This window comes from Xenorhabdus kozodoii (genome assembly GCF_002632875.1).
GTDB lineage: Bacteria > Pseudomonadota > Gammaproteobacteria > Enterobacterales > Enterobacteriaceae > Xenorhabdus > Xenorhabdus kozodoii.
In genome coordinates this window covers 3003-48423 of the sequence record NZ_NJCX01000001.1, presented here as the reverse complement: position 1 = coordinate 48423, position 45421 = coordinate 3003, and the positions used below count along the sequence as shown (strand labels likewise).

Annotated in this window: 36 protein-coding genes and 1 pseudogene; 26 read left to right on the top strand and 11 right to left on the bottom strand. The window is 48.3% G+C overall.

Annotation, left to right across the window (positions count from 1 at the left end; genetic code table 11):
* The first annotated feature begins 284 nt into the window (after positions 1-284).
* The 11 genes and pseudogenes from Xkoz_RS00200 (at position 285) to Xkoz_RS00145 (ending at position 8701) form a co-directional block, all read left to right on the top strand.
* On the top strand, positions 285-1439 hold the full coding sequence (locus Xkoz_RS00200; RefSeq protein WP_099140203.1) for a phage major capsid protein: 1155 nt from the start codon (positions 285-287) through the stop codon (positions 1437-1439).
* Positions 1440-1482: 43 nt separating this feature from the next.
* Positions 1483-2031, top strand: coding sequence for an HK97 family phage prohead protease (locus tag Xkoz_RS00195; protein WP_099140202.1), 549 nt, complete (start codon positions 1483-1485; stop codon positions 2029-2031).
* 2 nt (positions 2032-2033) lie between these two features.
* A complete protein-coding gene (locus Xkoz_RS00190; protein ID WP_099140201.1) occupies positions 2034-3257 on the top strand; it encodes a phage portal protein in 1224 nt (407 codons plus the stop codon).
* Positions 3254-3592, top strand: a complete 339-nt coding sequence (locus tag Xkoz_RS00185) for a phage head closure protein (RefSeq protein ID WP_099140200.1) — start codon at positions 3254-3256, stop codon at positions 3590-3592. Before Xkoz_RS00190 ends, Xkoz_RS00185 begins: the two co-directional genes overlap by 4 nt.
* Positions 3585-3887, top strand: a complete 303-nt coding sequence (locus Xkoz_RS00180; RefSeq protein ID WP_099140199.1) for a head-tail connector protein — start codon at positions 3585-3587, stop codon at positions 3885-3887. Before Xkoz_RS00185 ends, Xkoz_RS00180 begins: the two co-directional genes overlap by 8 nt.
* Positions 3887-4321, top strand: a complete 435-nt coding sequence (locus Xkoz_RS00175; RefSeq protein ID WP_099140198.1) for an HNH endonuclease — start codon at positions 3887-3889, stop codon at positions 4319-4321. The genes Xkoz_RS00180 and Xkoz_RS00175 overlap by 1 nt, the downstream gene beginning before the upstream one ends.
* A 130-nt stretch (positions 4322-4451) precedes the next feature.
* Complete coding sequence (locus Xkoz_RS00170) at positions 4452-4811, top strand: phage terminase small subunit P27 family (RefSeq protein WP_099140197.1); 360 nt, start codon at positions 4452-4454, stop codon at positions 4809-4811.
* Between the two features lie 11 nt (positions 4812-4822).
* The gene (locus tag Xkoz_RS00165) at positions 4823-6484 is read left to right on the top strand and encodes a terminase large subunit (RefSeq protein ID WP_099140196.1); all 1662 of its coding nucleotides are present in this window, start codon (positions 4823-4825) and stop codon (positions 6482-6484) included.
* 538 nt (positions 6485-7022) lie between these two features.
* Complete coding sequence (locus Xkoz_RS00155) at positions 7023-7304, top strand: hypothetical protein (protein WP_099140194.1); 282 nt, start codon at positions 7023-7025, stop codon at positions 7302-7304.
* A 350-nt stretch (positions 7305-7654) separates the two neighbouring features.
* Positions 7655-8028 (top strand): annotated as a pseudogene (locus Xkoz_RS00150) (IS982 family transposase); the annotation flags it as partial.
* A 73-nt stretch (positions 8029-8101) separates the two neighbouring features.
* Positions 8102-8701 carry a GNAT family N-acetyltransferase gene (locus Xkoz_RS00145; RefSeq protein WP_099140193.1) on the top strand — a complete coding sequence of 200 codons (600 nt, stop codon included), beginning with the start codon at positions 8102-8104 and terminating at the stop codon, positions 8699-8701.
* 91 nt (positions 8702-8792) lie between these two features.
* Here Xkoz_RS00145 and mnmC read toward each other — a convergent pair whose 3' ends face one another.
* Complete coding sequence (mnmC, locus tag Xkoz_RS00140; RefSeq protein ID WP_099140192.1) at positions 8793-10841, bottom strand: bifunctional tRNA (5-methylaminomethyl-2-thiouridine)(34)-methyltransferase MnmC2/FAD-dependent 5-carboxymethylaminomethyl-2-thiouridine(34) oxidoreductase MnmC1; 2049 nt, start codon at positions 10839-10841, stop codon at positions 8793-8795.
* 204 nt (positions 10842-11045) lie between these two features.
* On the opposite strand from mnmC, the gene fabB reads away from it, so the two are divergent.
* Positions 11046-12260 carry a beta-ketoacyl-ACP synthase I gene (fabB, locus tag Xkoz_RS00135; RefSeq protein WP_099140191.1) on the top strand — a complete coding sequence of 405 codons (1215 nt, stop codon included), beginning with the start codon at positions 11046-11048 and terminating at the stop codon, positions 12258-12260.
* A 74-nt stretch (positions 12261-12334) separates the two neighbouring features.
* On the opposite strand, the gene Xkoz_RS00130 is transcribed toward fabB, so the two are convergent.
* Genes Xkoz_RS00130 through Xkoz_RS00120 form a run of 3 tightly spaced genes read right to left on the bottom strand, consistent with a single transcriptional unit; the run spans position 12335 to position 15284 of the window.
* Positions 12335-13855, bottom strand: coding sequence for a tripartite tricarboxylate transporter permease (locus Xkoz_RS00130; RefSeq protein ID WP_099140190.1), 1521 nt, complete (start codon positions 13853-13855; stop codon positions 12335-12337).
* 10 nt (positions 13856-13865) lie between these two features.
* Positions 13866-14297, bottom strand: a complete 432-nt coding sequence (locus tag Xkoz_RS00125) for a tripartite tricarboxylate transporter TctB family protein (RefSeq protein WP_099140189.1) — start codon at positions 14295-14297, stop codon at positions 13866-13868.
* A 12-nt stretch (positions 14298-14309) separates the two neighbouring features.
* Positions 14310-15284, bottom strand: coding sequence for a Bug family tripartite tricarboxylate transporter substrate binding protein (locus tag Xkoz_RS00120; protein ID WP_099140188.1), 975 nt, complete (start codon positions 15282-15284; stop codon positions 14310-14312).
* A 283-nt stretch (positions 15285-15567) separates the two neighbouring features.
* Here Xkoz_RS00120 and tctD point away from each other — a divergent pair, with 283 nt between their 5' ends.
* A complete protein-coding gene (tctD, locus tag Xkoz_RS00115; protein WP_099140187.1) occupies positions 15568-16236 on the top strand; it encodes a transcriptional regulator TctD in 669 nt (222 codons plus the stop codon).
* A complete protein-coding gene (locus Xkoz_RS00110; RefSeq protein WP_099140186.1) occupies positions 16233-17666 on the top strand; it encodes a sensor histidine kinase in 1434 nt (477 codons plus the stop codon). Before tctD ends, Xkoz_RS00110 begins: the two co-directional genes overlap by 4 nt.
* On the opposite strand, the gene Xkoz_RS00105 is transcribed toward Xkoz_RS00110, so the two are convergent.
* A complete protein-coding gene (locus tag Xkoz_RS00105; RefSeq protein ID WP_099140185.1) occupies positions 17616-18518 on the bottom strand; it encodes a DMT family transporter in 903 nt (300 codons plus the stop codon). The two genes, Xkoz_RS00110 and Xkoz_RS00105, sit on opposite strands and share 51 nt — an antisense overlap.
* A 250-nt stretch (positions 18519-18768) precedes the next feature.
* Between Xkoz_RS00105 and Xkoz_RS00100 the strand changes: the two genes are divergently transcribed.
* The 11 genes from Xkoz_RS00100 (at position 18769) to Xkoz_RS00045 (ending at position 29545) form a co-directional block, all read left to right on the top strand.
* Positions 18769-19548 (top strand): AraC family transcriptional regulator, encoded by a 780-nt coding sequence (locus Xkoz_RS00100; RefSeq protein WP_099140184.1) that lies wholly within the window; start codon positions 18769-18771, stop codon positions 19546-19548.
* A 150-nt stretch (positions 19549-19698) separates the two neighbouring features.
* Positions 19699-20826 carry a 4-phosphoerythronate dehydrogenase PdxB gene (gene pdxB / locus Xkoz_RS00095; protein ID WP_099140183.1) on the top strand — a complete coding sequence of 376 codons (1128 nt, stop codon included), beginning with the start codon at positions 19699-19701 and terminating at the stop codon, positions 20824-20826.
* 68 nt (positions 20827-20894) lie between these two features.
* Positions 20895-21905 carry an aspartate-semialdehyde dehydrogenase gene (locus tag Xkoz_RS00090; RefSeq protein WP_099140411.1) on the top strand — a complete coding sequence of 337 codons (1011 nt, stop codon included), beginning with the start codon at positions 20895-20897 and terminating at the stop codon, positions 21903-21905.
* Entirely contained in the window at positions 21905-22744 is an 840-nt protein-coding gene (gene truA, locus Xkoz_RS00085) for a tRNA pseudouridine(38-40) synthase TruA (RefSeq protein ID WP_099140182.1), read from the top strand. The genes Xkoz_RS00090 and truA overlap by 1 nt, the downstream gene beginning before the upstream one ends.
* Positions 22745-22790: 46 nt before the next feature.
* On the top strand, positions 22791-23489 hold the full coding sequence (locus Xkoz_RS00080; protein ID WP_099140181.1) for a DedA family protein: 699 nt from the start codon (positions 22791-22793) through the stop codon (positions 23487-23489).
* Positions 23490-23622: 133 nt separating this feature from the next.
* Positions 23623-24570, top strand: a complete 948-nt coding sequence (gene accD / locus Xkoz_RS00075; RefSeq protein ID WP_099140180.1) for an acetyl-CoA carboxylase, carboxyltransferase subunit beta — start codon at positions 23623-23625, stop codon at positions 24568-24570.
* Positions 24563-25861, top strand: coding sequence for a bifunctional tetrahydrofolate synthase/dihydrofolate synthase (gene folC, locus Xkoz_RS00070; RefSeq protein ID WP_099140179.1), 1299 nt, complete (start codon positions 24563-24565; stop codon positions 25859-25861). The genes accD and folC overlap by 8 nt, the downstream gene beginning before the upstream one ends.
* Entirely contained in the window at positions 25851-26519 is a 669-nt protein-coding gene (gene dedD, locus Xkoz_RS00065; RefSeq protein ID WP_099140178.1) for a cell division protein DedD, read from the top strand. Before folC ends, dedD begins: the two co-directional genes overlap by 11 nt.
* A 260-nt stretch (positions 26520-26779) precedes the next feature.
* Positions 26780-27268 (top strand): colicin V production protein, encoded by a 489-nt coding sequence (cvpA, locus tag Xkoz_RS00055; protein WP_099140176.1) that lies wholly within the window; start codon positions 26780-26782, stop codon positions 27266-27268.
* Positions 27269-27300: 32 nt separating this feature from the next.
* The gene (gene purF, locus Xkoz_RS00050; RefSeq protein WP_099140175.1) at positions 27301-28818 is read left to right on the top strand and encodes an amidophosphoribosyltransferase; all 1518 of its coding nucleotides are present in this window, start codon (positions 27301-27303) and stop codon (positions 28816-28818) included.
* Between the two features lie 148 nt (positions 28819-28966).
* Positions 28967-29545: a UbiX family flavin prenyltransferase gene (locus tag Xkoz_RS00045; protein ID WP_099140174.1), complete on the top strand. Its 579-nt coding sequence runs from the start codon at positions 28967-28969 to the stop codon at positions 29543-29545.
* A gap of 118 nt (positions 29546-29663) precedes the next feature.
* Here Xkoz_RS00045 and Xkoz_RS00040 read toward each other — a convergent pair whose 3' ends face one another.
* The 3 genes from Xkoz_RS00040 to Xkoz_RS00030 all read right to left on the bottom strand — a co-directional run bounded on the left by Xkoz_RS00040 (position 29664) and on the right by Xkoz_RS00030 (position 31779).
* The gene (locus Xkoz_RS00040; RefSeq protein WP_099140173.1) at positions 29664-30065 is read right to left on the bottom strand and encodes a DoxX family protein; all 402 of its coding nucleotides are present in this window, start codon (positions 30063-30065) and stop codon (positions 29664-29666) included.
* Between the two features lie 32 nt (positions 30066-30097).
* The gene (locus tag Xkoz_RS00035) at positions 30098-31009 is read right to left on the bottom strand and encodes a TIGR01777 family oxidoreductase (RefSeq protein WP_099140172.1); all 912 of its coding nucleotides are present in this window, start codon (positions 31007-31009) and stop codon (positions 30098-30100) included.
* A gap of 149 nt (positions 31010-31158) precedes the next feature.
* Positions 31159-31779 carry a glutathione binding-like protein gene (locus Xkoz_RS00030; RefSeq protein ID WP_099140171.1) on the bottom strand — a complete coding sequence of 207 codons (621 nt, stop codon included), beginning with the start codon at positions 31777-31779 and terminating at the stop codon, positions 31159-31161.
* A 122-nt stretch (positions 31780-31901) separates the two neighbouring features.
* Between Xkoz_RS00030 and yfcD the strand changes: the two genes are divergently transcribed.
* Positions 31902-32420 (top strand): NUDIX hydrolase YfcD, encoded by a 519-nt coding sequence (gene yfcD / locus Xkoz_RS00025; RefSeq protein ID WP_099140170.1) that lies wholly within the window; start codon positions 31902-31904, stop codon positions 32418-32420.
* Positions 32421-32570: 150 nt separating this feature from the next.
* Here yfcD and Xkoz_RS00020 read toward each other — a convergent pair whose 3' ends face one another.
* From Xkoz_RS00020 to Xkoz_RS00010, 3 genes are all read right to left on the bottom strand, one after another.
* Positions 32571-33197, bottom strand: coding sequence for a beta/gamma crystallin domain-containing protein (locus Xkoz_RS00020; RefSeq protein ID WP_099140169.1), 627 nt, complete (start codon positions 33195-33197; stop codon positions 32571-32573).
* Between the two features lie 420 nt (positions 33198-33617).
* The gene (locus tag Xkoz_RS00015) at positions 33618-44405 is read right to left on the bottom strand and encodes a non-ribosomal peptide synthetase (protein ID WP_099140168.1); all 10788 of its coding nucleotides are present in this window, start codon (positions 44403-44405) and stop codon (positions 33618-33620) included.
* On the bottom strand, positions 44398-45421 hold a 1024-nt coding region (locus Xkoz_RS00010), incomplete at its 5' end, for a non-ribosomal peptide synthetase (RefSeq protein ID WP_141554389.1). The genes Xkoz_RS00010 and Xkoz_RS00015, both read right to left, overlap by 8 nt.

Genomic DNA, 45421 nt, shown 5'->3' with positions numbered 1-45421 from the left:
GAGTATATCGCCTCAACGCTTGAGCATGCCCCGTGGAATTTTGAAGAGTAAAGATTTGTAAGTATTCTGTCCTCATGTTTCCGCCTGTTTAGACCTCCTATTGTGAGGTCTTTTTATTATATTTTTCATGTATATATTGAGAGATGGCACTCAGACGTGAGCCGCCATAAGGCCGTTTAATCAAGCTGCGAGAAGTAGCCTGCGAGACGCAGAAAAAGATTATTCGGCCTGCCCCTCTCAGAGCTGGTTTCACGTCTTAACATTATTGTTACGGAAACCCTTTCATGAAAAAACTGCTCGAATTACGCCAGCAAAAAGCAACCTTTACTGAACAAATGCGTTCGCTGCTCACCAAAGCCGAAGACGAAAAGCGTTCACTGACAGCCGATGAAGCGAAACAGTTCGACGAACTGCGTAGTCAGTCCGATGCTCTGAATGCAGAAATCGCCCGTTATGAGGTACTGTCTGATGAAGAACGCAGTCAGGCAAGCAAATCCCAACCGACCCGCGAAAACCTCAGCAATGACGAGTTGCGCCACTATATTCTGACCGGAGAAACCCGCGCCTTGTCTACGGGCGTTCCCTCAGAAGGCGGCTACACCGTTATCCCTGAGCTGAATAAACAGATCATGCAGCAACTAGCGGATGAGTCGGTCATGCGCCGAATCTGTACCATCAAAACCACACGCAGCAACGAGTATAAGCAACTTATTTCGGCCGGTGGCGCAGCCGTAGCCCACGGGGAAGAAGGTAAGGCACGCGGTGAGACAGCCACACCAAAGATGGAAGAAGTGAGCATCAAGCTGTTTCCTATCTACGCCTATCCTAAGACTACCCAAGAAATCATCGATTTTAGCGATGTGGACATCTTAGGCTGGCTGACCTCAGAAATTGCCGATACGTTCGTGGATACCGAAGAAACCGATCTCGTGAGCGGTGACGGCAGTAAAAAAGCGAAAGGCTTTCTGTCTTATCCCCGTGACACCCAAGGCGACAAGTTGCGTGATTTTGGCACGTTGCAAAAACTGGAAGCGACCACGCTTGAGGCCGATAGCCTGATTGATCTTAAGTTCCTGCTTAAGAATAAATACCGTAAAAATTCCGTCTGGGTGATGAACTCCACGACGGCCGCTAAGGTGCAAAAGCTGAAAAACGGTAATGGGGATTATATCTGGCGTGAACGTTTACAAGCCGGTGATCCCGATATGCTGTTGGGCTTGTCTGTCCATTACCTCGAATTTATGCCGGATGGCGTGATTGGTCTGGGTGACTTCAAGCGCGGCTATTTCATTGTTGACCATGAGACCGGCACCCGTACCCGCCCCGACAATATCACCGAGCCGGGATTCTATAAGGTGTGTACCGATAAATATCTGGGCGGTGGTCTGGTGGACTCCAACGCCATCAAGATCCTTGAAGTGAAAGCAGCCAGTAAATAAGCAAGAGGGGCACAGCGCCCCTTTTCAGTCTTGGAGTTCACAGATGAAGAATGATTTTGAAATCCGCACGACTTCACTGTCTGCCCGTGATAAGAAACTGACCGGCTACGTGATTAAGTGGAACAGCCGATCACAAGTTTTGTGGGATGAGTTTGTCGAGCAGTTCGCCCCGAATGCGTTTAGCACCAGCTTAACGGCGGGTACAGATGTCAGGGCGCTTTATGAACATGATCACATGAACCTGTTAGGCCGCACTACGTCAGGCACATTGCAACTTAGCGAAGATACCACCGGATTACGCTTTGAGTTAACCCCGCCGGATACCCAATTAGGGCACGATGTACTGACACTGGTTGAACGCGGTGATATTTCCGGTATGTCCTTTGGCTTTCGAGCGATTAAAGATCAGTGGGATGTGGGACAGGAACCCTATGTCAGAACTGTTTTAGAGGCTGAATTACGGGAAATCACTGTCACCAGTTTGCCTGCCTATCCTGAAAGTGGCGTTGAAATTGCCAAACGCTCATTAAACGCAGCCAAGCCCTGCAATGTGGATTTGCGCCATTACTGGCTGCAACTGTCTGAGGTGTAGTTATGTGGCCTTTTAAGCGTAAAGCCGCTGAGACTCGTAGTATCAGTATTGATGAGTTTCTTTCTCTGGCGGGTATGTCTAATACCAAATCCGGCGAGCATGTTTCCCCCTCAACCGCCGAGGGTTTACCTGCCGTGATGAATGCCGTCACGGTGATTAGTGAAGCCATTGCCACCATGCCCTGTTATCTCTATCGGGTTCAGCACCAGCACGGGAAAGAATCCCGCGAATGGTTGAGCGATCACCCGGTAGATTATCTGCTTAATGAATACCCGAACGACTGCCAGACCCCGTTTCAGTTTAAGCGAACCCTGATGCGCCATTGCTTACTGAATGGTAATGCGTATGCGGTGATTGTCTGGGGACGGGATGGTCAGCCACAATCGTTGCACCCTTACTCACCGTCAGCGGTGGTTCCGCAACGGTTATCCGATCACCGGTTTGCCTACACCGTCACCGAACCTTATAGCGGCAAGGTGAAAACCTATCTGCAAGAAGAAGTGCTGCATTTACGTTATGCCACCGAAGATGGCTTTTTGGGACGCTCACCGGTCACGATTTGCCGGGAAACACTGGGCTTAGGGCTGGCACAACAGCGTCACGGAGCCAGCATCATGAAAGACGGCATGATGGCGGCGGGTGTGATTAAGGCTGCTGACTGGCTGGATGGCATCAAGGGTAATAAGGCGTTGGAAGCCCTCGAACGCTACAAGGGCGCTCGCAATGCAGGCAAAACGCCCATTCTTGAGGGCGGGATGGAATACCAGCAATTGGGAATGAGTAACCAAGATGCGGAATGGCTGGCCTCCCGCCGTTTCACCATTGACGATATCGCCCGAATGTTCAATATCAGTCCGATCTTCCTGCAAGAGTATTCGAACAGCACCTATAGCAACTTTAGCGAAGCCTCCCGCGCTTTTCTGACCATTACCATGCGCCCGTGGCTGGCTAATTTCGAGCAGCAAATCAAATCTGCTTTATTGCTGAACTCACCAACAAAAGGCATTCGCTACCAAGTTGAGTTCGATACCGCCGACTTATTGCGTGCCAATCCCAACGAACGCTTCCAGAGTTATGAGACAGCGATTAAATCCGGTGTGATGTGCCCGAATGAAGCCCGTGAACGTGAGGGGTTATCCCCCCGTGACGGTGGAGATGAGTTTAGCCAGGCATGGAAACAAACCGTTGAAGTGAAGAAAGCCAATGAACCGGAGGGCAAGGAATGAGAGCGGGTGCATTAAGAGATCGGATAACTATCCAGAAAAATGAACAAACCCGTTCCCCGGGCGGTTCGGTGATTAAAGCATGGGTGAATATTGCTGAGGTCTGGGCGGAGGTGAAATTTATCAGCGGTCGGGAACTGGTCGCCTCCGGGCGGATACTTTCCGAAGCCACTGTACGTATTTGGTTACGCTACCGGAATGATATCACCACCACACACCGGATTATCTATCAGGGTAATAGCTCCCATAGTCAGGCCTTTGCCATCGTTGCCGTTATCCCTGATCCGAAACGGACTCACTTAGAGCTGCTTTGCAAGGGAGGCGTGAAATATGCCTGATATCGAAATCCCCCTGAATGAGATCAAACAGCATTGCCGGATAGATGAAAGTAATGCTTTAGAAGATACCTTACTTCAAGGTTATGCCAATGCTGCATTAGAAGTCTGCCAGCAACATATCGGCAAACGGTTTGATGAAGGCTTGGTTTTCAGCCCGGCGATCAAAGTCGGCTGTTTACTCTATATCGGTTTGCTGTATGAGAACCGGGCAATGGTGGCAGATAAGGAATTCAAAGAAATCCCGTTCACCATCAAATCGTTGTGGTCTGTCTATCGTGATGTGGGAGTTTACTGATGCCGTGGCAACCGTTAAAGCGTTGTAGCTATCCTAATTGCCGTGAGCGGGTGAAGTCAGGCCGCTGTGAACAACACCAACGCGAGTCCAGACGGCAACAGGATAAACAACGGGGAACCCGAACCCAACGAGGTTACAGTAATCAATGGGGACGCTACCGGCTGCAATACCTGAAAGCGAATCCGTTATGTGTCCACTGCCTACAGCAAAATATCTATGTCTCTGCAACGATTGTGGATCACATTATTCCGATACAGGGTGAAGCGGATGTGCTGTTTTGGCCTGAATCCAATCATCAAGCACTATGCCATGCCTGCCATAACCGCAAGACCGTACAGACAGACCCGATAACCAAAGCGAAGCGCAAACAGGGTGTCTATCAGGAACGGGAAACTGAAGCGGCAACGCGTCGCGGTTGGTTAGTCGCAGAATAATAACAAATGAAATAGTGGGTGGGGGTATCAAAAATGACAAACGCGCTTCCCAGCGGAACCGACCCCCTCCTCAAATTTTTATGCACGGCACTTTTTTCAATAGCAGTCATTTCAACAGGATACAATAACTATGGCAAGAGCACCCAAACCCCCCGTTTATTTGAACGACATCGCCGCCGAGCAATGGAAATCGAAAGCCAAGATACTCAACGAGCGTGACGACCTCAGCCCGGCAGACTGGAACAACCTGGAACTGTATTGCGTCAACTATGCCATTTACCGTAAAGCCGTGGCAGATATTGAAGTGCGCGGGTTCGCGGTGGAAGGGTCTCGCGGCGCGGCAACCAGTAACCCGTCACTGAAGGCAAAAGCCGACGCCGAAAAAATCATGATAAAAATGTCGTCACTGCTGGGCTTTGATCCGGTTTCCCGCCGCCGAAATCCGATAGAAAGCGATGAACCCGATGATTTAGATGTGCTGATAGCCTAAGTGGTTCAATGATGAACGCATGGGAACAGTACGCTTTTGATGTCGAAAACGGCACAATTCCGGCCTGCAAACGGGTAAAACAGGCGGTAAAACGCTACTATAACGACCTGAATAACCCGCTTTATCTGTTCGATACTGAGGTAGTAGAGCGTTTTATTGGCTTTTCCCGTCTCTGCCCCCACGTCAAAGGCCACTTACGCGGTCAGCCCATTGTGTTAGAACCGTGGCAGCAATTCGCCTTTGCTAACCTGTTCGGCTTCAAGGTCAAAGCGACCGGTCGCCGGAAATACCGCAGCGCTTACATTCAGGTGCCGCGCAAGAATGCCAAATCTACCGTGGCCGCAATACTGGCGAACTGGTTTCTGGTGATGGAGAACGGGCAGCAGGATATTTACACCGCCGCCGTGAGTCGCGATCAGGCGCGTATCGTATTTGATGATGCCCGCCAGATGTGCCTGTTATCAAAACCGCTCAAAAAACGGGTAGCTATCCAGCAACACAAAATCACCTATGCCAAGAGCAACAGCCTGTTAAAGCCACTGGCCGCCAAAGCCGCTACGATTGAGGGTACAAACCCCAGTTTGGCGATTGTCGATGAATATCATTTACACCCCGATAATGCGGTTTACTCTGCCCTTGAACTGGGAATGGGCGCACGTCCCGAAGGACTCCTGTTTGCCATCACCACGGGGGGCAGTAATGTGATATCCGCCTGTAAACAACACTATGATTATTGTTGCCAGATACTGAATGGCGAAGAACAAAATGAATCGCTGTTTGCCCTGATTTACGAACTGGACGACGAGAACGAAATTGATGATGAAGCCCTTTGGATAAAGGCCAATCCCAATCTGGATGTGTCGGTAGACAGTACCGCCTTGCATGACACTATCCAGAAAGCGCGGGGTATTCCGTCACAATGGACAGAAATGCTGACCAAACGCTTTAATATCTGGTGTCAGGGTGAAACCCCGTGGATGGGTGAAGGCGCATGGAAAGCCTGCCAGTCAGATTATGATGAAAACGACCTCAAAGGCTTGGAGTGCTACGCCGGCTTGGACTTATCTTCAACAGGCGATATCACCAGTCTTTGCTACACGTTTCCGGTCGATAATGAACTGTTACTCCTGACCCGCCACTACCTGCCCGAAGCCCAGCTACAGAACCCGGCCAACAAGAATCGGGCAATCTATCGGCAATGGGCGCAAATGGGCTGGCTACGTACCACGACGGGCGACTGTATTGATTATGACCGTATTCGTGATGATATTCTCAAAGACAGCCAGCACTTTGATATTAAGCTCATCGGCTTTGATACATGGAACGCTACACACCTACGCACGCAATTACAGGGCGCGGGGCTGAATGTAGAACCGTTCCCGCAAACCTACATGCGCTTTAGCCCGGTGGCGAAGTCAGCCGAAGTGTTCGTTAATCGCAAAATCATTCGTCACAACGGCGATCCGGTGCTCGCATGGGCAATGTCCAATGTCGTAATGGAGACTGATGCGAACGCCAATATCAAACCGAACAAGAAGAAATCCGCGAATAAGATAGATCCTGCAATCGCATTCCTGATGAGCTTTGGTACATGGCAGAGCGAGCATGAGGATTTTGCTTTCAGTCTCAATGAGGAGCAGAAGCAACGACTGGCTAGCTTTGACGGGATTTAGTTAACCCATTGATATTGCTTATTTCTGTCACAGGGACAGAGATTAGTGAAATCAAGGAGTTAACTAACTATTGGAGAAATCCCTATAGTTGCCATAGATGGTCAAAATCGTGACCATCTCAAAGTGTGATATCCCATCTTAGGTATAGGGGAAATCACCATACCTTTTAGCAGGGCAAAGCCCTAATTCGGGCTTTGGTGATAACCCATTGATATTTAATCAGACGACATATTTGGCGTCTGCTTATATTTTGAACACCGAAGATATCGGTATGCAAAATCCAATATCCGATAATCGGACTTTGCGGGTTACTATTGGTTACTCACAAACTTTGCACAACTCATTAAGAGGTGCACAAAAGAGCGAGATAGAGGCAATGTATTACCCTCTATTGTGGAAATCACAACGCAGAGGGCTTGAGTTTACGCCGTCCAGCACAAGGTTACTTAATGTAACTGAGTACGTATTACGTTCGCAGTGATTTAACTTGCTGATTTTTATCATGGTCAAAATCTTGACCATCTACAGGCGGTGGAAAATGGCACGAAGAAAGCAAAAGAACGCATCATCGATAGTCGCCACGGTCACAGGGAAGATTACCGTAGCCCCCAGGTGTATCAAGTGCCAGACAGGTAAAGTGATGGCAGTCGCTACCATGCAGGCGCAGAGTGAAAAGCGCAGTGATTATCCGCTGCGTGTTATTGGCTTTGATGAGATGGCACTATCGGTGATGTTATTACAGAAAGGTCAGGTGATCACTGTTATGGGAAAGGCTTCTTACTGGCAGGGCTATCAGTTGACTGTCAGTGCTATCGCTTAAGAGGCTCCGACGAAATACATTGCGACCTCTTTACAAGGTTGGTAGGTTTAGTGTGCTGACCTTGTCTCTATTACTGAAAACACATAGGTAGAGCAATAGAGCTGGCGAGAGTTATTAACGAAATGTAAGTTGCATAGAAATTTGTATAGATTTAAAAATATAACAAATATTTTTATTTAAAATCAATTTGATAACATTCACGTTTGATTCCTGCAGGGGCCAGAATCAAGTTACCTCGCATCACTCATCATAACCTAACCACCTAAAAAATCTGACTTAAAGCAAAGTGACCGTTACCTATTGTTACCCCGAATAACTTGACTACACCAGTACGGATACCGCCTGCGTCGCCGACAAACATTGCGTTTATTGATTCCACTCGTTTATGTGTGTGTCATCACATCCGTATTCCTCGGCATAAGGTGTTTGAGGGGGTAGCAAAACGCGGAAAAACCTCAATGGGATAGTTTTACGGTTTTAAACTCCACTTGATTGTGACCATCAGGGCGAAAGTCTGGCGCTTAAAGCCACTGCCGGTAATGTGGATGATCGGGAACCGGTTCAAGAATTAGCAAAAGAATTAACGGGTTTTCTGTATGGCGACAAAGGTTATCTCAGCCAGAAACTGGCAGATAGTTTAGCGCAAACCGGTGTCACTTTTATCACGAAAAAACGCCGTAACATGAAAGCGCATGTGCTGACTGAATGGGATAAGATGATGTTATAAAATCGTTTTATCATCAAAACAATTCATGGGCAATTAAAAACCATTTCAATAAAATAGTGGTTCAAACCAAATGGAGGGTAACAATGATGTTTGGTTTTTCTGGTGTCATTATTACAGCAATGAGGTATATGATCTGAACACTCTGTTTTCTATTCGCTTAACACAAAAATCAGATGTCACCCAATTACCCGCAGTAGAACATTCTGCTGCGAAATTATTTGGGTTTATCCCTGAACTGGCTTGGATAGCCGAGGGTCATGTGCAAACGGAGCAGCAACATTTGGACTATATTGCGCAAGGCAATAGCTGGGTTGCCGTTAATGAAGATTCTCTGCCTATTGGCTTTATTTTAGCTAAGCCGTTAAATGATGGTCTTCATATTATGGAGCTTTCTGTGCATGAAAATTGGCAGAGAAAAGGTATTGGAAAGGCATTGGTTGAAAACGTCATCCAGGTTGCAGGGCAGCGTCATCTTAATGCAGTGACATTGACAACTTTCCGTTATGTCAACTGGAATGCCCCTTTTTATCATCAATTGGGATTTGAGATCTTAGATTCGCAACAAATTTCTGAATCATTACAGCAACTATTACAAAGCGAGATCGATGATGGGTTTACCGAGGAACAACGTTGTGCAATGAAACGCTTACTGACCATAACTGCTACCTAAATAAGATCACAATGTCAGTGTTGAGAGTGGGGAAGCGAGGGTTTGTACCAGGTATGCCTTTTCCATACCTGGTGCAACTGAATAAACGACTTTAAGGTTTTTCTGTTCTTACTGCTTTGCCGCGTAATAGCTTCCTGACCCAAAAGCGATTTGGGTGTAAAGCCGCTAATGTCTCATCATCAAGCGGTAGCGCTTCCCCAAAAATCTGACTAGCCAATAATTCGGCACTTAAAGGGGCAGAACATAATCCGCGTGAACCTAATGCACCGAGAACAAACAAATCAGGGTAACAAGGAGATTCTTCAATCATTTTATTAGCGTTTATTTGCTGGGATAAATGGGCATATTTAGCCATAAGTTCACTGAAAACAGGAACATTCCCGACCATTGGCATATGATCCCGAATGACACACCGGATACCCTGACGGGATTTCCCTTCTGAAATGTCAACTTCCTGTGGCCAATTAACATCGGGGAAACATTTTAATAAACGATCTTGGTTTTCTTGCTGCTCGCGAGAAGAGTAAAGTGTATCCAACTGATTGCGTTGATAACTGGCACCGATACAGTGATATTGGTTATTAGGATTAACGGGGGTCATATAGCCATCGTAACACAGTACGCTTTTCAAGTGGCGCAGGCTATCTGTGGTTGGAATATGGCTAACCTGACCACGAACAGCGGTGACAGGAAGTTGTTTAGTCTGTTCAAATTGTGGCAGGCAATGACCATTGGCAATAATGACAACGTTGTGCTTCCTGCATTGCCGGTTTTCTCCATGTCCAATCTGCAATTGCCAGCCGTTTTTATCTTGAATGAGCTGAGTGACTTTATGGTTAAAGTAAACTTGCATTCCACGCTGCTCAGCCAGTTTGATAACGGCTTGGGTGAGTTGTGCAGGGTATAACCATCCCCCTTGTGGATAATAAATACCCGCATAATTTACATCTAATCCACCGACGTCGCTTAATTGGTTGCGATTCATACCAAGTGCAATTTCTTCTGACCATGCTGTCCGTAGCATTTTGCCAATTTTATTTGCGCTTTTTTCATCATAAGCTAATTGGCTGACACCACACCATTGGTGGTCAAATGACACATTTTCGTCAATGAATTGGTCATACTGGCGGCGGGCAAAAGTAAAGGCTGATGTAAAGAAGCGTTCTAATGGATCATCATTACCATTCAGTAAGGGATAAATGGCTCCTTGTTGATTGCCGGATGCATTCTGGGCTGGTTGCGCATCCTGGCAATATAGCGTGACTTTGGCGCCGCGGCGTAATAGGGCAAGTGCGGTCAATGCGCTGGCAATACCCCCCCCGATGATGGCAATATCGTCGGTATGGGTAGCTGCTTGGCGAGAAAACCAGGGGGTATGGGGCAAAGGCGGTGGATCACTGAATGAAGATAAAGTCCCCGTGAGCATCTCCCTTTTACGCCCAAAGCCTTTAACTTTAGTGACATTAAAACCGGCTTCTTGTAATCCCCGCCGGACGATCCCGGCCGATGTAAAGGTTGCAAACGTCCCTTCAGGACGACAAAATTTTGCCATTGCAGTGAACAACTGTTCACTCCACATTTGCGGATTTTTGGCTGGGGCAAAACCATCTAAAAACCAGGCATCAATTTTCCCTGTCAGGTTTGAACTTATCTTCGGTAATAGATCATTGACGTCCCCAAACCAAAGATCCAGGGTAATAGCGCCATTATCCAAAATTAATCGATGACAGCCAGCCAATGGTAAGGGCCATTGCTGGCATAATTGTGCAGAAAATGCCTCAAGTTCCGGCCAACGTTGGTGCGCTGTTTTCAGGTCTGTCAGCTTTAATGGATATTTTTCAAAACTGATAAAATGCAGTCGTTTTAAGGTTTCTTCAGGATATTGTTGCCTAAACTGGGAAAAAGATCGCCAAAGTGTTAGAAAATTCAATCCAGTACCGAATCCTGTTTCTGCAATAACGCATTCGGGACGGGGATGAGTATTGAAACGTTGAGGAAAATGATTGCCTTTCAAAAATACATATAATGTTTCTTCCAAGCCATCTTGATTTGAAAAATAAACATCATCAAACTGCTCTGAAATGGGGGTGCCCTGCTCATTCCAACTTAGGGTTGCGTTGCTGATAGCACTGTTTTTCACAATAATGCCTGTACAGTTGATAACAATAATATGCGGATTTTAACGGTCTTCGTTTAGTTGCACCACCCATGATAAATCTTCCAGGCTGAGTCCAGATCAATTTTTCCTTAAATTTTTAACCTGATCGGACTTGTTCGGCGTACAAGTGTACGCTAAAGTGCAGATGAATAAATCCCGCAGGTAAACATATTGATGAGGTAAGTAATGAAACGAGCAGTGATCACTGGTCTGGGTATTGTCTCCAGTATTGGTAACAACCAGAAAGAGGTGCTGGAATCTCTGAAAGAGGGTCGTTCCGGGATAACTTTCTCAGAAAAATTTAAAGAGATGGGCATGCGCAGCCATGTTTGGGGAAATGTAAAGCTGGATACCTCTGGTTTGATTGATCGAAAAACGCTACGTTTCATGAGTGATGCCTCTATTTATGCTTATCTGGCAATGGATGAGGCAATTAAGGATTCTGGCCTGTCCGAAGAACAGGTTTCTAACCTTCGCACTGGCTTGGTGGTTGGTTCGGGAGGTGGCTCACCTTATAACCAAGTTGTTGGTGCTGATGGTATGCGTGCCCGTGGATTGCGTGGTGTTGGCCCTTATATGGTCACGCGGGTGATGGCTTCAGGTGTATCCGCATGTTTGGCAACACCGTTTAAAATCAAGGGAGTCAACTACTCCATCAGTTCTGCCTGTTCAACTTCTGCGCACTGTATTGGCCATGCCGTTGAATTAATCCAGCTCGGGAAGCAAGATGTTATTTTTGCCGGGGGTGGTGAAGAATTAAGCTGGGAAATGGCGTGTGAATTTGATGCAATGGGCGCCCTGTCCACCAAATATAACGAAACACCAGAATGTGCTTCCCGTACTTATGATCAGGCTCGCGATGGTTTCGTGATCGCGGGTGGTGGCGGTATTGTGGTGGTTGAAGAACTCGAGCACGCATTGGCCCGTGGCGCACATATTTATGCTGAAATTATCGGTTATGGGGCAAATTCAGATGGTGCGGATATGGTAGCCCCTTCTGGGGAAGGAGCAGTGCGTTGTATGAAGATGGCATTAGACGGTGTTGAGGGCGAAGTCGATTACATCAATACCCACGGAACTTCGACGCCAATTGGTGATTTAAAAGAGCTGGAAGCCATTAGGGAAGTTTTTGGCGACAATACACCGGCCATTTCCGCCACTAAAGCGATGACAGGGCATTCATTGGGGGCAGCGGGTGCCCATGAAGCGATTTATAGTGTATTGATGTTGGAACATGGAATTATTGCACCAAGCATCAATATCGAAGATCTGGATGAAAAAGCACAAGGCATGAATATTATTACTGAACCTACCGAATGCGAGTTAAAGACAGTCATGTCCAATAGCTTTGGGTTCGGTGGGACAAATGCCTCCCTGGTGATGCGCAAGTATTCGAGCTAATTTTTAGCTACTGACAAGTTTATCCATTGTCATGAAAGCCAATCCATTGATTATGTGGATTGGCTATTTTTTTATTAAGAAGCTGAGATCTTAGTGTGATGTTTATTACGGCGTTTATTAATAATGCGTAGTACGGGGGGAATAACGATGACCAACATCGCGAGTATCAGCAACACTTGTGTAATAGTACTGCTCCACAGGATCGCAAAATCTCCATTGCTGATTGATAGTGCCCGTCGCAGGTTTTGTTCCAGCATTTCACCTAAGACGAAACCTAATATCAGCGGTGACATGGGAAAATTCATTTTTCGCAGGATATAACCGAACACGCCTAACCCAACCATCAACATAAGATCAAAAGTGGTACTGTGGATGGCATATACCCCGACTGCCGAAACGATGGCTATTGATGGAACCAAAAACCACATTGGAATATTCAGCATACGGGTAAATAGCCCAATCATCGGGATATTCATGATCAGCAATAAAATATTGGCGATCAATAAAGCGGCAATCAGTCCCCAGACGATATCAGGCTGTTCTGTGAACATGGTCGGGCCAGGGGTGATGTTATAAAGGGTCAAAGCACCCAGCATCACAGCGGTTGTACCTGAGCCTGGAACACCGAGAGTCAGCATCGGGATAAATGAACCACATGCTGATGCGTTATTGGCCGCCTCTGGTGCCGCTACACCGCGGATATCCCCTTTGCCAAATGAGTCACTGTTACCGCTAAGCCGTTTTTCTGTCATGTACGTAATGGCACTGGCGATTGTCGCCCCGGCGCCGGGTAATATTCCGACAAAAAAGCCAATCACTGAGGAGCGTAAGGTTGGCCCTACACACGCTGCCGCTTCTTTCCTATTAAATAGCAGGCGCCCGGTTTGGCTAATGACTTTTTGCCCTGTAGAAGTGCTTTCCAGCATTAATAAAATTTCACTAACTGAAAATAACCCAATCACGACAACAATAAATTGAATGCCATCGGAGAGGTGCACATTATTGAAAGTAAAACGATAAACACCGGTGTTGGCATCCACACCCACGGTGGCTAAAGCCAAACCAATTAAAGCGGCAAATAATGATTTTATGGGATTTTGGCTCATCATGCTGCCAAGACAGGCAATGGCAAACACCATTAGGGCAAAATATTCAGCAGGCCCAAATGCTAAAGACCACTGGGCCAAAAGTGGCGCAAATAAGATGATCCCGCTAATCGCTAACAGTGAACCACAAAATGAACTGACAGCGGAGATAGAGAGTGCAACCCCTGCTCGCCCCTGTTTTGCCATTGGATGGCCGTCAAGGGTTGTCATAATGGCAGCGGCATCTCCCGGTACATTCAGTAAGATTGACGAGATACGGCCGCCATATTCACAGCCAATATAGACCGTGGCCAACAAAATCAAGGCGGATTCAGCCGGTAATTTTAATGCAAAAGCCAGTGGTAGTAGGATCGCCACCCCATTGATGGGACCGAGGCCGGGCAGTAACCCAACAACCGTACCAATAAAACAGCCGATTAATGCAATGACCAAGTTTTTAGGGACTAATGCGACTTCAAAACCGTGGCTCAGATATACCCAAGTATCCATTGTTGTCTCCTTAGCTGAGCCAACTGCCGACTGGCAGAGTGACATCTAACAGACGATCAAAAACAAAAAAGAGCGAACTACCGAGAAATACACCAGAAATAATCGCAGCCGGGAATGTGGCGTTAAAGAGTAATGCCATACAGATGGTCAATAATGTGGTTGCCAGTGGAAAACCCAGCCACTCAAATGACCCTGCATAAATGGCGAGTAGGGCAATCAATAAAACTAAGCGACGTAACACCGGAGGTGCCGGCCAGTGGACAGGATCGGGTTTTTTAAAGAGCAGCAGTAAAGCACAGAGTGCTATTAATGAAATAATGGCAATTGGAAATGGGCGGGGACCCAAAGGCTCATAGCTATATTCGCTATGGATCCCCCAGCCAATGATCAACCCTATTCCACACAGCACTAGCCATACAGTAGCAAAGATACGATCACTCATGATGCAACGCCTTTATTTTGCTAATCCAAAGGATTTTGCCATTTCATGGTATTGAATAACCTGTTTTTTCACATAGTCATCCAGCTCTTTGCCAGACATATTGAATTCAAACAGCCCGCGTAGTTCACGCTGTTTTCTGAACTCGTCAGTTTGTTGGAGTTTTTTAAAGGTATCCACCCACCATTGATACTGTTCATCGGAAACTTTTGGTCCCAAATAGAAACCACGAATAATGGGCCAAACCAGGTCATAACCCTGTTCTTTTGCTGTAGGGATCTTTGCTAAATCGCCGTCCAGCCGTTTATCGGCATAAACCGCGAGGATGCGAATTTTATCGCCATTGAGATAAGGTAGCGTTTCACTTAGGTCACCGGATACGACTTGAATATGGTTACCCAGCAGGGCAGTGATAGGTTCACCCCCCCCTTCAAACGCAACATAGCGCATTTTGCGGGGGTCAATACCCACTTCTTTTGCCAGTAATGCGGTTTTCATCCAGTCCTGGCTACCGATGGAAGCACCGGCGCCAAACACAATACTATCGGTGGATTTTTTAAACGCCTCCATTAAATCTGTCAGCGTCTTGTAGGGGGAATCATAACGCACCGCAATCATGCCATAGTCTGTGCCGACACTGGCCAGCCAGCGCACATCATTGACGTTGTAGCGACCAAATTTGCCTTGGGCAAGATTCAATAAGGAACCCCCGGAAAAGGCGACGATAGTGCCAGGTTCGGCAGGCCGTTGGGCAATAATGGCGTTATAGGCAACCGCACCGACACCGCCGGGCATAAATGTTACCCGCATAGGAGAGTCGATAGTGTTGGTTTCCAAGAGTGAAATTTGAATAAGTTTGCAGGTTAAATCAAAGCCTCCACCGGGTTTGGCGGGTGCAATACATTCGGTTCGATTGGGGGCAGAGGTTGCAAAAGCGCAGGAACAAATAAGCAGGCTTGCAGCCGTTAATAACGTTTTAAAAGTGTTCATTTTTATTCCTCACATAGCACCAGTAAAGGGTATCAATGGCAAATTTCTGGCACCTGTCCATTTATAGAAATGAAACCTTTCAATTACCTTTCATTAACAATAAAAATTGTCTGGATGTGACCTTAGTCGCCTAATTTGCGTGGTGTTTTACATTTTTATGTTAATTATTTGTTTGTGCAGATGTTTTTTGTTAACCCGTAAGCAATTGCTAAGACTTAATATTGCAATTGTGTAATAACTTCGCTTTATTTCTCTGGTTAATTTTTAACAATAGGTATTATTTATGCGGCTCTTATTGGTTGAAGATCACCCAGAATTATCACATTGGTTACAGAAAGCACTGAATAGTTCTGGGTTTGTGGTTGATCTGGCTGAAGATGGTATTGTTGCCGATCAGCTTTTGCAGACGGAAAATTATGCTTTGTTAATTCTGGATGTTGCCTTGCCCAGATTGGATGGCCTGTCCCTGTTATCGCGGTTGCGTAAGCGTGGCCAAAACTTACCCGTACTGTTATTGACGGCCAAAACCGATGTCACGGATCGTGTGAAGGGATTGAATTCTGGTGCTGATGATTACTTGACCAAACCTTTTGATTTCCAGGAGCTGGAAGCCCGCATTCGTGCCTTGTTGCGTCGGAGTTCAGCCATACCACAAGAACCACAGAAATTTGGCTCACTGGCTTATGAAGGCGAAGGGTATTTCGTCTTGAACAATGTACCGTTGGCATTGACGCCCAGAGAACTGTCTGTCCTGACAACACTATTTTATCGCCGAGGGCGTCCGGTCTCTAAACAGCAACTGTTTGAGCAGGTATTTTCTCTATCAGAGGAAGCGAATCCACAAAGCATAGAGCTGTATGTTCACCGATTGCGGAAAAAATTACTTAACAGTGATGTTGGGATCAGGACATTACGTGGCTTGGGGTATCGATTGGAGCAGTTGCTACAATGAACTCTCTAAAAATACCACGGTCGTTATTCCATCAATTGCTGCTGTTTTTTGGCGTTCCCCTACTGTTACTGGGCTGTGCTTCTGTTTATGGCCAGTATGTCAGTGTAAAAAATGCAGCCATGCTGGCCTATGACCGAACACTGCTTGCGTCAGCAAGAACTGTTGCGGAACGTCTGACTGTTCGGGATCAAAACCTGATCGTCGATGTACCTTATGTGGTTCTGGACAGTTTCGAGCGCAATATCAATGATCGTTTGTACTATCAAGTTATTTCCCCGGAAGGAAAAACAATTTCCGGTTATGACGATCTTCCTCGAATACCGCAGCATCTCCAGCGTTCCCCCTTGTATACCGCATTGGCCTATTTTTATGATGCGGAATATCAGGGGCAGTCTATACGCGTAGTGGGGTTGTACCAGCCCATTAATGAAGGCAACATGATGGGTATGGCGTTGATCTTGGTGGCAGAAACGGTGACTTCCCGTCAATATATGGCCGACCAATTACTGCTGTCTTCACTGGTTAATCAGGGCGCCGTCGTATTATTGACATTGCTCCTTGCTTACATCCTGCTCAAGCGCCTGCTTAAACCGTTGCGAAAACTTTCTGGCATTATGAGCCACCGCTCCGCGAATGATCTCACATCACTGCCAAATATTTTACCCTGGTCCGAACTTGCCCCATTGCTTCAATCGATTAACCGATATATTGGACGGTTGAGATTGATGGTTGAACGCCAAGAGCGCTTCAGTGCGGATGCTTCCCATCAACTGCGGACACCTTTGACTGTATTGAAAACACAAGTCGTCGTGGCTCGTGGCAACCAAGATCCAAAACAGCGGGATAGCATACTGGCGGCGATTGATAAGAGTTTGGATAACATGATCTTGCTGACCGCTCGCCTGTTGCAACTTTCACAACTTAAGATGCATGAAAAAGAGGCAATACAAAATTATCAGCCAGTCAATATCGTAGGGTTGTTGCAGCAAGTCTGCTTTTCCCGCTTACAGCAAGCAGAAAGCAAAAATATTGACTTAGGTTATGAAGGGGAAGAGGCCTTGTGGATCAAAGGCGATCCGTTATTGTTAGCCGAAATGTGCGCTAACTTGCTGGACAATGCCATCAAATACAGCCCGCAAATGGGCGTGGTGACGGGAAGGGTAACCATCATGTCGGACAAAAAACGGGGTTGCCTTGAGATCGACGATTCAGGACCCGGTATCGCCCAGGCAGATATTCGTCAATCTCTTATGGCGTTTAACCGTTTGGACAACGCGGCTGGGCTGGAGGGGGCGGGATTAGGGCTGACCATTGTTAAAGAAATTTGCCAATACCACAATGCCACTCTCCAGCTTTTACCCAGTGAAGCGCTAGGCGGGTTACTGGTGAGAATTGTATTCAGGCTTTCTGCGGGTGAGCGGGATACGTAACTGTTGTGCAAGTATGACACCGGCCAGAACAATGCCTCCTCCAATTAAGTGATAGCTGTGCATCTTTTCATGCAGAGCGACGATAGCAATGACGGCCGTAAAAACGGGCGCCAGATTCATAAAAATAGACGTCATGTTTGCGCCGATGCGAACAACACCCTGTATCCATAAATAGGGGGCAATAATGGAGGCGGGAATGCCGGCAAACAGAACAAGGGAAATATTATCGTCCGTTAACTGAATATTGTCCGTCATCATGAAATTAGGCAGGAGCAATAAAACGCCAAACCCAATTTGTACATAAAGAGATTGCCAGTTAGGTAATGGAATTGCCCAGCGTTTAGTCAACACCCCATACAAGGCATAAGAGGCTGCGGCAATAAACATCATCACTTCGCCAATACCCAGGCCATGTTGCAATAGGGAAGCGGGTTCTCCTTTGCTGACCAGCCACACAAGGCCGAACAAAGACAGAACCGTACCAAGGGTAATGCCAACCGTAGGGGTAACCCGCAAGGCAAAGATACTGATAATGACGGTTAATAAGGGGACCAATGAAGTGAAAATCCCGATGATTGTCGCACTGACGGTATGGGCTGCGTAGTAGGCCAGGCTTTGGTTAAGTACCATACCCAGGGAGCCTAAAATCAATAACTTCCACCAATATTGGGCGACGATTTTCCGCTGCCTTAAGATCGGCAATAAGATGAAAGGGGTTAAAGCCAGAAAGGCAATAAACCACCGATAGAAAGCAATTGCAGCGGGTTCAATAAGGGTGGCAGCCGCTTTGCTGACAACGGCATTGATTGACCAAATCAGCACAGCGACGAAGGGGAATAATAAGTTTTTCATTGAGGGAAATGATTTCTATGAGTCTATTGTCTGTTTAGTGTATCAATGACCGATTTATTATATATATTGATAATCAGACAACAGGTGTGTCAATTAAGACAAGATATCAATAAGATCCCAAAATTGTCGGTCATTTCCTTACTCCTCGCGCAGCGAGGAGTAAGGAAAGCGCATACTTTGGGTGTATTGCTATGATGAAAATCTATTTATACCCTTATTATTTTATGGATAAAAAATTGCGGGAGTAAAAATGTTCGGTCGAGAGAAGACGAATCAAGCCATATTTGAGTCAGTCATACCAGAGACACTCTCTTTTCGTGATGAAACATTGAGCGCTGATACTGAATGTCGGTTACATGCACATCCTTTCGGTCAATTAATTTATGTCGTTTGTGGTGTCATGGAAACGCAAGTGGGGGCGCAGCGCTTTCTTGCTCCGCCGGAATTTTGTATCTGGATGCCGAAAAATACCGCCCATTCGAGTTATAACCACAAAGAATTACGGTTCTGGATCATCGACATTTCCCCCGAATGGAGTGATTCCTTACCGCAACACCCCTGTATTATCCGATTGAGTGGCATCTTCAATGCGATTATGGTGAATTTTTTTGCACGAAATATCCGGCAGCCGGAAACAGAAAAAGATCGGCGGTTGGCACAAGTATTAATCGATCAGTTGGCGTTGTCACCAAAGCAATGTACCTATTTACCTTCCTCAAAAGATAAGTTGCTTGCCCCAATACTACAGATGCTGGAACGCAATCCGGCGGATAACACCTCCTTAGCGGAGTGGGCCAAAAAGCGTTATACCTCCGAAAGAACGTTATCGCGGCGTTGTAAGCAAGCATTGGGAATGTCATTTAGTGAATGGCGGCAGCGGTTGCGTTTTCTGCATGCCATCTCCTTATTGGAACAGGGAAAAAGTATCCACGAAATCGCGTTTGATGTGGGCTATAGCTCATCATCAGCCTTTATTGCCATGTTTCAGCAACTTGCCGGTACAACGCCAGAACGTTTCAGAAAAGGCTGACCTGATAGCAAAAATCACCTGTCCGTTATTTTCTTACTGGGCGGTTAATGAAGCGATGGCTTAAAAGATAAGGCGGAAGGCATATAGGTTTTATGTGGATAAAGTGGCAGAATAGCGGATCACGCCCATGTAAGCCATTGGATGAGAAAAGTGAAAATCTTAGTTGATGAAAATATGCCTTATGCTGAACAACTCTTTCAGCAATTAGGAGAAGTGCGGGCAATTCCAGGACGCCCAGTACCTGCCGGGGTTTTGGAACATGCTGATGCCTTTATGGTCCGGTCTGTCACTAAAGTCAATGAATCCCTGTTGCAAGGCAGTTCGGTGAAATTTATCGGGACTGCCACGGCGGGAATGGATCATGTTGACCAGCAATGGTTGTCCCAGGCCGGCATTGGTTTTTCCGCCGCGCCTGGGTGCAATGCCATTGCTGTGGTTGAATATGTATTTTCGGCACTGATGTTATTGGCTGAGCAAGATCAGTTTCAGTTAAAAGATAAAACGGTCGGCATTGTGGGTGTTGGCAATGTCGGGGGGCGTTTAGCTGATCGATTGGCAGCTTTGGGCGTGAAAACCTTACTGTGTGACCCTCCTCGCGCAGATCGTGGTGATGAAGGGGAGTTTTGGCCTTTAGAAAAATTGGTACAGGAAGCGGATATATTAACTTTCCATACACCGCTTAATCAATCAGGCCCCTATAAAACCTATCACTTAGCCGACGCAGAATGGCTTTCTGCATTACCGGACAACCGAATTTTGATTAATGCCAGCCGTGGTGAGGTGGTTGATAATCAAGCGTTACTTTCCGTATTACAAAATGGAAAAAAATTACGTGTCGTGCTTGATGTTTGGGAAGTAGAACCTAACCTTTCTCTGCCTCTATTAGCCTTAGTTGATATTGCGACTCCCCATATTGCCGGCTATACCCTGGAAGGCAAAGCGCGGGGAACAACTCAGGTTTTTGAGGCCTATTGTGAGTTTCTGGGACAACCTCGCAAGACTGAGTTGGCTGATTTGTTGCCGACTCCCGATTTTAGTCAAATCACGGTACGAGGAGAAGTGACGCAAAGCATCCTCAAGCGTTTGATGCATTTAGTGTATGATGTGCGCCGTGATGATGCCCCCTTACGTCAGGTTGCGCATCAAGAGGGCGCTTTTGATCAATTACGCAAATACTATCCCGATCGTCGGGAATGGTCTTCCCTGACCGTACATTGTGACTCAGAAGAGAGCGCACAATTACTGTCCAGGATGGGATTTAATGCAAAAGTGGTTTAATGCGGGCAGGGTTCCCTGCCCGTCAGCCAAATAAAAGTAGCGGAATAAGAGAAGTGGAGAAAACCAACATGTCAGAGGGTTGGAGTATTGCGCTTTTAGGTGCAACAGGCGCAGTCGGTGAAGCGATATTGGCGTTATTACAGGAGCGTCAATTTCCGGTTGGTGAACTGCATCTTCTTGCCAGCGAACAGAGTATTGGAAAGATCCAGCGTTTCAACGGAAAAAACCTTACGGTTCGCGATGCGGCAGAATTCGACTGGTCACAGGTACAGCTCGCTTTTTTTGCCGCGACGATGGAAGTCACTGCCCAACATATTGAAAAGGCAACCGAATCGGGTTGTTTGGTGATTGATAGTAGCGGTTTATTTGCCGCAGAACCCGATGTGCCTCTGGTTGTTCCCGGCGTTAACCCATACGTATTAGCGGAATATCGTAACCGTAACATCATTGCCGTGGCAGATAGCGCAACAAGCCAGGTTTTGACGGCCATTAAGCCATTGATCGATGCGGCTGGCATTGGCCGTTTACATTTGACCAACATCTTGCCGGTTTCCGTTCATGGTAAAGCCGCCATTGACGAACTGGCAGGCCAAAGTGCGCGTTTATTAAATGGCATTCCACCGGATGAAGATCGTTTTAGCAAGCAGTTGGCTTTCAATGTCCTGCCTTTGCTGCCCGATGCCGAAGGCGTGGTGCGTGAAGAGCGCCGTATTGTCGATCAAATTCGCAGAATATTGCAGGATGAAGGATTACCGGTTTCTGTCAGTTGTGTCCAATCCTCTGTTTTTTATGGCATTGCCCAAATGGTGAGTGTGGAAACACTGCGTCCGGTTGGTATAGAAGAAGCTCGTAGTGAATTTGAACGTCTCGAAGACATTCAGGTTTCCGAAGAGGGGGATTACCCGACGCCGGTCACTGACGCGTCAGGCACGGATAGTTTGAGCATCGGCTGTCTGCGCAATGATTATGGCATGCCAGAGATGCTGCAATTCTGGTCAGTTGCCGATAATATCCGTTTCGGCGGTGCCTTGATGGCGATTGAAGTTGCAGAAAAACTGATGCAGGAGCAATTTTACTGATGTCTGATACAGAGCTAAGCCAGTCTGTGCCAGAGGCAAAGAAAGTGAAAATTGCACTGGGGATTGAATATGACGGCAGTCGATATTATGGTTGGCAACGTCAGCAAGAAGTGAAAAGTGTGCAGGAATGCCTGGAAAAGGCGCTATCGAAAGTCGCGAATGCGCCGATTTCAGTTTTTTGTGCGGGTAGAACGGATGCAGGGGTACACGCGACGGGGCAGGTTGTGCATTTTGAAACCTCGGCTCAACGTAAAGACGCCGCCTGGACAATGGGAGTCAATACCCACTTGCCACCAGATATTGCCGTACGTTGGGTTAAAACGGTGGATAATGAATTTCATGCCCGTTTTAGCGCAACCGCTCGCCGCTATCGCTATGTGATTTTCAACCATCGCTATCGTCCAGCGGTATTAGCACACGGCGTTACGCATTTTCATTATCCCTTGGATGAGAAAAAAATGCATGCAGCGGCACAGCGCCTGTTGGGCGAAAATGACTTTACCTCTTTCCGGGCGGTGCAGTGCCAGTCCAATTCACCGTGGCGCAATATGATGCATATTAATGTCAGCCGGCATGGGCATTATATTGTCGTGGACATTAAGGCGAATGCCTTCGTGCATCACATGGTACGCAATATCGTTGGCAGCTTGCTGGAGATTGGTTGCGGTAATCAGGATATTGGCTGGATGGCCGAACTATTGGCACTGAAAGACAGGACAAAAGCGGCAGCGACTGCCAAAGCTGAGGGGTTATATTTAGTTGCCGTGGATTATCCTGAACGTTTTGGTTTACCTGAACCTATTATGGGGCCGCTGTTTCTGGCAAATAATCTAATCTGACATTTTCGAATAGTGACAGGGATGTTGGGTTATCACGAGGAATATTATGGAGTTTTTAACTCATTTTGTTGATTTTGCGAAATTCATTGTCGATTTTATTTTACACATTGATGCCCATTTAGCGGAGTTGGTGGCGAATTATGGTGATTGGGTTTATGGCATCCTGTTTCTGATTATATTTTGTGAAACCGGTTTGGTGGTGACGCCATTTTTGCCAGGGGACTCTTTGCTGTTCGTGGCAGGCGCACTTTCTGCATTAGATTCCAATGACTTGAATGTACACATTATGGTGGCTTTGATGATTACGGCCGCGATTATGGGGGATGCGATAAACTATACCATTGGCAGAATTTTCGGTGAGAAGTTATTTACTAATCCAAATTCAAAGATTTTCCGCCGTAGTTATTTAGATAAAACCCATGGTTTTTATGAAAAACATGGTGGAAAGGCCATCATCTTGGCGCGGTTTGTCCCCATTATTAGAACGTTTGCACCGTTTGTAGCAGGAATGGGGAAAATGTCTTACCGCCATTTTGCTGCTTATAATGTCATCGGTGCATTTATCTGGGTGCTATTATTCACTTATGCCGGTTATTTATTTGGCGATATGCCAGTCATACAGCAAAACCTGAAATTATTGATTGTTGCAATTATTTTTATTTCTATTCTGCCGGGTATCATAGAAATTTGGCGCCATCGGCGTGCTGCATCGAAAAAAGCAGCCGGTCGCGCAGCAGACAGATAAATAGAAGATAGATAAATCGATAACCGTAAACAGGTTTGAGCAGTTTTTTATCCACACTGCAATGGCATTGTGGTTTAATGGCACGTAAAACAAAAGCTGGCAACAGCCAAATTTCAGACGGAAAGGTTCATTAATGAGCTGGATTGAAAAGATTCTAAACAAAAGCAAAATAATGCAAACTCGTAAGGCAAGCATACCTGAAGGAGTTTGGACAAAATGCGACAGTTGTAGTCAGGTACTTTATCGTGCTGAATTAGAGCGTAACCTTGAAGTGTGTCCAAAATGTGACCATCACATGCGCATTTCAGCCCGTAATCGATTGAAGGCATTTTTAGATGCAGACACGGGTACAGAATTAGGCAGTGAGCTGGAACCTAAAGATATCCTGAAATTCCGCGATACCAAAAAATACAAAGATCGCTTAGCGGCCGCCCAGAAGCAGACGCAAGAAAAAGATGCACTCATCGTCATGAAAGGTAAGCTGCATGAGATGCCCGTCGTGGCCGGTGCCTTTGAATTCAATTTCATGGGTGGCTCAATGGGCTCTGTTGTTGGCGCCCGTTTTGTGCGTGCGGTTGAACAGGCTCTGGAAGACAACTGCCCGTTTGTTTGTTTTACCTCCAGTGGTGGCGCACGTATGCAGGAAGCGTTGATGTCGCTGATGCAGATGGCAAAAACCAGTGCTGCGCTGGCAAAAATGCAAGATCGGGGTTTGCCTTATATCTGTGTATTGACCAACCCAACAATGGGCGGGGTAACGGCAAGTATGGGGATGCTGGGTGATATCAATATCGCTGAACCTAAGGCATTGATTGGCTTTGCCGGCCCGCGTGTCATCGAGCAGACGGTGCGTGAAAAATTGCCGGAAGGCTTCCAGCGCAGTGAATTCCTGCTGGAGAAAGGCGCGATCGATATGATTGTTCGCCGTCCGGAAATGCGCGATAAGGTTGCCAGCCTGCTTGCAATGTTGACCCATCAGCCGCATCCAGGCACAAACGCCGAGCCAGTGGAAACCATCGTCATTGAACCTGCTGATGTCGAAGCGGATATAAACATCAATCCTAATAAAGAAGATGTCTGATAATTTGCAAATTCCTCAAGCCACGTCGCCACTGATGACGTGGCTTTCCTATCTGGGAAACCTGCATACCAAAGCCATTGATATGGGGCTTGAGCGTGTGGGTAAACTTGGCCGTCAGCTCGGTTTATTAAACCCGGCACCTAAAGTCATTACGGTGTCAGGCACTAATGGCAAGGGAACCACTTGCCATACCCTTGAGTCTGTTTTTCTGGCCGCAGGGCTTAAAGTCGGCGTGTACAGTTCCCCGCATTTAATCCGTTATACCGAAAGGGTGCGTATTCAGGGTAGGGAAGTCGCAGAACAAGATTTCTGCCGTGTCTTTGCGGCAATTGAAGCCCAGCGTGGCGATATCTCATTAACCTATTTTGAGTATGGAACCTTGGCCGCATTACAGCTTTTTAAAGAAGCTGATCTTGATGTCGTGATTTTGGAAGTTGGGTTGGGTGGCCGTTTGGATGCCACTAATATCGTCGATGCCGATATCGCCGCCATCACCAGCATTGCGCTGGACCATACCGATTGGCTGGGCGCGGATCGCGAACACATTGGCCGTGAAAAAGCCGGTATTTTCCGTCGTGGGCACTTTGCCGTGGTGGGTGAACAGGATATGCCTCACTCCATTGCTGACGTCGCAGATGAACTGGGCGCTAAACTTTTTCGTCGAGACGTTGATTGGCATTTCTCACAGAATGAAAATAGCTGGAACTGGCTGGGCGGTCATCTGCAATTCAATGAATTACCGTTACCCAATGTGCCGTTAGCCAATGCCGCGACGGCGATGGGGGTCATTAACTGCTTGTTGCAGCAGGATGATAAAGTCAGCCGTGCCATTGATGAGCAGGCAATCCGTGCAGGATTGGAGAATGCGCAATTACCGGGGCGTTTCCAAATGGTCAGGGAAGCTCCGCGGGTCATTCTGGATGTGGCTCATAATCCACATGCTGCGGGTTATCTGGTGCAAAAATTGGCAGAACTGCCTCGCGCACCAGACAGTAAGATCCGTGGTGTGGTTGGCATGTTGGGAGATAAAGATATCGCCGGTACACTTGCCTGCCTTTCCCAGCAGATTGATGAATGGTACTGCGCATCACTGGATGAACTGAGGGGAGCTGAAGCCGAAGTGTTGTCCGGGCATCTGGTGCAAGCCCGAACATTTTCCGAAGTGAGAGCCGCATGGCAGCAGGCAATGGAAGACGCATCGGTGCAGGATATCATCGTGGTTTGTGGCTCTTTCCATACGGTTGCTCATGTCATGGAAGTACTGGAGGAGGGCAAGGAAAGTGGCCAGTAAATTTCAAAATCGTCTGGTTGGCACCATCGTCCTTGTCGCATTGGGTGTGATTGTGCTGCCGATGATTTTTGATGGCGATAAGAAATATAACGAAGATCAATTTGCTTCGATTCCTCTGGTGCCAAAACCGGGTGATGAAGAAGATATTGACTCTATCTCACCATTGGCACAAAACATGCCATCGACACCGCCCGAAGGTGCAGCGCAAGCGATGCAATCACAGGAGACAGAACCGGATATAGACGCGCTGATAACCGCCCCTCCTGTGACGACTACGCAAGCGCCTAAGGCAACTGATTTTTCTCCTCCACGGAAAGTGGAGACGAAACCGCAGGTCAAACCTGAACCGCGTAAACCTGAACCCCGTATTGAAAGCAAGCCAGAGACTCAATCGAAGCCTGCTGAACAAGCCCCCCAGGCAACGGCATATGTTATTCAACTTGGCGCATTAAAAAATGCGGGTAAAGTTGAAGAGATAGTGGCAAGGCTGCGTCTTTCTGGGCATCAGGTCTATACCGTTCCGTCTTCTCCGGCACAAGGGCAATTAACCCGGATCTATGTAGGGCCGAATGGATCAAGACAGGCACTGGAATCCAGCTTGTCTGAATTGAAGGAACTGACGGGCTTACAAGGACAGATTAAAAACTATCAGCCATAATCAGATTGGCACTTATGGGAAGTAAAAACTTCCCATGATCACACCAAAAGCGCCATCACGGGGCTTATAAGGGTTCAAAATGACAGGTGATTTTCCATTATGGAAACAGCAGTTAAAAATTGACCCATTACAGCGAATGCTGTTTGTTTACCCGCCAAAATTTATTTTCAGTAGAGTGATGAATCTACTACGCAAACGTTTTCGTTTTCTGTTAAAATGCGCCCGACTTGAATGTCGGGGGCCTGTTTTTGGATTAAAAAATGGTCTGGATTGATTATACGATTATTGCCATCATTGGCTTCTCGGCACTGGTTAGCTTGATTCGTGGTTTTGTTCGCGAAGCGCTCTCCCTGATAACATGGGGTTGTGCTTTCTTTGTTGCAAGCCATTTCTACACTTATCTGGCGGCGTATTTTACCCGCCTGGAAGATGAATTAGTGCGCAATGGGGTGGCGATTGCTATCTTATTTATTGCAACACTGATTGTTGGCGCGGTAGTCAACTATGTCATTGGTTCACTTGTCCAGCGAACGGGCCTGTCAGGTACTGATCGGGTTTTGGGGATCTGTTTTGGGGCTTTGCGTGGCGTCTTGGTTGTGTCTGCTATTTTGTTTGTTGCAGACTCTTTCACGCCACTGCCTAAGAGCCAGGATTGGCAACAATCGCAACTGATCCCACAGTTCAGTCAAATCATCAGGTGGTTTTTTGACTACCTACAAAGTGCGTCGAGTTTCCTGCCGGAGAGATAGCGCTCTCCGCTTAGCTGATGAGGAAAGGCTACATGTGCGGTATTGTCGGTATCGTCGGTTTTACACCGGTTAACCAGTCGATTTATGATGCATTGACGGTGCTTCAGCACCGTGGACAAGATGCAGCGGGTATTGCAACCATTGATGGTAACAATGAGTTTCGTTTACGTAAGGCTAATGGTTTGGTCAAGGATGTGTTTGAAACACGGCACATGTTACGTTTACAGGGAACCATCGGAATTGGACATGTCCGTTATCCCACGGCGGGCAGTTCCAGTGCATCTGAGGCGCAGCCCTTTTATGTGAATTCTCCTTTTGGTATCACGTTGGCGCATAACGGCAATCTGACAAACGCACATGAATTGAAAAAAATGCTGTTTGAAAATGCCCGCCGTCATGTCAATACCACCTCAGATTCTGAAATCCTGCTGAATATTTTTGCCAATGAATTAACCCAATTTCCACTTTTCCCATTAGAGCCTGATGACATTTTCTCGGCAGTCTCAAACATGCATAAAAAGATCCGTGGGGCTTATGCTTGCGTTGCCATGATCATTGGGCATGGCGTGGTGGCTTTTCGTGATCCGCATGGTATTCGCCCGCTGGTGTTGGGCAAGAGGACACTGGAGGATGGCCGCAACGAATACATGGTGGCCTCGGAAAGTGTGGCACTGGATACATTAGGTTTTGAATTCCTGCGTGATGTCGCTTCCGGGGAGGCGATTTATATCACGGAAAACGGGCAACTGTTTACCCGCCAATGTGCGGAAAACCCATCATTGACACCTTGTTTGTTCGAGTTTGTTTATTTCGCCCGGCCGGATTCCTTTATTGACAAGGTTTCGGTCTATAACGCACGGTTGCGGATGGGGCGAAAATTAGGGGAAAAAATTGCCAGAGAATGGGAAGACTTGCACATTGATGTCGTGATTCCCGTACCGGAAACCTCGTGTGATATCGCACTCGAAATCGCCCAAATTCTGGATAAACCCTATCGTCAGGGATTTGTTAAAAATCGTTACGTAGGGCGTACTTTTATCATGCCCGGCCAGCAGGAGCGACGTAAATCCGTTCGCCGTAAATTAAATGCTAATCGCGCTGAATTTCGGGGTAAAAATGTCTTGCTGGTGGATGATTCCATTGTGCGCGGCACCACTTCTGAACAGATTGTTGAACTGGCGCGGGAAGCGGGAGCCAAGAAAGTTTACTTTGCATCGGCGGCACCGGAAGTTCGTTTCCCGAATGTTTATGGTATTGATATGCCCAATGCCAATGAGCTGATAGCCCACGGCCGGGAAGTGGATGAAATTCGCCAGATCATTGGGGCTGATGCCCTGATATACCAAAACCTGCATGATCTTGTCCAAGCGGTTCAGGAAGAAAACCCCGATATTGAAAAATTCGAATGCTCCGTATTCGATGGCATCTATGTTACGAAAGACATTGACCAGCGTTACCTCGATTATCTGGAAAACTTACGTAAAGACGATGAGATGAAAGTGCGTGGACAGAGCGAAATAGAGGATCTGGAAATATATAATGAAGGATAATATTGTTATTATCATTCAGTTATATACCAATCCAACTTCAAGTTGCCGTTTGCAAACCAATGAGAGTGTTTATCTTTCCCCGCGGCGCGGGGAGAGATAAGGTTCATCTTGAAAGGCGACTGGTATAGCCAGGATCTCAGAGGAAAACATGAAAAAATTGATTGTCGGGCTGACCGGAGCAAGTGGTGCGATTTATGGCGTCAGGTTACTGCAAGTTTTGCAGTCAGTCGAAGGCATTGAAACCCATTTGGTGATCAGCCAATCAGCCCGGCAGACTCTGGCATTGGAGACGGATTATACGTTGCGAGATGTACAGGCTCTGGCTGATGTTGTACATGACAATCGTGATATTGCGGCCTCCATTTCCTCTGGATCGTTTAAGACATTAGGGATGGTGATTTTACCTTGTTCCATAAAGACCCTATCCGGTATTGTGCACAGCTACACTGATGGTTTAATTACCCGTGCCGCCGATGTTGTTTTGAAAGAGAATCGTAAGTTAGTGTTGGGGGTGAGGGAAACCCCCTTGCACTTGGGGCATTTGCGGTTAATGGTGCAGGCCGCCGAAATTGGGGCAGTCATCATGCCCCCTGTTCCCGCCTTTTATCATCGTCCTGAACATCTTCAGGATATTATCGACCAGACCGTTAACCGTGTGCTGGATCAATTTGAGGTTGACTTGCCCGCCGATCTATTTTGCCGTTGGCAAGGCGCTAAGTTGATTTGATCAAGCCAAGAGAGAAAACCGGTTAATCCAATCGGATGATGTCGATTCTATATTTAATGTTGAATTGCGTTTTTATCGGGTGGTTAGTCATTTCTGCTACCCGCTATGCCTTAAGTTTCTATGCCTTAAGTTTTTTTCTTAAATGGCTCGCAATCGCCGTTGCCAACAATCCCCCGATCACCGTGGTGTGTTCGAGCGCAAAATAGAGTGAGACTTTGGCGTATTCGCCAGAAAAATGCCAAAACGTATGGACAATAAAAATCGTCAACAACAGGAAGGTAGCCAGTGCACCGGCACCAAGCCAGACAAAGCGATCGAATAAAATCAATAGGGAGCCAAAAAGTAAGACAATCGCCGAGGCGATATTAAAAAACCAATCCGGGTGTAAACCCGCCGCCCGCATTTCTGCCAAACTGCCTTCAAAATCGATAACCTTGGCCAGCCCGGATGAAACGAAAATAACTAAAAGCAGTATTCGAGTTAAAATAATAAACAAGAAATGCTGTTGTGAATCAATCACAACAGCATATTGTCTTACATTGATTTAAACGATCAAACGCTATCTTTTGCTTTTAGGACATCCTGTAGCGCTTCCTCCAGTTGAAAATACCGGAAACCAAATCCGGCTTCTTCCAGTCGTTTGGGAAGGGCTTGTTGCCCACCTAAAACTAACTCTGCGGCTTCTCCCATCATGGCTTTTAACACAAAGACAGGAATGCGTATAAAAGCAGGGCGATGTAATACACTGGCGAGTGTGGCACTAAACAGCTCATTACTAACAGGGTAAGGGGATGTCATATTAAAGGGACCCTGTAACTCAGATGATACCAGCAGGTAATAGATACCATTGACCATGTCATCAATATGGATCCACGGCATATACTGCTTGCCATTGCCGATTGCACCCCCTAAACCTAACCGAAATAGCGGCAACATTTTTGGGAGTGCTCCCCCTTCAGGAGCCAATACAATGCCTGTACGTAACAAACATACGCGGGTTTTGTCACTTTTGGCCTGTAGGGCAAGCTGTTCCCAACGTTCACAAAGCCGATGGGCAAATTCATTGTGAGGAAGATCATTTTCAGTCACCACGGATTGTCCCTGATCGCCATAATAGCCAACGGCTGAACCGGAAATAAACACCGATGGCGGAGATTGACTGGCCTTGATCAGCTTGCTCAGTTGTTCAGTAAGCTGCCAGCGACTGTGGCAAAGTTTCTCTTTTTGTTTTGGTGTCCATCGCTTATTGATAATTGGCTCACCGGCAAGATTGATCACCGCATCAAAGCCATCAAGATCGGGCTGGTCATTGAGGGTTGTCCAACATTCAACGCGATCAGAAAACAGAGAATACACCTTTTGCGGTGAACGACTCAAAATGGTGATGGAGTAAGAGAGTGAAAGCAGTTGGCAGGTCAAACGATGACCAATCAATCCTGTCCCTCCCGTCATTAAGATCCGCATAGCCACCCCCTGTAACAAAGGATAATCATCTATTGACTATAAACAAGGGATGGCTTAAGTGACAGAGAAATATGTTGCTATATGTTACAAATATCAAATTTTATAGTGAATAATTTCGTCATTAATTGAATTTATTACATATATTTGGATCAGGCATCCTTGTAGGCTGCTTGTGTTGCAGGGCGTTGTCTGACCTTATCCAGCCATTTGGCAACCGCTGGGTAATCCTGTAAATCGATTTTTTGGTGTTCATAGCATTTCGCCCACGGATAAGTGGCAATATCTGCGATACTATACTCATCGCCTCCGAGATAAGCCGTTTTTTCCAGTTGGGTATTTAGCACCTTGTATAAACGTTTTGATTCTTCCACATAGCGATTAATGGCATAAGGTACAACTTCTGGGGCGTAGCGATTGAAATGGTGATTTTGACCGAGCATAGGGCCAAAGCCAGCAACTTGCCAAAACAGCCATTGCAATTGTTCGGTTCGTTCACGCAAACTTTTGCTCAATAGCTGGCCGGTTTTGTTTGCCAGATAAAGTAAGATAGCCCCTGATTCGAAGACAGAGACAGGCTCTCCGCCATCAGCGGGTTGATGATCGACAATCGCCGGGATTTTGTTATTCGGGGAAATGGCAAGAAATTCAGGTTTGAACTGTTCGCCGGTGTTGATATTGATGGGATGGATAGTGTAAGGCATGCCGACTTCTTCGAGGAACAAGGTGATCTTGTAGCCATTTGGGGTTGGGGCATAATATAGATCTATCATATAACCTCCAGCAATAATAACTTTATGAAAAATGTATCGGCGTTACCTTACCATCGTTTGTCTGTAAGTGTGATAAATTGACTGCAAAAAAATATGCAACTCGTTGATAAAAGGTTTTTAGGATGATGCAAGAAAAATCAGCAAGCATTGAATGGATTGACATTGTCAATGAAGATAATGACGTGATTGCGCAATCCACTCGTCGGCAGATGAGAGCGCAAAATCTGAGGCATCGCGCGACTTATATTGTCGTGCATGATGGGATGGGCAAAATTCTGGTTCAGCATCGTACAGAAACGAAAGACTTTTATCCGGGAAAATTGGATGCAACGGCGGGCGGTGTTGTGATGACAGGAGAAACTTTTCTTGATGCTGCCCGTCGGGAAGCCGAAGAAGAGTTAGGGATTGCCGGTGTTCCTTTTGCGGAACATGGCATGTTCTATTATGAAGAGGAGGCGTGTCGTATATGGGGTGGCCTGTACAGTTGTGTCAGTCACGGGCCATTTGCATTGCAGGAAGAGGAAGTCTCCGCCGTTTATTGGTTAACACCGCAAGAAATTACCGCCCGTTGTGATGAATTCACACAGGATTCACTAAAGGCGCTCTCCTTATGGTTGGCGCGGAATAATCAAGTGGAATAGTTTTATCTGCCATTGAGGGTTTTATTCCGGGGATGAGGAGCTTTCGTTGAGACTAAATAACAATCTAAAAGAGGGGGGATGTCTATTTACAGTACATCCCCTTATTTTGTTACGGATTGACTATTGTTAATTTAGTATTTCACTTTTATTTTATTGGTCGTCAGAAATATTTTCCAAAACGAATTTAAAATGATACCCCTCTACTTTTTCAAACCGCATATGGGCTGGTTTAGTGGTATCATAAGTGACAATATCAAGATCTGTACCATTGTGTTTAAAATAGACAGCTCCTTGAGTGACAGGGATATTATTTTGATTAAAGATGACAACGGACGTTACATAGAGTTGACCATCTTTGGGCACTAAACCGACAACTTTGTAGTCATCATTTGAATAGCAATCGACAGGATTGGGGATGGTATAGGTTTGAATATTAACCCTGAATACTTGATCGACACCGGATTCGTTAATCAACTTTACTGCGAGTAAATCACGGTTCGAAGGGGAGACAATAAATTTTGTTAACCCTTTAATATCACTGATGTCTGGCTGGTTTGTATCCCATTCACGATAAATTTGCCCAACTTCACTGTCACTGCTATGTCGCCAGGCGAACACGACAGAGCCTATCCCAATTTTGACGGAAAGAAACTGATCATTTAATGGCGTACCAACTAAATTGACTGCTGTATTATTTTCTGGATATTCATAAGCGGCGCCAGTATAATTTTTTCCGGTGTAAAATACCACGCCATTAATTAATTCATCTTTAGACATAATCAATATTCTCCTTATGCTTGGTTATAAAAATAACATCTAAATAAGGATCAAAAAATCATAGGTCAATTCCTTATCCCTTGCGTAGCGAAGAGTGAGGAAACCTCATATTTTAAATGTGTCTCTATTCTGAAACTCATTTAGGATAAGAGGCTGAATTTATATGTCAAGATAATGGGTGGCTTTTATATTGACCCTTAACTTTAAAAAATATTTATTTGATTTTATATTCTTTTCTGTTAATAAATGATGTTATTTAAATTTGGAATGTGTGCTTTGATTTTATTTAGGCTGAAAAAATTTTGGATGGCTCTGGCTTAAGCGCCCAGCGTTGGCATCTTTTAGCCCCAACAAAAACCTCGTTAAACATAACGAGGTTTTTTTATCGGCTAAGGCTGCCAGAAGTGCATGGGAGTATCTTTATACCGATTTATTCACACCGGCTATGGCCGCGGCTAAATCCTGCACAAAAGGTGGGCGCATGAGGGTGATGTGATCACCCGCTAACGTTGTGGGGATAACTTCTCCGGTCACCAGTGCCTGCCATCCATCAACCCTGCTCTTGGTCGAAATATCGGGTTGATTATCGTCAGCCAGAAACAGTTGGAGTGCACCTGGATAGCGCCCTTGTGGCTGATAAGTCACCAAAGAGTGAGCCTTGAAGACGCCTAAATAGGTGGCAATTTCCCTAGGTTCAAATTGGGGAGGTAAGAGTTCCTCCGCAATCAGGCGCCGCCGCAAGCGATCAAGTTGCTCTGCTTCTGTCATGGATTGGAATTCTTCTTCAGTAAAGTTTTCCTCTGCGCCCGCCGATGCAGCCAGCGCATTCCCAAACTCGGCCAGCCAGTGACTGTCAGACCATGCTGATTCGATCTTTTCGCTTAAACTCTCAAGCGGCGATTCGCTATCGACTACAGCCAGTAAGCCAATACTTTCCCCTTGTTGAACGAGTTGCCGCGCCATTTCGAATGCGAGCCAGCCGCCGAAAGAGTGCCCGCCCAAGTGATAGGGACCATTGGGTTGAACTTTCTTAAGCGACTCGATCATCACGCTGGCCATGGCCTCAAGGCTTTGTGGCGGATCGCTGCGGCCATCTAACTCTGGGGATCGCATTCCCCAAACGGAATAAGTGCCTTCTAATGCTGTCGCTAATTCCCGTAAATAGAGCACATGCCCTCCGGTGCCGGGCGCAAAGAACAGCGGGGTGGCGTTGGTGTTCCGTGACAGGCCAACCATCGAGCCAACATTGCTATTTTCTCGATCTTCAATGGCTTTGGCTTGGTCTTTGATGGTCGTAAACGCCATCAAACTCGCCATCCTATTCTGCGAAAGGCCAAGTTTTTCTACAGCCAAAGAGCAGGCTTTCAAAATCAGCAACGAATGACCGCCCAACTCAAAGAAATGGTCATGGCGGCTGACCCGCGCTACTCCGAGCAGATCTTGCCAAATTTGAGCCAGTACGATTTCAATCTCACCCTGGGGAGCTTCATACTCGCGGGCGACGATGGCAGATTGATCGGGAGCAGGGAATGCCTGGCGGTCAATTTTGCCATTCGCCGTGAGCGGGAACGCGTCAAGGGTGACGAAGGCACTGGGTAGCATATAGTCGGCAAGATGTTGGGCAAGCTGCTGGCGCAGTTCATTGGGATGCAGTTTGGCTCCGGATTGGGGCTGAACATAGGCGACCAGACGTTTATCATCAGGGGCTATTTCCCGCACCAGGACAATGGCTTCCTGCACCCCCTGACATTGCACCAGACGAGCTTCCACTTCACCCAGTTCAATGCGGAAGCCGCGGATCTTAACCTGAAAATCATTACGCCCCAGATATTCAATCACACCATGAGGCAACCAGCGCCCCAAATCGCCGGTTTTATACATGCGTGCATTTGGCTGCTGGCTGAACGGATCAGCCACAAATTTCTCCGCGGTCAGATCAGGACGGTTCAGGTAACCACGGGCAACGCCTGCCCCGCCAATATAAATTTCACCGCTGATACCCAGCGGGGTCGGCCTGCCAAATGCATCCAAAATATAGATGCGGGTGTTAGGCAGGGGGTAGCCAATCGGAATGTTATCGCTGAACTCAGTCGATTGTGTGCCATCCCCGTTTTGTGGGTTCTTAACCTTTAATGTCGTCGCAATCACCGTGGTTTCGGTCGGGCCATAGGAATTGATCCAGCGGCAGGCTTGGGTTTCTGGATGGGATAGCCAATTCATGAGATGGCGGTATTCCGCTTTCTCGCCGCCGACAATAATCGTGTGCAAGTAGGGGCTGAAACCACTGCGTCCCGCCGTCATCTCCTGTACCCATTGATGCCAGAAAGCGGTTGGCATATCGAGGATAGTGATCCGCTGCTCATTTAATAAGTTAACAAATTCCTGATCCGGCACGCGGATATGGGCAGGACGCAGAACCAGTGTCGCACCGGCGGCGAGGGTCGGGAAAATATCGGAAACCGAGGTATCAAATGCGATAGTCGCAAATTGCAGGATGCGATCCCCTCCTTTCGGTTCGCTGGTCTTATGCTGGGCATGGATAAAGTTCACCACATTGCGATGCTCCAGCATCACGCCCTTGGGCTGGCCGGTGGAGCCGGAGGTATAAATGATATAGGCCAGATGGTGCGGCTCAAGCCTCAATTGGCGGGGATCAGGGTTATGGGAGGGTTGTTTTGCCACCTGCTCCTGATGGGCTTCATCGTCCAGCAACCAGACCGGGAGATCGGGGGTGGGTAACCGCCCCTGCAAGTGTCGCTGGGTCAACAGTAGGGCGGGTTTGCTGTCCGACAGTTGATACGCCAGTCGCTCGGCCGGGTATTCGGGATCGAGCGGAATATAGCCCGCACCGGCTTTAAGAATGCCGTATAAGCCAATGATCATCTCCGGGCTGCGCTCGACACAAATGGCTACGCGATCGTCAGGACGCACGCCAAACGCCACCAGTTGGTGTGCCAGTTGGTTAGCATGGCGGTTCAGTGCCGCATAACTCAGTGCGTTCTCGCCAAAGACCAGTGCGGTGGCATCCGGTGTACGCGCTGCCTGTTGTTCGAACAGTTGATGGATCAAGGTATCCTGCGGATAGTCCATCACCGTATTGTTAAAATCCACCAATACTTGATGACGCTCGGCCAGTGGCAGGATATCGACCGACTGGATCGGCTGCTCCGGCGCAGATTGCAGCGCGGCCACAATACCTCCTAAGGCCATCTCCATATAGCCATTCATCCGAGCCGGATTAATTTGCGGGCTGCATTGTGCGGTCAGCGAAAACCCGTCATCAAAATCGTCCACATCCAGTGACAACGGATAGTTACTGCGCTCCTCACTGTCCAACTCCTGAATACCATCCCAGGCATGTGAGCTGGATTGTTCCTCCTCCCGCGGACTGTGGCGGAAATTGAGCAGGCTGTTAAACAGTGGCAACGATGCCTGAACGCCACTGCAACGCTGGGCAATTGCCAGTGGTGTCTGTTCATGATCCAGCAGTTCGCTCAGGCGCTGGTAGGTTTCCTGTACCGCCTGCTTAACGGTACGCGTGTGTAATGGGATACGGATTGGCAGGGTATTGATAAACATACCGAGCACCTGAGACGCGCCGATGCCTCCCTGTAAGCGCCCCAATAACACGGTGCCGAACACCACATCTTCACGGCCGCAACATTGTGCCAATACCTGTGCCCAGGCGACATGGAACAGCACGGCAGCACTGATGCCCAATTGACGGGCGCTATCACGGATTTGCTGTGCCAATTCATCATCCAAGATAAGACTATCTTCCACGATCTGATCGTGGTTGTTTCCCTGTACATCAAGCAACCCAAACGGCAAGGTTGGCTCTTCTACATCGCCCAATAACTGCCGGAAATAGGCCTGATGGACTTCAATCGGCACCCGACGGGTCTGGGCAATAAAATTGCGGTAAGGCAGGGGCGCTGGCAGGGGCGCTTCTTCGCCCAGGATCAGTGCCTGCACTTCGCTGAAAATGATTTCCAGTGACAGATGGTCACAGACCAGATGATGATGCAACAAGCTAAGCCACCACCGATCGGAACCGGGATCTTTGGCGATATAAGCGGCCAATAAAGGGGCTTGAGTAATAGCTAACCGGATAGTGTCAGGATCGGTAAGACGCCGTAATTGGGTTTCGGCGCTTTCTTGCGCGGATAACGAGAGTTCAGTGATTGGCAGTGGTGCATGGCGGTAAACCACTTGCACCGGCATCGGAAGTGCCTGCCAGTGGAAGGCACTGCGTTGAATATCGTGTCGGTCAATCACCCGCTGCAACGCCTGCAAGAAACCCTCCAGCCGCGCCCGGTTGTCAAAGTTCATCAGGATATTTTCAAGATAGGTATCGCCGGTTTCTTCCCGCAAATGGTGGAACAGAATCCCTTCCTGCAATGGCCCCAGTGGGTAGATATCCTGAATATTAGCGACGCCACCCGGTACGCGGGCAACAATTTGGTCAATTTGTGCCTGGGTTAATGTGACCAATGGCAGCATATCAGGGGTAATGTGCTGGCTGTCTGCGCGGATCAGATTGGGAGGAATAGCCTGCGCATCGGTAGCGTGATCATCCCCCTGATTTAAGCGGGCACTCATGGCTGCCAGCGTGGGGGAGGAGAAGACTGCGCTGACCTCCAGAGACAGCCCTTGTTGGCGCAACTGTTCGATCAGGCTGACCACCCGCAGGGAATGCCCGCCCAGTTCAAAGAAGTTATCATGGCGCCCGACCTGTTCCACATCCAGCAAGGATTGCCAGATTGCCGCCAGTTTTTGTTCAGTTTCCCCTTGCGGCGCTTCATACTCACGGTTGACGATAGCGCTGCGATCCGGCGCCGGCAGCGCTTTGCGATCCAGCTTGCCGTTGGCGGACATCGGGAAGGCATCCAGCATCACAAACGCACTGGGCAGCATATGATCCATCAATCGGGTGCCCAGTTGCTTACGTAGTTCAACCGGACTGAGTGTCATGCCGGTTTGTGGGATCAGATAAGCGACCAGCCGTTTGTCGCCTGCCCCTGCTTCACGGGCGATCACCACAGCATCGCTGACACCGTCACAGGCTGCCAGTTGCGCCTCAATCTCGCCTAATTCGACACGGAAACCGCGGATCTTGACCTGAAAATCATTGCGGCCTAAATATTCAATCGTGCCATCGGGCAGCCAGCGTCCCAGATCACCGGTTTTATACATCCGGGCATCGGGTTGTGCACTGAACGGATCAGCCACAAATTTTTCCGCGGTCAGATCAGGGCGGTTCAGGTAACCACGGGCAACGCCCGCGCCGGCAATATGGATTTCACCCCTGACGCCAATCGGCGCCGGTCGCCCTTGGCTATCCAGAATATAAATGCGGGTATTCGGCAGCGGATAACCAATCGGGATAACCTCAGTCAATTCAAGCGGATCTTGGCCTTTATCATTGATGGTTAATGTGGTGGCAATCACCGTGGTTTCGGTCGGGCCATAGGAGTTGATCCAGCGGCAGGCCTGGGTTTCAGGATGGGAGAGCCAGCCCATTAAATGGCGGTACTCCGCTTTCTCGCCGCCGACAATAATCGTGTGCAGATCCGGGCTAAAACCACTGCGCCCCGCCATCATCTCCTGTACCCAGTGGTGCCAGAAGGCGGTTGGCATATCCATGATGGTGATCTTCTGCTCACGCAAGAAGTTCACAAAGGCCATATCCGGGATGCGGATATGGGGCGGGCGCAGAACCAGTGTCGCACCGGAGGCGAGGGTCGGGAAAATATCGGAAACCGAGGTATCAAATGCAATAGTCGCAAATTGCAGGATGCGATCCCCCTCTTTCGGTTCGCTGGTCTGATGTTGGGCATGGATAAAGTTCACCACATTGCGATGCTCCAGCATTACGCCCTTGGGCTGGCCGGTGGAGCCGGAGGTATAGATGATATAGGCCAGATGGTGCGGCTTAACGTCCAATTGATTGGCATCAGGATTATGGGCGGGCTGTTTTGCCACTTGATCCTGATGGGTTTCATCATCCAGCAACCAGACCGGGAGATCGGGGGTGGGTAACCGCCCCTGCAAGTGCCGCTGGGTCAACAAGAGTACCGGCTTGCTATCCGACAACTGGTACGCCAGCCGTTCGGCAGGGTATTCGGGATCGAGCGGAATATAGCCGGCACCGGCTTTGAGAATGCCGTATAAGCCAATGATCATCTCCAGACTGCGCTCGACACAGATTGCCACGCGATCGTCAGGACGCACGCCAAACGCCATCAGTTGGTGCGCCAGTTGGTTGGCATGGCGGTTCAGTGCCGCATAACTCAGTTCGCTTTCGCCAAAGACTAATGCCGTGGCATCCGGTGTACGCGCTGCTTGCTGTTCGAACAGTTGATGGATCAAGGTATCCTGCGGATAGTCCCTCACCGTATCGTTAAAATCCGCCAATAATTGGTGACGCTCGGCCAATGGCAGGATATCGACCGACTGGATCGGCTGCTCCGGCGCAGATTGCAGCGCGGCCACAATGCCTTCTAAGGCCATCTTCATATAGCCATTAATCCGAGCCGGATTAATTTGCTGATGACACTGTGCGGTCAGCGAAAACCCGTCATCAAAATCGTCCACATCCAGCGACAGTGGGTAATTGCTACGTTCTTCACTTTCTATTTCGTGAATACCTTCCCAGGCGATTGAGGCGACCTGTTCATCTTCACGTGGGCTATGGCGGAAATTGAGCAGGCTGTTAAACAGCGGCAACGGTGCCTGAATGCCACTGCAACGCTGGGCAACGGCCAGTGGTGCCTGCTCATGTTCCAACAGTGTGGTTAACTGCTGGTAAGTTTCTTGTACCGCCTGCTTCACGCTATGTGCCTGTAACTTAACGCGGATCGGTAAGGTATTGATAAACATACCAAGCACTTCGGATGCCCCGATCCCACCCTGTAACCGCCCTAACAAAACGGTGCCGAAGATGACATCATTTCGGCCACTGCATTGCGCCAGTACCTGTGCCCAGGCCACATGGAACAGTACGGCAGCACTCATACCCAATTGACGGGCGCAATTACGGATCTGCCGTGCCAGTTCATCCTCTAGTGTGAAGACGTTTTCCACTATCTCATCCTGGTTATTCCCTTGTACGTCAAGCAACCCAAACGGCAAAGTCGGCTCTTCCACATCGGCCAATAATTCGCGGAAATAGGTTTGGTGAACTTCCAGCGGTACGTTGCAAACCTGCGCAATAAAATTGCGGTAAGGCAGTGGCGTGGGTAACTTCTCACTTTCCCCCAACAGCAGGGTTTGTATTTCACCAAATATCATATCCAGTGAGACGTGATCACAGACTAAATGGTGGTACAGCAAGGAAAGTCGCCATTGTTCGGAACCGGGATCTTTGGCGATATAAGCCGCCAATAGGGGGGCTTGGGTGATGTCCAGCCGGGCAGTGAGGCGACGTAACTGGCTTTCTGCGGATTCTTCTGCCGATAACGTGAGTTCACTAATTGGCAACGGTGCATGGCGATGGACGACCTGTACGGGTTTAAGCAGCGCTTGCCAGTGGACGGCGCTGCGCAGAATATCGTGTCGGTCGATTACCTGCTGGAGTGCCTGCAAGAAATTATCCAATCGTGTGCGATTGTCGAAAGTCATCAGGTGGTTATCCAGATAGAGATCCCCTTCCGTTTCCAGCAAATGGTGGAACAGGATACCTTCCTGCAAGGGTCCCAATGGATAGATGTCCTGAACGTTGGCGATCCCCCCCGTGACACGGGAAACAATCTGCGCTATCTGATCTTGGGTTAATTTCACCAATGGCAGCATATCTGGCGTAATGACAGAACTCCCTTCCCGAATCCGGTTAGGCGGCACTGCCTGTATGGTCGTGGTGTGGGCGTGATGATGACGGATTAAGGCGCTCATGGCTGCCAGCGTGGGGGCAGAGAACACGGCGCTGACATCCAGCGACAAATCGTGGGCGCGTAATTGCTCAATCAGATTGACCACCAGCAGTGAATGCCCGCCCAGTTCAAAGAAGTTATCATGGCGCCCAACCTGCTCCACATTCAGCAGAGATTGCCAGATTGCCGCCAGTTTCTGTTCAGTTTCCCCGTGTGGCGCTTCATAGTCACGGCTGACGATAGCGCTTCCATCCGGCGCCGGCAGCGCTTTGCGATCCAGCTTGCCATTGGCGGACATCGGAAAGGCATCCAGCATCACAAACGCACTGGGCAGCATATGATCCATCAATCGGGTGCTCAGTTGCTTACGTAATTCAGCCGGGCTGAGGGTGATGCCGGTTTGGGGGATGAAATAAGCCACCAGCCGTTTGTCACCGGTGCCTTCGTCACGGGCAATCACCACGGCATCACTGACACCGTCACAGGCCGCCAGTTGCGCCTCAATTTCCCCCAGTTCAATACGGAAACCGCGGATCTTGACCTGAAAATCATTACGCCCCAAATATTCAATCGTGCCATCGGGCAACCAGCGCCCCAGATCACCGGTTTTATACATCCGGGCATCGGGTTGTGTACTGAACGGATCAGCCACAAATTTCTCTGCGGTCAGGTCAGGTCGGTTCAGGTAACCACGGGCAATGCCCGCGCCCCCAATGTGGATCTCACCACTGACGCCAATCGGAACCGGTTGTCCATGCGGATCCAAAATATAAATATGGGTGTTGGGGAGTGGATAACCGATGGGGATAACCCCTTCAAGATGCGGTGGATTTTGGTTATCCAGTTTTAGTGTGGTGGCAATCACTGTGGTTTCGGTCGGGCCATAAGAATTGATCCAGCGGCAGCCCTGGGTTTCGGGATGGGACAGCCAGCTCATGAGATGGCGGTATTCCGCTTTCTCGCCGCCGACAATAATCGTGTGCAGGTACGGGCTAAAACCACTGCGCCCCGCCATCATCTCCTGCACCCAGTAATGCCAGAAGGCGGTGGGCATATCCATGATGGTGATCTTCTGCTCGCGTAGGTAGTTCACAAAGGTCATATCCGGGATGCGGATATGGGGCGGGCGCAGAACCAGTGTCGCACCGGAGGCGAGGGTCGGGAAAATATCGGAAACCGAGGTATCAAATGCGATGGTGGCGAATTGCAGGATGCGATCGCCTAATTTCGGTTCGCTGGTCTGATGTTGGGCCTGGATAAAATTCACCACATTGCGGTGCTCCAGCATCACGCCCTTGGGCTGGCCGGTGGAGCCGGAGGTATAGATGATATAGGCCAGATGGTGCGGCTTAAGCCCCAGTTGGCGGGGATCAGGATTATGGGTGGGCTGTTTTGCCACGTCATCCCGATGCTGCTGGTCATCCAGTAACCAGACCGGAATATCCTGTATGGGCAAGCGGGTAGCTAAATGCTGCTGGGTGAGCAATAACACGGGCTGGCTGTCCGATAACTGGTAAGCCAGCCGTTCGGCAGGGTATTCGGGATCGAGCGGGATATAGCCGGCGCCTGCCTTAAGGATGGCGTAAATGCCGATGATCATATCCAGACTGCGCTCGACACAAATTGCCACGCGATCATCAGGACGAACCCCAAAAGCGATCAAATGATGTGCCAATTGATTGGCATGGCGGTTTAGCGCCGCATAACTCAATTGGCTATCGCCGGACACTAAGGCGATGGCATCCGGCGTTTGTTCGACTTGTTGTTCAAGCCGTTGATGGATCAATGACGCCTGTGGGGATGGGAAGGCCACTTCATTAAAATCGACCGCATTAAAATCGACTAAAAGCTGGGTACGTTGGTCGGGTTGCAAGAGCGGCAGATTTTCCACGGGTTGCGCATCATCCTCAACCATGGCAGTTAGCAGGGTTTGCAGGTAACCGGCGATACGTTCAACACTGGCATGGTCAAACAGATCACTGGCGTATTCCAGGCCACCGACTAAACCCTGCTCAGTATCACTGATGGCGAGGGACAGATCGAAATGCGAGCTGTTTTCAGCCAGATTCATTTCACGGATAGTGATATTCGGCAAGGTGATATTTTGCTGGCCTGGGGTGTTATCCACGGACATCATCACCTGAAAAATCGGGCTATGGCTCAGGCTGCGCGGGGGTTTCAGTGCCTCGACTAACTGTTCGAAGGGCAGATCCTGATGGGCATAGGCTTCCAGTGCATGGGTCTTAACCTGTGTGAGCAGAGCGCTGACCGTCGGATTGCCATCTAACTGGAGCCGCAGAGCCAGTGTGTTAACAAAGAACCCAATCAGTGGCTCCAATTCACTGTGTTGCCGATTCGCTATGGGGGTGCCAATCACCAGATCTTTTTGCCCGCTAAGACGGGAAAGCAAAATGGCCCATCCCGCCATCAGCGTCATAAATAATGTTGTCCCGTGGCGCTGGCTAAGGCTTCTCAATCCGGCACTTAATGCCGGTGACAGGGCGATCTCGACATATCCTCCGGCATAACTCTGTTTCTCCGGGCGTGGCCTGTCAGTCGGGAGTTCCAGCAGTGCGGGGGCACCCTGTAACGCGTCGCGCCAGAAATTCACCTGTTTTTCCAGCACCTCTTCCCGTAGCCACGCCCTTTGCCAAAGGGCATAGTCGGCATACTGGAGTGTCAGGGCGGGCAAGGGATCATCCCGCCCTTGACTGAACGCAGGGTAAAGCGTGGCCAGCTCCTGCATCAGAATGTTGAGGGACCAGCCATCAGAAATAATATGATGCTGGGTTATCAAAAGGATATGTTCATTCTCAGCCAGCCGCAGCAGACGCCCCCGGATAAGGGGGCCTTGTGCGAAATTGAATGGCTGATGGGTTTCACGTTGGGTTATCCCTTCGATGGTGGTTTGTTGCGCTTTTGCCGGCAAATGGCTGAGATCGTCTGTTGCCAAACAGAAGCCACACTCTGGCTTATCAATGAATTGCAGGGCCTGCCCTTCGACCATCTTGATCGTGGTACGTAAAATTTCATGGCGAGCGACAATTCTGTCCAGTGCGGCTTGCAGGGCATCTAAATTCAGATAGCCTTGCAGACGCAGGCCACCCGGAATGTGGTATGCCGTTTGGGCTGCGGGATCTAACTGTGCCAGAAACCACAAACGCTGTTGTGCCCAGGAGAGGGGAAGCGTTTGCTGATCAGCCTTTCTCGGTAAAATTTGCCTTTTTTCATCAAGCGGCCTGGTTTCCCCAATCTGACTATTTTTGATGCGTTCTTTCATCTTTTTCTGGAGTACCGCTTGTCTTAACTCAAGCAGGCTTAGTTCTTTGTTACTCATTTAATTCACTCTCTCCATTTAGCAGGGCGCGCAGTTCATCTTCGGACAAGTTTTCCAACTCTTTTTGCAGCGATTCGATATCTTCTGGTGCAAAAAAGGTTTCAATCTGTCTTGACGCAATAAGTTCAGCGAGTTCAGAAAGTTCTGGATGGGTAAATATGTCCTGGATGGACACTTCAAGCTGGAATTTATCCCGTAATCTTGCCATTAACTGAATGATTGATAAGGAATTCCCACCTAAATCAAAGAAGCTGTCATGGCGGCCGATTTGTTCTAACCCCAATAAACTCTGCAAGATGGCGGCAACCTGCTGCTCGATTTCACCTTGGGGAGCCTCATAGTCACGGCTGGCGATGGCGCTGCGATCGGGCGCGGGCAGAGCCTTACGATCTAATTTGCCACTGCCGGTTAATGGGAAGGCTGCCAGCATGACAAACGCGGCAGGCACCATATAGCTAGCCAGACGGCGATTCAGTTGTTCACGCAGGCTATTGGCATCTGGCGTGAAGCCGGATTGCGGTATGACATAGGCTACCAGTCGTTTGTCACCGGTTTCTTCTGTGCGGGCGATCACCACCGCATCCCTGACGCCTTCACAGGCGGCCAGTTGTGCCTCAATCTCCCCCAATTCAATGCGGAAGCCGCGGATTTTGACCTGAAAATCGTTGCGTCCCAGATAGTCAATCATGCCGTTTGGCAACCAGCGCCCTAAGTCACCGGTTTTGTACATGCGTGCATTTGGCTGCGTGCTGAAGGGATCAGGGATAAATTTCTCGGCAGTCATCTCCGGTTTATTCAGATAACCCCGTGCGACGCCTGCGCCACCAATATGAATTTCACCCCTGACGCCAATCGGCGCCGGTCGTCCTTGGGTATCCAGAATATAAATGCGGGTATTGGGGAGTGGATAACCGATCGGGATAGCCCCGTCGAAAGGCGGAAGGTTTTGGTTGTCCAGTTTCAGGGTGGTGGCAATCACCGTGGTTTCCGTCGGGCCATAGGAGTTAATCCAGCGG

Coding starts and splice junctions, on each gene's coding strand:
- Xkoz_RS00030 (WP_099140171.1), bottom strand. CDS start 31,779: ATGATAGATCTATATTATGCCCCAACCCCAAATGGCTACAAGATCACC.
- Xkoz_RS00175 (WP_099140198.1), top strand. CDS start 3,887: ATGCCGTGGCAACCGTTAAAGCGTTGTAGCTATCCTAATTGCCGTGAG.
- folC (WP_099140179.1), top strand. CDS start 24,563: ATGTCTGATAATTTGCAAATTCCTCAAGCCACGTCGCCACTGATGACG.
- yfcD (WP_099140170.1), top strand. CDS start 31,902: ATGATGCAAGAAAAATCAGCAAGCATTGAATGGATTGACATTGTCAAT.
- fabB (WP_099140191.1), top strand. CDS start 11,046: ATGAAACGAGCAGTGATCACTGGTCTGGGTATTGTCTCCAGTATTGGT.
- Xkoz_RS00110 (WP_099140186.1), top strand. CDS start 16,233: ATGAACTCTCTAAAAATACCACGGTCGTTATTCCATCAATTGCTGCTG.
- Xkoz_RS00130 (WP_099140190.1), bottom strand. CDS start 13,855: ATGGATACTTGGGTATATCTGAGCCACGGTTTTGAAGTCGCATTAGTC.
- accD (WP_099140180.1), top strand. CDS start 23,623: ATGAGCTGGATTGAAAAGATTCTAAACAAAAGCAAAATAATGCAAACT.
- Xkoz_RS00200 (WP_099140203.1), top strand. CDS start 285: ATGAAAAAACTGCTCGAATTACGCCAGCAAAAAGCAACCTTTACTGAA.
- cvpA (WP_099140176.1), top strand. CDS start 26,780: ATGGTCTGGATTGATTATACGATTATTGCCATCATTGGCTTCTCGGCA.
- Xkoz_RS00035 (WP_099140172.1), bottom strand. CDS start 31,009: ATGCGGATCTTAATGACGGGAGGGACAGGATTGATTGGTCATCGTTTG.
- Xkoz_RS00020 (WP_099140169.1), bottom strand. CDS start 33,197: ATGTCTAAAGATGAATTAATTAATGGCGTGGTATTTTACACCGGAAAA.
- truA (WP_099140182.1), top strand. CDS start 21,905: ATGTCTGATACAGAGCTAAGCCAGTCTGTGCCAGAGGCAAAGAAAGTG.
- Xkoz_RS00190 (WP_099140201.1), top strand. CDS start 2,034: ATGTGGCCTTTTAAGCGTAAAGCCGCTGAGACTCGTAGTATCAGTATT.
- Xkoz_RS00165 (WP_099140196.1), top strand. CDS start 4,823: ATGAACGCATGGGAACAGTACGCTTTTGATGTCGAAAACGGCACAATT.
- Xkoz_RS00170 (WP_099140197.1), top strand. CDS start 4,452: ATGGCAAGAGCACCCAAACCCCCCGTTTATTTGAACGACATCGCCGCC.
- Xkoz_RS00105 (WP_099140185.1), bottom strand. CDS start 18,518: ATGAAAAACTTATTATTCCCCTTCGTCGCTGTGCTGATTTGGTCAATC.
- purF (WP_099140175.1), top strand. CDS start 27,301: ATGTGCGGTATTGTCGGTATCGTCGGTTTTACACCGGTTAACCAGTCG.
- Xkoz_RS00180 (WP_099140199.1), top strand. CDS start 3,585: ATGCCTGATATCGAAATCCCCCTGAATGAGATCAAACAGCATTGCCGG.
- Xkoz_RS00145 (WP_099140193.1), top strand. CDS start 8,102: ATGGAGGGTAACAATGATGTTTGGTTTTTCTGGTGTCATTATTACAGC.
- Xkoz_RS00100 (WP_099140184.1), top strand. CDS start 18,769: ATGTTCGGTCGAGAGAAGACGAATCAAGCCATATTTGAGTCAGTCATA.
- Xkoz_RS00120 (WP_099140188.1), bottom strand. CDS start 15,284: ATGAACACTTTTAAAACGTTATTAACGGCTGCAAGCCTGCTTATTTGT.
- Xkoz_RS00195 (WP_099140202.1), top strand. CDS start 1,483: ATGAAGAATGATTTTGAAATCCGCACGACTTCACTGTCTGCCCGTGAT.
- Xkoz_RS00155 (WP_099140194.1), top strand. CDS start 7,023: ATGGCACGAAGAAAGCAAAAGAACGCATCATCGATAGTCGCCACGGTC.
- Xkoz_RS00015 (WP_099140168.1), bottom strand. CDS start 44,405: ATGAGTAACAAAGAACTAAGCCTGCTTGAGTTAAGACAAGCGGTACTC.
- Xkoz_RS00080 (WP_099140181.1), top strand. CDS start 22,791: ATGGAGTTTTTAACTCATTTTGTTGATTTTGCGAAATTCATTGTCGAT.
- Xkoz_RS00185 (WP_099140200.1), top strand. CDS start 3,254: ATGAGAGCGGGTGCATTAAGAGATCGGATAACTATCCAGAAAAATGAA.
- Xkoz_RS00090 (WP_099140411.1), top strand. CDS start 20,895: ATGTCAGAGGGTTGGAGTATTGCGCTTTTAGGTGCAACAGGCGCAGTC.
- Xkoz_RS00045 (WP_099140174.1), top strand. CDS start 28,967: ATGAAAAAATTGATTGTCGGGCTGACCGGAGCAAGTGGTGCGATTTAT.
- tctD (WP_099140187.1), top strand. CDS start 15,568: ATGCGGCTCTTATTGGTTGAAGATCACCCAGAATTATCACATTGGTTA.
- Xkoz_RS00125 (WP_099140189.1), bottom strand. CDS start 14,297: ATGAGTGATCGTATCTTTGCTACTGTATGGCTAGTGCTGTGTGGAATA.